Annotated in this window: 50 protein-coding genes (2 of these 50 cut by a window edge); 23 read left to right on the forward strand and 27 right to left on the reverse strand. The window is 71.7% G+C overall.

Annotated features, from left to right (window positions below; all coding sequences use genetic code 11):
- Positions 1-1,193: the 3' portion of a PP2C family protein-serine/threonine phosphatase gene (locus tag RBJ65_RS12870; RefSeq protein WP_306318345.1), read on the forward strand. 133 nt of this gene lie to the left of the window's left edge; the window shows 1,193 of its 1,326 coding nt (coding positions 134-1,326); its start codon lies beyond the left edge, outside the window; its stop codon occupies positions 1,191-1,193.
- On the opposite strand, the gene RBJ65_RS12875 is transcribed toward RBJ65_RS12870, so the two are convergent.
- Positions 1,121-1,756 (reverse strand): NAD(P)-dependent oxidoreductase, encoded by a 636-nt coding sequence (locus RBJ65_RS12875; protein ID WP_306318344.1) that lies wholly within the window; start codon positions 1,754-1,756, stop codon positions 1,121-1,123. The genes RBJ65_RS12870 and RBJ65_RS12875 overlap by 73 nt on opposite strands.
- A gap of 100 nt (positions 1,757-1,856) precedes the next feature.
- Here RBJ65_RS12875 and RBJ65_RS12880 point away from each other — a divergent pair, with 100 nt between their 5' ends.
- Entirely contained in the window at positions 1,857-2,282 is a 426-nt protein-coding gene (locus tag RBJ65_RS12880) for a hypothetical protein (protein WP_306318343.1), read from the forward strand.
- 27 nt (positions 2,283-2,309) lie between these two features.
- Here RBJ65_RS12880 and RBJ65_RS12885 read toward each other — a convergent pair whose 3' ends face one another.
- Positions 2,310-2,753 (reverse strand): SH3 domain-containing protein, encoded by a 444-nt coding sequence (locus RBJ65_RS12885; RefSeq protein WP_306318342.1) that lies wholly within the window; start codon positions 2,751-2,753, stop codon positions 2,310-2,312.
- Positions 2,754-2,883: 130 nt separating this feature from the next.
- Between RBJ65_RS12885 and RBJ65_RS12890 the strand changes: the two genes are divergently transcribed.
- The 3 genes from RBJ65_RS12890 (at position 2,884) to RBJ65_RS12900 (ending at position 5,358) form a co-directional block, all read left to right on the forward strand.
- Complete coding sequence (locus RBJ65_RS12890) at positions 2,884-3,846, forward strand: hypothetical protein (protein ID WP_306332129.1); 963 nt, start codon at positions 2,884-2,886, stop codon at positions 3,844-3,846.
- Entirely contained in the window at positions 3,773-4,270 is a 498-nt protein-coding gene (locus RBJ65_RS12895) for a hypothetical protein (protein WP_306323833.1), read from the forward strand. The genes RBJ65_RS12890 and RBJ65_RS12895 overlap by 74 nt, the downstream gene beginning before the upstream one ends.
- Before the next feature lie 65 nt (positions 4,271-4,335).
- Complete coding sequence (locus RBJ65_RS12900) at positions 4,336-5,358, forward strand: endonuclease/exonuclease/phosphatase family protein (protein ID WP_306323832.1); 1,023 nt, start codon at positions 4,336-4,338, stop codon at positions 5,356-5,358.
- A 142-nt stretch (positions 5,359-5,500) separates the two neighbouring features.
- On the opposite strand, the gene snpA is transcribed toward RBJ65_RS12900, so the two are convergent.
- Positions 5,501-6,166: a snapalysin gene (gene snpA, locus RBJ65_RS12905; protein WP_306323831.1), complete on the reverse strand. Its 666-nt coding sequence runs from the start codon at positions 6,164-6,166 to the stop codon at positions 5,501-5,503.
- A gap of 127 nt (positions 6,167-6,293) precedes the next feature.
- On the opposite strand from snpA, the gene RBJ65_RS12910 reads away from it, so the two are divergent.
- From RBJ65_RS12910 to metG, 3 genes are all read left to right on the forward strand, one after another.
- Entirely contained in the window at positions 6,294-7,232 is a 939-nt protein-coding gene (locus RBJ65_RS12910) for a LysR family transcriptional regulator (protein ID WP_306323830.1), read from the forward strand.
- A 148-nt stretch (positions 7,233-7,380) separates the two neighbouring features.
- A complete protein-coding gene (locus RBJ65_RS12915; protein ID WP_306323829.1) occupies positions 7,381-8,976 on the forward strand; it encodes a VWA domain-containing protein in 1,596 nt (531 codons plus the stop codon).
- A 167-nt stretch (positions 8,977-9,143) separates the two neighbouring features.
- Complete coding sequence (metG, locus tag RBJ65_RS12920; RefSeq protein WP_306323828.1) at positions 9,144-10,868, forward strand: methionine--tRNA ligase; 1,725 nt, start codon at positions 9,144-9,146, stop codon at positions 10,866-10,868.
- A gap of 10 nt (positions 10,869-10,878) precedes the next feature.
- Here the strand turns inward: metG and RBJ65_RS12925 are convergent, their stop codons facing one another.
- From RBJ65_RS12925 to RBJ65_RS12935, 3 genes are read right to left on the reverse strand one after another with little or no spacing between them, the layout of a single operon-like run.
- A complete protein-coding gene (locus tag RBJ65_RS12925) occupies positions 10,879-11,655 on the reverse strand; it encodes a hypothetical protein (protein WP_306323827.1) in 777 nt (258 codons plus the stop codon).
- Positions 11,652-13,094: a hypothetical protein gene (locus tag RBJ65_RS12930; RefSeq protein ID WP_306323826.1), complete on the reverse strand. Its 1,443-nt coding sequence runs from the start codon at positions 13,092-13,094 to the stop codon at positions 11,652-11,654. Before RBJ65_RS12930 ends, RBJ65_RS12925 begins: the two co-directional genes overlap by 4 nt.
- Positions 13,091-14,044: an ABC transporter ATP-binding protein gene (locus RBJ65_RS12935; protein ID WP_306323825.1), complete on the reverse strand. Its 954-nt coding sequence runs from the start codon at positions 14,042-14,044 to the stop codon at positions 13,091-13,093. Before RBJ65_RS12935 ends, RBJ65_RS12930 begins: the two co-directional genes overlap by 4 nt.
- Before the next feature lie 162 nt (positions 14,045-14,206).
- Here RBJ65_RS12935 and RBJ65_RS12940 point away from each other — a divergent pair, with 162 nt between their 5' ends.
- Together RBJ65_RS12940 and RBJ65_RS12945 are read left to right on the forward strand one after the other, a co-directional pair.
- Positions 14,207-15,430, forward strand: a complete 1,224-nt coding sequence (locus RBJ65_RS12940) for a sensor histidine kinase (RefSeq protein ID WP_306323824.1) — start codon at positions 14,207-14,209, stop codon at positions 15,428-15,430.
- Positions 15,427-16,122, forward strand: coding sequence for a response regulator transcription factor (locus RBJ65_RS12945; RefSeq protein ID WP_306323823.1), 696 nt, complete (start codon positions 15,427-15,429; stop codon positions 16,120-16,122). The genes RBJ65_RS12940 and RBJ65_RS12945 overlap by 4 nt, the downstream gene beginning before the upstream one ends.
- Before the next feature lie 41 nt (positions 16,123-16,163).
- On the opposite strand, the gene RBJ65_RS12950 is transcribed toward RBJ65_RS12945, so the two are convergent.
- Positions 16,164-17,135 carry an intradiol ring-cleavage dioxygenase gene (locus RBJ65_RS12950; protein WP_306323822.1) on the reverse strand — a complete coding sequence of 324 codons (972 nt, stop codon included), beginning with the start codon at positions 17,133-17,135 and terminating at the stop codon, positions 16,164-16,166.
- A 122-nt stretch (positions 17,136-17,257) separates the two neighbouring features.
- Positions 17,258-19,024 carry an aspartate--tRNA ligase gene (aspS, locus tag RBJ65_RS12955; protein ID WP_306323821.1) on the reverse strand — a complete coding sequence of 589 codons (1,767 nt, stop codon included), beginning with the start codon at positions 19,022-19,024 and terminating at the stop codon, positions 17,258-17,260.
- A 158-nt stretch (positions 19,025-19,182) separates the two neighbouring features.
- On the opposite strand from aspS, the gene RBJ65_RS12960 reads away from it, so the two are divergent.
- Positions 19,183-21,345, forward strand: coding sequence for a SpoIIE family protein phosphatase (locus tag RBJ65_RS12960; protein ID WP_306323820.1), 2,163 nt, complete (start codon positions 19,183-19,185; stop codon positions 21,343-21,345).
- Here RBJ65_RS12960 and RBJ65_RS12965 read toward each other — a convergent pair.
- The 3 genes from RBJ65_RS12965 to RBJ65_RS12975 all read right to left on the reverse strand — a co-directional run bounded on the left by RBJ65_RS12965 (position 21,264) and on the right by RBJ65_RS12975 (position 24,026).
- Positions 21,264-22,373 (reverse strand): AI-2E family transporter, encoded by a 1,110-nt coding sequence (locus tag RBJ65_RS12965; RefSeq protein WP_306323819.1) that lies wholly within the window; start codon positions 22,371-22,373, stop codon positions 21,264-21,266. The genes RBJ65_RS12960 and RBJ65_RS12965 overlap by 82 nt on opposite strands.
- Before the next feature lie 83 nt (positions 22,374-22,456).
- Positions 22,457-23,422: a pirin family protein gene (locus RBJ65_RS12970; protein WP_306323817.1), complete on the reverse strand. Its 966-nt coding sequence runs from the start codon at positions 23,420-23,422 to the stop codon at positions 22,457-22,459.
- A gap of 148 nt (positions 23,423-23,570) precedes the next feature.
- Positions 23,571-24,026, reverse strand: a complete 456-nt coding sequence (locus tag RBJ65_RS12975; RefSeq protein ID WP_306323816.1) for an SseB family protein — start codon at positions 24,024-24,026, stop codon at positions 23,571-23,573.
- 157 nt (positions 24,027-24,183) lie between these two features.
- Between RBJ65_RS12975 and RBJ65_RS12980 the strand changes: the two genes are divergently transcribed.
- The 5 genes from RBJ65_RS12980 to RBJ65_RS13000 all read left to right on the forward strand — a co-directional run bounded on the left by RBJ65_RS12980 (position 24,184) and on the right by RBJ65_RS13000 (position 31,404).
- Complete coding sequence (locus RBJ65_RS12980) at positions 24,184-26,022, forward strand: acyl-CoA dehydrogenase (protein WP_306323815.1); 1,839 nt, start codon at positions 24,184-24,186, stop codon at positions 26,020-26,022.
- Between the two features lie 75 nt (positions 26,023-26,097).
- The gene (locus RBJ65_RS12985; RefSeq protein ID WP_306323814.1) at positions 26,098-27,396 is read left to right on the forward strand and encodes a M18 family aminopeptidase; all 1,299 of its coding nucleotides are present in this window, start codon (positions 26,098-26,100) and stop codon (positions 27,394-27,396) included.
- Between the two features lie 119 nt (positions 27,397-27,515).
- The gene (locus RBJ65_RS12990) at positions 27,516-27,743 is read left to right on the forward strand and encodes a DUF6458 family protein (RefSeq protein ID WP_306323813.1); all 228 of its coding nucleotides are present in this window, start codon (positions 27,516-27,518) and stop codon (positions 27,741-27,743) included.
- 67 nt (positions 27,744-27,810) lie between these two features.
- On the forward strand, positions 27,811-30,717 hold the full coding sequence (locus RBJ65_RS12995; protein ID WP_306323812.1) for a BTAD domain-containing putative transcriptional regulator: 2,907 nt from the start codon (positions 27,811-27,813) through the stop codon (positions 30,715-30,717).
- An 84-nt stretch (positions 30,718-30,801) separates the two neighbouring features.
- Complete coding sequence (locus RBJ65_RS13000) at positions 30,802-31,404, forward strand: hypothetical protein (protein WP_306323811.1); 603 nt, start codon at positions 30,802-30,804, stop codon at positions 31,402-31,404.
- A 28-nt stretch (positions 31,405-31,432) separates the two neighbouring features.
- On the opposite strand, the gene RBJ65_RS13005 is transcribed toward RBJ65_RS13000, so the two are convergent.
- Positions 31,433-33,271 (reverse strand): NHL domain-containing thioredoxin family protein, encoded by a 1,839-nt coding sequence (locus RBJ65_RS13005; protein WP_306323810.1) that lies wholly within the window; start codon positions 33,269-33,271, stop codon positions 31,433-31,435.
- A gap of 3 nt (positions 33,272-33,274) precedes the next feature.
- Positions 33,275-33,667, reverse strand: a complete 393-nt coding sequence (locus RBJ65_RS13010; protein WP_306323809.1) for a cupin domain-containing protein — start codon at positions 33,665-33,667, stop codon at positions 33,275-33,277.
- A gap of 52 nt (positions 33,668-33,719) precedes the next feature.
- Between RBJ65_RS13010 and RBJ65_RS13015 the strand changes: the two genes are divergently transcribed.
- Positions 33,720-34,721, forward strand: a complete 1,002-nt coding sequence (locus tag RBJ65_RS13015) for a helix-turn-helix domain-containing protein (protein ID WP_306332130.1) — start codon at positions 33,720-33,722, stop codon at positions 34,719-34,721.
- Between the two features lie 133 nt (positions 34,722-34,854).
- Here the strand turns inward: RBJ65_RS13015 and RBJ65_RS13020 are convergent, their stop codons facing one another.
- The gene (locus RBJ65_RS13020) at positions 34,855-36,318 is read right to left on the reverse strand and encodes a VCBS repeat-containing protein (protein WP_306323808.1); all 1,464 of its coding nucleotides are present in this window, start codon (positions 36,316-36,318) and stop codon (positions 34,855-34,857) included.
- A 237-nt stretch (positions 36,319-36,555) separates the two neighbouring features.
- On the opposite strand from RBJ65_RS13020, the gene RBJ65_RS13025 reads away from it, so the two are divergent.
- On the forward strand, positions 36,556-37,056 hold the full coding sequence (locus RBJ65_RS13025) for an LURP-one-related/scramblase family protein (protein WP_306323807.1): 501 nt from the start codon (positions 36,556-36,558) through the stop codon (positions 37,054-37,056).
- Between the two features lie 125 nt (positions 37,057-37,181).
- On the opposite strand, the gene RBJ65_RS13030 is transcribed toward RBJ65_RS13025, so the two are convergent.
- The gene (locus tag RBJ65_RS13030) at positions 37,182-38,003 is read right to left on the reverse strand and encodes a carbon-nitrogen family hydrolase (protein WP_306323806.1); all 822 of its coding nucleotides are present in this window, start codon (positions 38,001-38,003) and stop codon (positions 37,182-37,184) included.
- Between the two features lie 180 nt (positions 38,004-38,183).
- Between RBJ65_RS13030 and RBJ65_RS13035 the strand changes: the two genes are divergently transcribed.
- Positions 38,184-39,008 carry a maleylpyruvate isomerase family mycothiol-dependent enzyme gene (locus RBJ65_RS13035; RefSeq protein WP_306323805.1) on the forward strand — a complete coding sequence of 275 codons (825 nt, stop codon included), beginning with the start codon at positions 38,184-38,186 and terminating at the stop codon, positions 39,006-39,008.
- Between the two features lie 138 nt (positions 39,009-39,146).
- Here the strand turns inward: RBJ65_RS13035 and RBJ65_RS13040 are convergent, their stop codons facing one another.
- Together RBJ65_RS13040 and RBJ65_RS13045 are read right to left on the reverse strand one after the other, a co-directional pair.
- Positions 39,147-40,460, reverse strand: a complete 1,314-nt coding sequence (locus tag RBJ65_RS13040; protein ID WP_306323804.1) for a nitrate/nitrite transporter — start codon at positions 40,458-40,460, stop codon at positions 39,147-39,149.
- A complete protein-coding gene (locus tag RBJ65_RS13045; protein WP_306323803.1) occupies positions 40,457-41,113 on the reverse strand; it encodes a GntR family transcriptional regulator in 657 nt (218 codons plus the stop codon). Before RBJ65_RS13045 ends, RBJ65_RS13040 begins: the two co-directional genes overlap by 4 nt.
- 154 nt (positions 41,114-41,267) lie before the next feature.
- On the opposite strand from RBJ65_RS13045, the gene RBJ65_RS13050 reads away from it, so the two are divergent.
- The gene (locus RBJ65_RS13050; protein ID WP_306323802.1) at positions 41,268-42,146 is read left to right on the forward strand and encodes a D-alanyl-D-alanine carboxypeptidase family protein; all 879 of its coding nucleotides are present in this window, start codon (positions 41,268-41,270) and stop codon (positions 42,144-42,146) included.
- Positions 42,147-42,279: 133 nt separating this feature from the next.
- On the opposite strand, the gene RBJ65_RS13055 is transcribed toward RBJ65_RS13050, so the two are convergent.
- From RBJ65_RS13055 to pdhA, 3 genes are read right to left on the reverse strand one after another with little or no spacing between them, the layout of a single operon-like run.
- Positions 42,280-43,623, reverse strand: a complete 1,344-nt coding sequence (locus tag RBJ65_RS13055) for a dihydrolipoamide acetyltransferase family protein (RefSeq protein ID WP_306323801.1) — start codon at positions 43,621-43,623, stop codon at positions 42,280-42,282.
- Positions 43,624-43,639: 16 nt separating this feature from the next.
- Positions 43,640-44,620, reverse strand: coding sequence for an alpha-ketoacid dehydrogenase subunit beta (locus tag RBJ65_RS13060; RefSeq protein ID WP_306323800.1), 981 nt, complete (start codon positions 44,618-44,620; stop codon positions 43,640-43,642).
- 5 nt (positions 44,621-44,625) lie between these two features.
- Positions 44,626-45,885 (reverse strand): pyruvate dehydrogenase (acetyl-transferring) E1 component subunit alpha, encoded by a 1,260-nt coding sequence (pdhA, locus tag RBJ65_RS13065; RefSeq protein WP_306323799.1) that lies wholly within the window; start codon positions 45,883-45,885, stop codon positions 44,626-44,628.
- A 381-nt stretch (positions 45,886-46,266) separates the two neighbouring features.
- On the opposite strand from pdhA, the gene RBJ65_RS13070 reads away from it, so the two are divergent.
- Positions 46,267-46,923 carry a response regulator transcription factor gene (locus RBJ65_RS13070; protein ID WP_306323798.1) on the forward strand — a complete coding sequence of 219 codons (657 nt, stop codon included), beginning with the start codon at positions 46,267-46,269 and terminating at the stop codon, positions 46,921-46,923.
- Positions 46,924-47,034: 111 nt separating this feature from the next.
- A complete protein-coding gene (locus tag RBJ65_RS13075) occupies positions 47,035-47,493 on the forward strand; it encodes a pyridoxamine 5'-phosphate oxidase family protein (protein WP_306323797.1) in 459 nt (152 codons plus the stop codon).
- Between the two features lie 7 nt (positions 47,494-47,500).
- Here the strand turns inward: RBJ65_RS13075 and RBJ65_RS13080 are convergent, their stop codons facing one another.
- Together RBJ65_RS13080 and RBJ65_RS13085 are read right to left on the reverse strand one after the other, a co-directional pair.
- Positions 47,501-49,111, reverse strand: coding sequence for a protein kinase (locus RBJ65_RS13080; RefSeq protein WP_306323796.1), 1,611 nt, complete (start codon positions 49,109-49,111; stop codon positions 47,501-47,503).
- Positions 49,112-49,467: 356 nt separating this feature from the next.
- Positions 49,468-50,013 (reverse strand): bacterial proteasome activator family protein, encoded by a 546-nt coding sequence (locus RBJ65_RS13085; protein WP_306323795.1) that lies wholly within the window; start codon positions 50,011-50,013, stop codon positions 49,468-49,470.
- 245 nt (positions 50,014-50,258) lie between these two features.
- Here RBJ65_RS13085 and RBJ65_RS13090 point away from each other — a divergent pair, with 245 nt between their 5' ends.
- Positions 50,259-50,639 carry a hypothetical protein gene (locus tag RBJ65_RS13090; RefSeq protein ID WP_306323794.1) on the forward strand — a complete coding sequence of 127 codons (381 nt, stop codon included), beginning with the start codon at positions 50,259-50,261 and terminating at the stop codon, positions 50,637-50,639.
- A gap of 157 nt (positions 50,640-50,796) precedes the next feature.
- Here the strand turns inward: RBJ65_RS13090 and RBJ65_RS13095 are convergent, their stop codons facing one another.
- The 5 genes from RBJ65_RS13095 to RBJ65_RS13115 form a co-directional block, all read right to left on the reverse strand.
- Positions 50,797-51,777 (reverse strand): NAD(P)H-quinone oxidoreductase, encoded by a 981-nt coding sequence (locus RBJ65_RS13095; RefSeq protein ID WP_306323793.1) that lies wholly within the window; start codon positions 51,775-51,777, stop codon positions 50,797-50,799.
- Positions 51,778-51,909: 132 nt separating this feature from the next.
- Positions 51,910-53,016, reverse strand: a complete 1,107-nt coding sequence (locus RBJ65_RS13100) for a TrkA family potassium uptake protein (protein WP_372341458.1) — start codon at positions 53,014-53,016, stop codon at positions 51,910-51,912.
- Complete coding sequence (locus tag RBJ65_RS13105) at positions 53,004-54,527, reverse strand: molybdopterin molybdotransferase MoeA (protein ID WP_306332131.1); 1,524 nt, start codon at positions 54,525-54,527, stop codon at positions 53,004-53,006. Before RBJ65_RS13105 ends, RBJ65_RS13100 begins: the two co-directional genes overlap by 13 nt.
- Positions 54,524-55,414: a DUF6457 domain-containing protein gene (locus RBJ65_RS13110; RefSeq protein WP_306322644.1), complete on the reverse strand. Its 891-nt coding sequence runs from the start codon at positions 55,412-55,414 to the stop codon at positions 54,524-54,526. The genes RBJ65_RS13105 and RBJ65_RS13110 overlap by 4 nt, the downstream gene beginning before the upstream one ends.
- A 93-nt stretch (positions 55,415-55,507) precedes the next feature.
- Positions 55,508-56,099 carry the 3' portion of a dihydrolipoamide acetyltransferase family protein gene (locus RBJ65_RS13115; protein ID WP_306322645.1) on the reverse strand. The gene runs 797 nt beyond the window's last position, so 592 of the gene's 1,389 nt are visible here — the last part of the coding sequence; the start codon falls outside the window, past its right edge; it ends in the stop codon at positions 55,508-55,510.

Here is a 56,099-nt window from a genome sequence, read left to right on the forward strand (position 1 = left end):
TCGTCACGCTCGACATGGCGACCCCCGACGACTTCCGGGCCCGCGCCCTGCTCGGCCTGGTGCCCGTGCTCGTGGCGGTCTTCGCGTCCGTCGGGGTCACGGCCGTCACCACCGGGCTGCTCATCTGCGTCTACATCGGGCTACAGGCCGTGGAGCCGCTGCCCACCAGCGGCGACTGGGCCGTGTTCGGGCCGCTGATGATCGGCACGGGCGGGCTGCTCGGCGTGCTGATCGCGCGCCGCAGGGAGGAGCAGCGGGCCCGTGTGCAGGCCATCACGGACATCGCGGAGGCCACCCAGCGCGCGGTGATGCGCAGCCTGCCCGAGCGCATGGAGGACCTGCGCATCGCCGACTTCTACCAGCCCGCCGCCCGCGCGGCCCGCGTCGGCGGCGACTGGTACGACTTCCAGCCCTCGCCGTACGGCGTGCGCGCGGTCCTCGGCGACGTCAGCGGCAAGGGCCTGCCCGCGGTGTCCGCGTCGGCGTGGCTGCTCGGCGCGTTCCGGGAGGCGGCGTTCCACGAGGAGCGGATCGAGGAGGTCGCGCGGCGCCTCGAAGTCGCCATGGAGCGCTACAGCGCCTGGAACCGGCTCACCCACGACGAGGGCCTCACGGACGCGTTCTCCACGGGGCTGCTGCTGAACTTCCCGCCCACGTCCGCCGAGTACGTGGACGTCGTCAACTTCGGGCACGAGCCGCCGCTGGTCGTCACCGCCGACGGCGAGGTGCGCACCCCGGACCTCCCGGCTGGGCTGCCGCTCGGCATGGGAATGCTGGGTGGCGCGGCGCCCCGCGTGGCCCGGCTGCCGTTCGGCGTCGGGGACACGCTGATCCTCTTCACCGACGGCGTGACCGAGTGCCGCGACGCGGGCGGCACGTTCTATCCCGTACGGGAGCGGCTGCCGCGCCTGGTCACCGAGCGCACCGCGCACGAGCCGCCCGAGGCGCTGCTGCGGCGCCTGGCGGCGGACCTGCACGAGCACCGGTACGGGCCGCCGAGCGACGACGCCGCGATCACCGTGATCCGCAGGACCGCGGAGCGCGCGCCGTACCTGGACGAGGCGGACGCCGAGCTGTACCAGCCCCGGCCGAAGTCCGGGGCCGCGGCCGAGCCCGAGGCTCAGTACGCCACCGACATCCGCTTCCTGGAGTGCGCGTCGCGCTCCAGCTCGTCGACGAAGGCCAGCGCGTAGTCCTCGGCGCTGATCCGGCTCTCGCCGTCCGCGTCCTTCATCAGCCGGTCGCCGCCGACCCGGAACTCCTCGGTGCGCTCCCCCGGGCCGATCTCCGCGGCCGGCGAGATGTACGTCCAGTCCAGGTCGTCGACCGTCCGCAGATACGTGAGCACGTCCCGGTGCGCGAGCGCCTCGCCGCGGTACGCGTCGGGGAAGCCCGGCTGGTCCACGAGCGCCTCGCCGGGCGCCACCTCCAGGCTGCCCGCCCCGCCCACCACCACGAGCCGGGCGACGCCGGAGCCGCGCACCCCGGCGACCACGGACTGGTTGAGCGCGAGGAACGGCTTGACCGGGTCCGTGCCGTCGCGCGGCGGCGCGAGGGCGGAGGCCACGGCGTCGTGCCCGCCCGCGAGTCCGGACAGCTGCTGCGCGTCGGCGACGTCCGCCGCGACGGCCGTGACCCCGTCGACGGGCGAGTTCCCCGAGCGGCTGACGGCGGTCACGCTGTGGCCGCGGCCCAGGGCCTCGGCGGCGATGCGGCTGCCGACCATGCCGGTGGCGCCGAGGAGCAGGATGTTCATGCGCTCAGCGAAGCACGGTGTGCGCCGCCGCGCATGTTGCGAAGGACGCGCCGCGAGCGGTCAATGGAGGGGCGGGGGGCCTGTCAGAAAGGAGCCCGTCATGGCTCAGCACGCGGCACCCGCACCCGGACGCTCCGCCCCCGGTGGCGCGGCGCTCTCCCCGACCGGCGCGGCCTTCGTCGTCCCGGTCCTGACCGGCATCGCGTACGGATTCTGGGCGGCGGCGATCGACCGCTTCGGCGGCGAGGTCACCGGCGGCAACATCGCGCTCGGCTTCGTCACCGGGATCGTCGTCGCGGCGCTCACCTTCGGCATCCACCACTGGTCGAAGGGGCAGTCCGGCCGGCACTTCCTCGCGCGGGCCTCGGCCTGGGGCACGTTCGCGGGCATCGCGATCGGCTTCCTGCACAGCCTGTCGGATCCCGCGATCCTGTGGTCGATCATGCTCGGCCTGATCGTCGGGGCGTCGACGTTCGTGGCGACGTACTACCGGTACTACTCGGCGAGCGAGTACGCGCCGGTGTAGCAACCAGGGCCGTTTAGAACGTACGTTCTAGTACCAGACGCCGAACTCCCGGGTCTCGGTCTCCCGGTACCACCAACCGCTCGGGCCGTGGTCGCGGTCGTGATCGGACCGCGGCCCGTCGGTCGTACAGCTCGGCACGCCGTGGCCGCCGGTGTCGACGTACGCGGCGCTGGCCCAGCCGCGGGCGCCCGTGAACCAGTACCAGGTCGACGTGCCGTTCACGGACGAGCCGTTCGCGGCGCACTCGATACGGTCCTGGCTGCCCGGCGCGAGCCGGTACACGACGGACGCCGAGGTGCTGGGACCCGACCGCAGATTGAGGTCGGACCGGGAGACGACGGTCCCCCAGACGACGTCGCCCCCGCTGCTGTCCGCGCCGGCCGGGGCCGCGGCGGTGACGGCGAGCAGCCCGCCCGCCAAGAGCCCGGCGGCGGCAAGGGCCGGAGTGGTTCGGCGCGTGATTCGGCGCATGATCGGCCTCCTGGGGTGAGCCCCCGGATCTCCACTTCCCCACGTCTCCCCACGTCCAGGAAACACCCGTTCGGCCCACTGCTCCACCGGAGCGCTCGCGCCCCGCGCGCGTGGGCCCTTGCCTGGCAAGGTGACCCACAAAGCGGCCGTCTCCTCCGTCCTGCTCGTCCTCGCCTGCCTCCTCGTCCCCCTCGGCACGCTCTCCACCTGGGCGAAGTACGAGATCGGCGACAGCGACCGGTACGTGTCCACGATGGCGCCGCTGGCCGGCGACCCGGGCGTACAGAACGCGGTCGCCGACGCGGTGACCACCGGGGTCATGAAGAACGTCGACGTGGGCGCCCTCGACACCGTCCTCACGGGCTATCTGCACGACGCGGTCGTCTCGTTCACGGACACCGACGCCTTCCGCGGCGCCTGGAACACCGCGAACCGGGCCGCCCACGACGCCGTACAACAGGCCCTCGACGAGGGCACCACGGGACCCGTCACGCTCGACCTCGCCCCCGTCACCGAGCAGGTCAAGCGGCAACTGGAGGCGGACGGGGTGCCGTTCGCCGGCCGGATCCCCGTCAGCCACACCGAGGTCACCCTGCTGTCGGCCGGCGACCTGGCCGAGCTGCGCGGCGGCTTCCACGTCCTCCAACTCGCGGGCCTGTGGCTGCCGTTGGCCGCCGTGGCGTGCGCCGTCGCGGGGCTCGCGCTCGCCGCGAACCGGCGCCGCGCGCTCGCCGCGACGGCCCTCGGCGCCGCCCTGGCCGCCGCCGCGCTGCTCGTCGCCCTGCCGATCGCCCGCGCCCTCACCCTCGACGACATCACCGGCGCCGCGAACAAGGCGGCGGCCGCCGCGGTGTACGACGCGCTGACCTCGCCGCTGGGCACCGCGTCGTGGGTGTTCGTGGGCGTCGGCGCGGTGGCGGCGTTCGCCGTGTGGGGCGGCAGGGACCCGTTCGGCCGCGTCCGGAATGCCGTGCTCCGGCTGCGGCGCGAGCATTCCGGAGACACGAGGAGGCGACCGCATGACCCACACACCCCCGGAAACCGAGCCGACGACCGCAGCCTGGTCCCAGGACCACCGCGCCCCCGCTCCTGACCCCACCCGCGGCGAAGTCCCCCGCAACGACTGGGCCGCCGGCGGCACCCTGTTCGCCGGCGTCCTGATGCTGGTCAGCGGCTGCCTCGGCGTCCTCAACGGAATCGCCGCCATCGCCAAGGACGACGTCTACAGCCGGATCGGCGACTACGTGTACGCCTTCGACCTCACCACGTGGGGCTGGATCCACCTCGTGATCGGCGCGCTCGTCGCGGTCACCGGCTGGGGCGTGCTCAAGGACAAGGACTGGGCGCGCGGCGCGGGCATCGGCTTCGGCGCGCTCTACGTCGTCGAGTACTTCCTGTTCCTGCCGTACGCGCCCGTGTGGTCGGTCATCTCCATCGGCATCGGCGTCTTCGTCATCTGGGCCCTGGCCACCGACCACTCCCGCGCCCCCGGCCCCTCCACCACGAAACCGGCCTGACCGTGCCGAACCCCGGCTAACCTGGAGAACTCCGCACGGGCCGTACGGAGAACGGGGGCCGGGCCTTGGACCAGGGACAGTCGCACATCACGGACGAGGCGCCCGACGCCGCGCGGTACGCACCGCGGGGCGCCGGGCGCCGCCGTGTCGGCAGGGCCGGGGCGTGGGCCGCGGCGCTGCTGCTCGCGGGCGTCAGCGTGGTGGTCGGCTGCCGGGCCGCGGACCGCGACGCGGTGACACCGGTCCCCCAACTCCTCGCGTTCCTCCCCTGGTTGACCGTCCCGACCGCCGCCGCGCTGCTGCTCGCGCTGTTCTCCCGCTGGCGTACGGGACTGGTCTGGGGCGTGGCCGTGCTCGGCGCGCTCGCCTGGTACCTGCAGCCGTACGGGGAGGACGGCGGCGAGCCGGACGGCGCGCCCGTCTCCGGTATCCGGGTGCTCGCGTCGAACGTCCAGTTCAGCCGCGGCACGAACGCGCTCATCGACACGGTCACCCGGCACCGCCCCGACATCGTCTTCGTCGAGGAGTGCGGCCGCCCCTGCCGGGACGCCCTCGACCGCGAGTCGCTGCGCACCCGCTACCCGTACCGGCGGGCGGTGGCGGCGGACGGCTCGGCGGGCTCGACGATCCTCAGTACGTTCCCGCTGAAGGCGGCCCCGACGGTGGCCGGGACGATGGGCATGCCGGCCGCCACCGCCGACGTACGAGGACACCCGGTGCGCCTCCAACTCGCGCACCCGATGCCGCCGTTGGCCGACCAGGTCGGCGTGTGGCGCACCGAACTCGGCCGCCTCGCGGACGCGGCGCGCGGTACCCGCGGCTCCCAGATCATGGCCGGGGACTTCAACGCGACGCAGGACCACGCGGCGTTCCGCCGGATCCTCGACGCGGGAGCGCTGCGCGACGCGGCCCGCCGCACCGGCCACGCCCGCACCCCGAGCTGGCCGGCCACCGCCCCGGGACCGCTGGGCACGCAGATCGACCACGTACTGGCCACGCCCGACTTCTCGGCGGACAAGTCCCGCTTCCTCGACCTCGCGGACACGGACCACAGGGCGCTCCTGGTGGACCTGACGCTGCACGGCTGAACGGTGGGTGTTCTGTACGGCTTTCACCGGGCCACCGTCCATGGGGAGGCGGACGGTGACCCGGTGTGAGAGACGACGGCCCGCTGCTGTCAGGGCGCAGGTGGGGTCGGACCGCGCGCCTCGCTCAGAGGGCCCCAGGGGCCTACCGGAGTTCGACTCCGGCCTTGTGCAGGGCCTTCGCGAAGCCGTTGGCCCACAGGGACTCCACCTGCGCGCGCTCGTTCGCGTCCGGGTTCGCGTTGGTGCAGGAGGGACCGGGACCGCCGCCCGACATCAGCTCGCTGCACGGCCCCTCGTAGTGGTCGGGCAGCCCGAGGACATGGCCCGTCTCGTGCGTGGTCACGCGCGTGGAGTCGTACTGCTGGTTCTGCGAGTAGTCGAGGAAGACGTAACCGCCGCCGTGCCCGTCCGTGGACGCGTACGAGCCGCGCGAGTCGTTCCCCTCGTAGTACGCGAAGTCGCCGCCGCCGGACGAGGCCTGGAGCTTCACGTTCGACACGGCCGAGTTCCAGATCGACGCGCTGCTCGCTATCTGCTGCTGGAACGTCGGCGCGCCCGAGGCGTCGTACGAGACGGTGACGGACTCGGCGCCCGGGTTCGCGGCCCGCTTCTCGGCGACGGACTTCATGACGGCCTCGAAGAAGGCCTTGTTGTTGGCGGCCTCCTCGGCGGAGCCCGCGTACCGCTCGTACGTGGGCTGTTGGGCCGCCGCGGGGCTCGCGGCCAGCGCGGCGACGGTGAGGCCCGCGCCGAGGGCGCAGGCGAGGAGACGGGAGACACGACGCTTGGGCGTGGGGGGTGATGTCATGTTCATGCGAGAGAGTGTGGCGCCGGCCGGGGCGCCCGGCACAGATGTCACTCACCGATAACTCCGTGCTATCAGGCCCCACTTGAGTCTGGTGCGACACCCGACGACAGTTCTACCCTCACCTTCCATGGAGCTGGAAGTGCGGCACCTGCGCGTCCTGTGCGCGATCGAGGACACCGGCAGCCTGCACAAGGCGGCCCGGCACCTGGGCATGACCCAGCCCGCGCTCAGCACCCAACTGCGCCGCATCGAGGACCATCTCGGCGGCCGCCTCTTCACCCGTGAGCGCACCGGCTGCCGCGCCACCCCGCTCGGCCGCACCCTCCTCACGCGCGCCCGCCCCCTGGTGGACGGGTTGCGCACCCTGGTCGACGAGACGCGCGCGACGGCGGCGTCCGCCGGCACCGGGAGGGACCTGCTGCGCATCGGCTCCACGGCGAGCCGCGCGCTCCCGGGCTGGCTGCGCCGCCTGCGCGCGAGTTCACCACGCGAACCGTCACTGCGCATGGACGTCTCGGCGCACGCACTGCTCCGCCTCGTCGCCGAGGACCGGCTCGACGTGGCGTTCGTCCACGAGGTGGAGGGCTGCCCCCTGCGCATCCCGCCCGGACTGACCTGCAAGGTGCTCCTGGCCCGCGAACCCCAGTACGTCTCGCTCCCCGCGGACCACCCGGCGGCCCACCACCCGACCGTCCGCCTCGCCGACCTCGCCGCGGACCGCTGGATGATCGACCCCACGGTCGACGGCGAATGGGACGGCCTGCTCCGGGCGTTCCGCTCCGCGGGCCTCAACCCGCGCGTCCTGCACGGCGATTACCTCACCGCGGCGAACCTCGTCGCGACCGGCGAGGTGGTGACCCTCTGCCAACCCACCTCCCTGGCCCGCCCCGACATGGCGATCCGCCCCCTGGAGGGCGACCCCGTCGCCGTACGCCTCCTCCTCGCGGCCCGCGCCCCCACCGTCCTCGACACGGTCCTCCCGGACCTGCGCGCGGCCTATTGGGAAGCGGCACGCCAGGCACCGGCGTATCGGACACGCTTGGAGGAGACGGAAGTGATCGACTGAACCCGAACGGAAAGGGCGGCAGTTGTCCGTCCGGTGGAACGGGCCCGACCCTGCCCAAGATCACGGTCCGTGGCGGCTAACCTTACGTGTCCGCCCTGGCCAGGGGTTCCAGGGACGTCGGGGACAACTCATGCGGAAGGTTGCGCACATGGGCATTCTGGATCTGCTGCGGAACGCGTTCGGGCGGTCCCGCAAAAAGGACGACACCGCTGCCGGTCCCGACCCAGCGCCGACCTCCACCACCTCGGAGCCGGCCACGGTCCCGGCACCGGCCTCCGGCGAACCGCCGACGGTCCCCGCCCCCTCCAAGGGCGAAGCCGACGACCTCGTCTCCGCCGCCTTCGACAACATCTCGGTCCCGAATCCGTCGCGGCCGGTGGGGGGCGAGCGGGTGTCGGATGCGGGTGCGGCTGCGGACGCGGAGGACACGGAGGCGCCCTCCGAGACGCCGACCGGGGGCGCGGCTTCCGCGGAGGCGGATGCGGAGGCCGAGCCGGAGGCCGAGGCGTCGGAGGCTGACGCCGAGGGCGAGGCGGCGGTCGAGCCGGAGGGCGAGGGCAAGGTTCCGGCCCAGCAGGAGGCCGAGCCCGAGCGGGAGCCCGAGCCGGAGGCCCAGGCCGAGGCCGAGGGCGAGGGCGAGGCCGAGGCCGAGGCCAAGGTTCCGGCCCAGCAGGAGGCCAAGTCCTCGGCTGAGGCTCCCGTCGAGGAAAACGCCGAGCCCGCGGTCGAGGCTCCGGCAGAGCGTGAGGTCGAGGCTGCGGACGAGGTGAAGACCGAGGCCGCAGTCACGACCGACGCCGAGGTCGACGCCGACGCCGAGACGAAGACCGAGGCCAAGGACGACGCCGAGGACGCGGCTCCCGCCACCGCTGTGGGCAATCGTCCCGCAGGGCGGGACGGGGGGGCACAGCCCCCGGCGCAGGCCGAGGAGGACAAGGGCGCCGACCCCGTCGCGGCAAAGACACCCACCCCGGCGCAGGCCGAGAAGACGGAAGACGTCGACCCGGTCACGGCGGAGCCCACGGCGCAGGCCGCGAAGACCGAAGACGTCGACCCCGCCCCGGTACAGGCCAACGGCAAACCCGCCCACACCCCCGCCAAGGTCAAGACCCGCGCCCCCGGCCTCACGGCAGCGCACAAGGCCGCCGGTGCCGCGCTGAAGAAGCGCGGCCTCACCGGCACCCGCGCCACGGTCTACCTCGTACTGGACCGCTCCGGCTCCATGCGCCCGTACTACAAGAACGGCTCGACCGCCGCCCTGGCCGAACAGACCGTCGCACTCGCGGCGCACCTGGACGCCCGCGACACCCCCACCGTCCACACCGTGATCTTCTCGACGGACATCGACGCGTCCGGCGACCTCACCCTGGACGCGTACGAGGGCAAGGTCGACACCTGGCACGCGGAGGCGGGCCGCATGGGCCGCACCAGCTACCACCGCGCGATCGAAGAGGTGATCGCGCACCACGAGAAGTCGGACGACCCGACCGCCCCGGCCCTGGTCGTCTTCCAGACGGACGGCCCCCCGGACACCCAGCGCCCCGCGAACGAGGCCCTGGCGAAGGCGGCCGCCCACCCCCTCTTCTTCCAGTTCGTGACGTTCGGCGACCCGGACTCCAAGGGCTTCGACTACCTCCGCAAGCTGAAGGCGGAGAACACCGCGGTCTTCCACGCGGGCGAGACCCCGCTGGAACTCACGGACGCCGAGCTCTACAACGGCCTCCTGAAGTCCTGGCGCCCGTAACCCGCACACGTACCCGTACCCGTACACGTACAGCCCCGACAGCCCCCGACACCCCACGGCCGTCCGCGCAGTAAAACACCGCGCGGGCGGCCGCCCCATGTCGGCTACGATTTCTAGATTCCGCCCGCGGTAGAACCGCCCACATCACAACCCGGGAGCAGCCCCCGATGGCTCGACACCTCATCACCAGCGCCCTTCCGTACATCAACGGGATCAAGCACCTGGGCAACATGGTGGGGTCCATGCTCCCGGCCGACGTGTACGCCCGTTACCTGCGCCAGCGCGACCACGAGGTCCTCTACATCTGCGCGACGGACGAGCACGGCACCCCGGCCGAGCTGGCCGCGAAGGAGCAGGGCGTCCCGGTCGCCGAGTTCTGCGCGCAGGCGCACGACGCGCAGAAGGCGGTCTACGACGGCTTCCACCTCGCCTTCGACCACTTCGGCCGCAGCTCGTCGCAGCAGAACGCGGAGATCACCCAGCACTTCGCCCGGAAGCTGAACGAGAACGGCTTCATCGAGCAGCGCTCCGTACGGCAGGTGTACTCGCCCGCCGACGGCCGCTTCCTCCCGGACCGCTACGTGGAGGGCACCTGCCCGCACTGCGGCTACGACAAGGCGCGCGGCGACCAGTGCGAGAACTGCACCCGCGTCCTGGACCCGACCGACCTGATCGACCCGCGCTCCGCCATCTCCGGCTCCACGGAACTCGAGATCCGCGAGACGAAGCACCTCTTCCTCCTCCAGTCGAAGCTGCAGGGCGAGGTCGAGGCGTGGATCGACGAGGTCGCCGACGAGTGGCCGCACCTGGCGTCCTCCATCGCCCGCAAGTGGCTGACCGAGGGCCTCAACGACCGCTCGATCACCCGTGACCTGGACTGGGGCGTCCCGGTCCCCGAGGACACCTGGCCGGAGCTCGCGGCCGAAGGCAAGGTCTTCTACGTATGGTTCGACGCCCCGATCGAGTACATCGGGTCGACGAAGGAGTGGGCCGACCAGGACCCGGAGAACCGTGACTGGAAGTCCTGGTGGTACGAGCCGGCCGGCGCCACCGACGTCCGGTACACGGAGTTCATGGCGAAGGACAACGTCCCGTTCCACTCCGTCATGTTCCCGGCCACGGAGATGGGCATCCGTGAGCCGTGGAAGAAGGTCGACTACCTGAAGGCCTTCAACTGGCTTACGTACTACGGCGGCAAGTTCTCCACGTCGCAGAAGCGCGGCGTCTTCACCGACCAGGCCCTGGAGATCCTCCCGGCCGACTACTGGCGCTACTTCCTCATCGCGAACGCCCCGGAGTCGGACGACTCGTCCTTCACCTGGGAGCACTTCACCGCGACGGTGAACAAGGACCTGGCCGACACCCTCGGCAACTTCGTCAACCGCGTCCTGTCCTTCTCGAAGAAGCGCTTCGGCGAGGAGGTCCCGGCGGGCGGCGAGCCCGGCGAGGCGGAGACGAAGCTGGGCCAGGAGATCTCCACCCTCCTCGCCGAGTACGAGTCCCAGATGGAGGCCCTCCAGTTCCGCAAGGCCGCGGCGGCGCTGCGCGCCCTGTGGTCGGCGGGCAACTCCTACCTGGAGGAGAAGGCCCCCTGGCTGGAGATCAAGACCGACAAGGACGCCGCGGCCCTCACGCTGCGCACGGCGATGAACCTCATCCGCCTCTACGCGGTGGTCTCCGAGCCCTTCATCCCGGCCTCCGCCACCGCCATGCGCGCCGCCTTCGACCTCCCCGCCGACGACGCCAAGTGGGTCACCGCCGAGGAAGCCACGACCCTGACCACGGTCCCGTCCGGCACCCCCTTCACGGTCCCCCCGGTCCTCTTCGCCAAGATCACCGACGAGGACCTGGAGTCCTACAAGGAGCGCTTCGGCGGCGAGCCGGAGGCGTAACCGCACCGCCTCACGCGTCCCGCACCCGCAGCGCGCCCCACCCCACCAGCAGCGCCCCGGCCGCGTACGCCGCGAGGACCGCGATGCCCGTCCAGGGCGCGAGGGGCGCGGTGCCGGGTCCCGTCGTCGTCTGCACGGCGAGGCCCGCCGTCATCGGGGAGAGCTGTTGTATCCGGTGCAGGACGTGCTCCGGCATCGTGATGATCAGCGTCGCGAGGTACGGGCCGTACAGCAGCGCCATGACCGCCCCGACGGCCGACGCCGCGTGCCGCACGGTCAGCGCCACCCCCACCGCGAGCAGCGCGACCAGCAGCAGATAGACGACCGTGCCGAGCGCGGCCCGCCACAACTCAGGGGATTCGTACGGGAGTTGGGGGGCGCCCTCCGGGTCGCCCGACAGGACCGCCCGTCCCGCGGCCAGGGACCCGGCGACCGCGGGGAGCGCGGCGGCCAGCACCGCCGCCGCGACCACCGCCGCCTTCGCGAGGAACACCGTGGAGCGCCGCGGATTCGCGGCCAGCGTCGTACGGATCATGCGCGGGTACTCGGAACAGACCACGGCGACCGCGACGAGGGCCGCCACAGTCTGCGCCAGATAGACGCCGGACAAGGACAGGGCCGTCGGGGCGAGGACGCCCTCCTCGCCCCTGCCCGCGCTCGCCGCGATCAGCGCGGTTCCGCCGACCATCGCGCCCGCCAGGCCCGCCGCCGTCCACAACTGGCCGGGAACGGTGCGCAGCTTGGTCCACTCGCCGTGCAGCGCGCGCCGGGTGTCCGCGCCCGTCATACGTCCCGCCCGGTGAGCCGCCACCGTGCCGCGCCGTACACCACCGCCACGTACAGGCAGAGCACGCCGAAGCCGGCCCACGGTGTCATGACGGTGTCGAGGAGCTGCCGGGTCTGCTGGATCGCGAGTCCCGCGGCCGGGGTGGCCCGGCCGACGAAATCGCTGAAGCCGATGGACGTGCTCTGCGCGACGATCGGCAGCACGACGAACGTCACGATCATCAGGACGACGGCCGGCACCGCGCGCCGCAGCAGCGCCCCGACGCCCAGGCTCAGGACGGCGGCCAGCGCGAGGAAGGCCGCGCCGCCGACGACCGCGCGCACCGTGGCAGGGTCGGTGAGGGAGGGGTCCGGGAAGAGCGGTGGGGCGAAGCCGTTGTCCCGCAGGATCGGCAGGGCCAGGTAGAAGTCGGCGACGCTCGCGACCAGGCCGACGGCGAACACCGTCGCGCCGAGCACGAGCGCCTTCGCGGCGAGGACACGGCCGCGGCGCGGGCTCGCGGTGAACGTGGTGCGCGCGGTCCCGGTCTTGTACTCGGAGGTGATGAACAGGACGCCGAGCGCGATCACGGCGATCGTCCCGATCTGGACGCCGTCGTCGACGGCCATCTTGACCAGGTCGGGCTGCCCGCCGAGCTGCCCCACCCCGCCCATGCCGAGGCCGCCCAGGTCGCCGCTGCCGGTGACCGTGAAGACGCCGTCGCGCTCGTGGAAGGGCGCGGGGGCGGCGGTGCGGTCGGGCATCTCGCCCTTGTGCGCGGGCTGGACGATGTCCGCCTGCCGCCAGTCGGCGCCGGTGGCGGCGCCCGCGGCGGGGAAGGCGACGTGGTCGAAGACGGCCCGGCCGACAGTGGCCACCGGGTGCATGCTCAGCTGCCCCGGGCCGGTCCGCCTCTCGTTCCCACGCGTCGGCGAGGTGACGAAGAGGCCCGCCTCGGCCGTCGTGGGCAGCCCGGTGACAGTGAGCGCGGCGACCTTGTGCCAGCCGCGGCCGTCGGCGGATTCGTAGCCGGTGACCCGGTCGCCGGAGCGTACGAGCCGCAGCCAGCGCGGCGCGCCGTCGCTCGCGGACCCGGTCCGTTCGTGTTCGCCGTCGGCCATCATCCGCACGCCGTGCTCCGGCGTCACCATCAGGGCGGCGTACGAGGATCCGCTCGCCGTGCCGTCCTTCAGGAGCAGGCCCGCCTTTGCCCAAGGGGCGCTGTTCTTCTGCGCCGCGACGCGGGTGGTGAAGGTGCCGTCGCCCGCGGCGGGGCGGTGCACGAAGCTGGAGCTGTCGTACTCGCGCGGGCCGCCGTAGTCGAAGCGGCTGCCGTTGGCCGAGGCAAGGGTCAGCAGCAGGCTCAGGGCGAGCAGCGCGAACAGGGCGAGGGGGGTGCTGCGGACGCTGCGCAGTTTGGTCCACTCGGCGCGCAGGGCGCGCACCATCGGCGCCTTCATGAGGAGACCTCCTGGGTCCCCTGGAGGCCTTGGTCTTCCTTGGCTGTGAACTCGGCTGCCTCACCCGTGAGTTCCATGTACGCCTCCTCCAACGTGGCACGGTGCCGGGCGAGTTCGGAGAACGTGATGCCGTGCGCGGTGAGCCGGGCGACGACGTCCTCGGCGGCCAGGCCGGTGACGGTGAGCGCGTCGGGCCCGGTCACGGCGACGGTGGCATCGGCGCCCGCGAGCACCGCGAGGGCCTCGGCGCGGCGGCTGGTGCGCAGCGCCATCCGCTCGCCGGACGCCTCGTCGAGCAGCGCGGCCACGCCGGTGTCGGCGAGCAGCCGTCCCCGACCGATCACGACGAGATGGTCCGCGGTGTCCTGGAGTTCGCTCATCAGGTGCGAGGAGACGAGGACCGTACGGCCCTCCGCGGCAAGGGACTTGAGGAAGCGGCGGATCCACTGGACGCCCTCGGGGTCGAGTCCGTTGACCGGCTCGTCGAGGATCAGCACGGGCGGGTCGCCGAGCAGCGCCGCCGCGATCCCGAGCCGCTGCCGCATGCCGAGGGAGAAGCCGCCCGCGCGTTTCCGCGCGGCGGGTGCGAGGCCGACCTGGTCGAGGACGAGGTCGACGCGGCGGCTCGGCAGCCCGTTGTAGTGGGCGAGCCACAGCAGATGGTCCCGGGCCCGGCGCCCGGGGTGCAGGGCCTCGCAGTCGAGCAGCGCGCCGACGGTCGACAGCGGGTCGTCGAGCCGCACGTACGGCCGCCCGCCGATGAGCGCGGTGCCGCTGTCGGGGGTGTCGAGCCCGAGCAGCATCCGCAGCGTCGTCGACTTCCCTGCCCCGTTGGGTCCGACGAACCCGGTGACCCGCCCGGCCGCCACGGTGAAGCTGAGCCCGTCCACCGCCACGGTGGACCCGTACCGCTTGCACAGCCCGCGGGCTTCGATCGTCATGTCGGTCATGGGAGTTGACGGTAGGGAAGGGCAGTGCGGGCGGGCGTCCCGCCGGGGCGTGGTTCGCGGGGGCGGCGGGTCCCCCGCCAGGGGGACGGGCACGGCCCTGCGACGGTCCGCTCCCCCCGCAGGGTGACGCCCCGAACCCCCGCCCCGCCGATAATGACCGCCATGACCTGGACCCGGGGCGACGGCCGGACCTCAGCGCGGGCGCTGGAACGGGCGCGGGCGCGGGAACGGGCGCACCGCATCGCCGCCGCCCGCGACCTCCCCTTGCTCACCGCCGCGGCACTGGCCTTCGTCGCCCTCGGCGAGGTCTCGGGCCGGGGCCACGGTCCGGCCTCCGAACTCGCCGGTCTGCCCGGTCTCCTCGCCGTGGCGCTCGGCGCGACTGTGCCCCTCGCCTTCGTCCGCACCCAACTCCTGCTCACCGCCACGGCCCTGACGACGGCCGCCCTGCTCGCCCCGATCGCGTACGGCCGGCCGCTGTACGCGGGCATCCCGGCGCTCGCCGCAGCCCTGTACGCGGTGGGGCGGCGGCGGCCGGGCCGCACCGCCGTCCTGTTCACCGTGCCGTTCACGGCGTACGCACTGACGGACGGGGCGGGTCCGTACGGCGTCGCCCTCCTCACGTGCGCGGCGGGCGCGGTCGGCGCGGGCAACGCCCGGCGCGCCAAGGCGGAGTCGGCCCGCCGGACCGCTGCCGACTGGGCGTACGCGGACACGGCGCTCGCCCATGCCGCGCTCGGTGAACGGGCCCGTATCGCACGGGAGTTGCACGACATCGTGGCCCACCACATCTCGACGATCTCGGTGCAGGCGGAGACCGCCCGCTACACGACGCCCGGACTGCCGCCGGAGGGCGCCGAGCGTTTCCTCGCGATCGGCGACACCGCCCGCCTCGCGCTCACCGAGATGCGCCGACTGCTCGGCGTGCTGCGCGAGGACGCCCCCGCCGAACCCGCCGCGCCCGCGCCGCGTTCCCCGCAGCCCGGCCTCGACCAGCTCGTCGCCCTCGTCGACGAGGCGCGCGCGGCGGGCGGCGGCGCCGTGCGCCTCATCGTCCGGGGGCGCGTCACCGCCCTCGGCCCCGGCCTGGAGCTCACCGCGTACCGGATCGTCCAGGAGTCCCTCACCAACGCGCGACGGCACGCGCCGGGCGTCGCCGTGGACGTGGAACTGCACTACAGGGAGGGCGAGTTGGCGATACGCGTACGGGACTGCGGCCCCGGTCCCGGTACCGGCTCCGCGCACGCCTCCGACACGCAGGGCCACGGCCTGCTCGGCATGCGCGAACGCATCGCGATGGCCGGCGGCACCCTGCACGCGGGCCCGGCCCCCGCGGGCGGCTTCTTGGTGGACGCCACCCTGCCCGTACGGAACCCCACCTCATGAACCTCACGGACGCCACGAACTCCATGGCCACCACCCGCATCGTGGTCGCCGACGACCAGGACGTCGTACGGGCCGGCTTCGGCGCCCTCCTCGACAGCCAGCCGGACTTCACGGTCGTCGGCAGCGCGAGCGGCGGCGCCGAAGCGGTCCACGTCTGCCGCGAGACCCGCCCCGACCTGGTCCTGATGGACGTACGGATGCCCGGTACGGACGGCATCGAGGCCACCCGTCGCATCAGCCGCGAGCTACCGGACACCCGCGTCGTGATGCTGACGACCTTCGACCTCGACGAGTACGTGTACGACGCCCTCGCGGCCGGGGCCAGCGGCTTCCTGCTCAAGGACATGCTCGCCGAGCGGCTCTTCGAGGCGGTCCGGATCGTCGCGGCGGGCGAGGCGCTGCTCGCGCCGACGGTCACCCGCCGCCTGATCGCCGAGTTCACCCGGCTGCGACCGCGCGCAGTGCCCGAACAGGCCCGCGCCGTCGGGGCGTTGACCCCGCGCGAGGCTGAGGTGCTGCGTCTGATCGCCGAGGGCCTGTCCAACCAGGAGATCGCGGCCCGCCTCGTCGTCGGCGCCGAAACCGTGAAGACCCACGTCAGCCGCGTCCTCGCCAAACTGGGCGTGCGCGACCGGGCGCAGGCGGTGGTGGCGGCGTACGAGTCGGGCCTGGTGGTGCCGGGGGCGGGCTGACGGACCCCTCGCTCCGCTCAGCCCGCCGATGGACCCGAATGTCACCCGGCCGAGGCACTCGCAGGCGGCGACGGCATCGTGTCCGTCGAGTCGTGCGTCTCGTCCGGCGCCACCCCCATCGTCAGGGACGCCACCACCCCCTTCGCGATGTGCTTCTTGGCGTACGTGAGGTGGAGCAGGCCGCCCTCCGTGCCGTTGCCGGGGTAGATGGTGTCGTCGTCGAGGGTCGTGCGGGTCGTCGTGTTCGTGGAGTACGGGGTGACCTCGGCCGAGGCGAGGACCGATTCCTCGGAGAAGAACAGTTGGCCGGTGTGGCAGGTGTGGCCGCCCTCGTAGCCTGCGTCCGTCCACTCGCCGTCGACGTGCACCTTGACGTGGATGTGCACGCAGCGGCCCGCGTACCAGCCGGGGAAGACCGTGCGGAAGGCGACGTGGCCGTGCTTGTCGGTCTTCCAGGTGCCGCGCAGGTAGCGCTCGTCGTCGGTGGGGTCCTGGTGGCCGCCGCCGGGTGGTGGGCCGGAGGGGTCGCCGGACGGCGGCTCGCCGGTGGGCTCTCCCGTCGGTGCGCCCGTGGGCGGGGTGCCGCCGCCGGGGCCGCCGGGGCCGCCGCCGCTGCCCACCGACTCGTAGCCCGAGTACACGCCCACCGCGTTGCAGTGCCAGATGTCGACGGCGGCGTTCCGCAGCGGGGCGCAGGTCTCGGCGTCGATCACCTTGAGGCCGAGGAGGAGCGGGATGCCTTCCTGGTCCTCGGTGATGTCGCGGCGGAGCTTGTCCGCGTCGATGTAGTACGGGCCTTCGGTGGTTTCCGTGGTGAGCTTGTAGCAGGCGTCCGACGTGGCGTCCGTGGCACCGGTCGTGGCTTCCTCGGCGGAGGCGCCCGTCGTGGCCAGTGTGCCGCCCACGCCCGCCGCCGCGACGGCCGCGCCGCCCGCGACGATCAGCTTACGGCGCGTCAAGTCTCGTCTGTGTGCCGGTACTTGGGGCACTTGGGGTTCTTGGGGTTCGGTCATGGGCGAGGACGTTAAGGGCCGAAGCTGTCAGGGGCATGAGTGCGGGCTGTGAATCGCACAGAGACGCCGAGGCCCCCGCTCCGGCGTGCGGAGCGGGGGCCTCGGCGGGGAAGCGGCGTCGGTTACTTCTTCTCGACCGGCTTGCGCAGCTGGATGTTGAGCTCGCGCAGGCGCGACTCGTCCAGCTCGGTGGGCGCACCCATCATCAGGTCCTGCGCGTTGCCGTTCAGCGGGAACGCGATGGTCTCCCGGATGTTCGGCTCGTCGGCGAGGAGCATGACGATGCGGTCGACGCCCGGGGCGATCCCGCCGTGCGGCGGGGCGCCGAAGCGGAACGCGCGGAGCATGCCCGCGAACTCGTGCTCGACGGTGTCGCGGTCGTAGCCGGCGATCTCGAAGGCCTTGAGCATGATGTCCGGCTCGTGGTTCCGGATCGCGCCGGAGGACAGCTCCGTGCCGTTGCAGACGATGTCGTACTGCCACGCCAGGATGTCGAGCGGGTCCTTCTCCTCCAGGTCCTTCATGCCGCCCTGGGGCATGGAGAACGGGTTGTGGGAGAAGTCGATCTTGCCGGTCTCCTCGTCCTTCTCGTACATCGGGAAGTCGACGATCCAGCAGAAGCGGAAGACGCCCTCCTCGAAGTGGCCCGCGCGCTTCGCGGCCTCGACGCGGACCGCGCCCATGATCTTCGAGACCTCGTCGAACTCGCCCGCGCCGAAGAACACGGCGTGCCCGGCGACCAGGCCGAGGCGCTCCGTGAGGACCTTCGCGTTCTCCTCCGTGAGGAACTTCGCGATCGGGCCCTGGAACGTGCCGTCCTCGCCGACGCGGATCCAGGCGAGGCCCTTCGCGCCCTGCTCGACCGCGTAGTCACCGAGGCCGTCGAAGAACTTGCGGGACTGCGAGGCGGTGTCCGGGACGGGCAGCGCGCGGACGTGCTTGCCGGCGAATGCCTTGAAGTCGCTGTCCGCGAACACGTCCGTGATGTCGACGAGTTCGAGCTTGGCGCGCAGGTCCGGCTTGTCGTTGCCGTACTTCAGCATCGACTCGCGGAACGGGATGCGGGGGAAGGGGCTCGTGACCTCGCGGCCGCCGCCGTACTCCGTGAAGATCTCCGTCATGAGCTTCTCGATCGGGCGGAAGACGTCTTCCTGCTCGACGAAGCTCATCTCGATGTCGAGCTGGTAGAACTCGCCCGGCGAGCGGTCCGCGCGCGCGTCCTCGTCGCGGAAGCACGGCGCGATCTGGAAGTAGCGGTCGAAGCCCGAGATCATCAGCAGCTGCTTGAACTGCTGCGGCGCCTGCGGCAGGGCGTAGAACTTGCCCGGGTTCAGGCGGGACGGGACGACGAAGTCGCGCGCGCCCTCGGGGGAGGTGGCGGTGAGGATCGGCGTCGCCATCTCGTTGAAGCCGAGGTCGACCATCTTCGAGCGGATCGAGGCGATCACGGACGAGCGCAGCATGATGTTGCGGTGCATGCGCTCGCGGCGCAGGTCCAGGAAGCGGTACTCGAGGCGGCGCTCCTCGCCGACCCCGTCGTCCTGGTTGATCTGGAACGGCAGCTGCTGCGCCCCGCCGAGCACCTCGACCGTCGAGACCTCGATCTCGATCTCGCCGGTGGGCAGCTCGGGGTTGACGTTGTCGGCGCCGCGGGAGACGACCTTGCCGTCGACGCGGACGACGGTCTCCTTGGTGAGCTTGTCGAGGACCTCGGCCGCTTCCGTGCCAGGGCGGGCGACGAGCTGCGTGATGCCGTAGTGGTCGCGCAGATCGATGAAGAGGATGCCGCCCAGGTCTCGGCGATTGTGCAGCCAGCCGCTCAGCCGGACGTCGGTCTCGACGTCAGTGGCGCGGAGCTCGCCGCAGGTGTGGGACCTGTACCGATGCATCGTCGTTCAGCTGCCTTTGCTTTTCGGGGTTCCCCGGGAGACAACCGGGATCTCCCCAAGGGTACCGGCCGCATCACCCCCTTTCCGGCGGAGCCTCCGGTGCCTTCCGGCGGAGCCTCTGGTGGCCGGGGACGATCACCTCTTCATACAGTGGGCGCATGCGCACTGGTGAGCCCCTCCCTCCGGTGGAGGCCGTCCTCGCCGCTCTCGCGACCGGCCTGTGGCGCTGGGACAACCGGGCGGGACTCGTCACCTTCGACCCCGAGGCCGCCCGGCTGATCGGGCTGCCCACCATCCCCGGCGGCGAGCCCGTCGCCCTGACGGAGGCCGCCGCCCGAGCCCGTTTCCACCCGGTCGACTGGAACGAGATGGACGGCATCGTGCAGCTCGCCGTCGCCGAGGGCACCCTCGCCGAGGCCCGGCTGCGCGTCATGGACGGACACGGCCGCGTGCTGCGCACCGTACGCAGCCGCTCCAAGCCGATCGCGCACGGCGACTCCCCCGACTCGTACGAGCTGATCGGCACGCTCCAGGAGGTGACCGAGCCGCCGCCGGAGGCCGCGTCCCGCACCCCGGTGACCGGGGACTGGCGGCGCTCGCGGGAGGCGTTCCTGCTGGACGCGGGGCGGGCGCTCGCGGAGGCCGGGTCCACGGAGGAGGTGCTGCGGGTCGCGGCGGGTCTTTCCATGCCGGGGTTCTCGCCGGAGGGCCTCGCGGTGTTCGGCGTCGCGGGCGACCGGCTCACCGTCATCGGGCACCACGGCCAGGAGGAGGGCGACGAGGCGCCGTTCACCGACATGGACCTGGCCACGGACTATCCGGGCGCCGAGGTCGTACGCACCGGGCGCGCGGTCTATCTGTCGTCGCCGGACGAGTACCGGGCCCGCTACCCGGCGGCCTGGCCGCTGGCCGCCCGCTTCGGACGGAAGTCGTGGGCGTTTTTGCCGCTGGTCGTCGCCGGGCACACGATCGGCGCGTGGATGGCGGGCTTCACGTACCCGGTGTCGTTCACGCCCGACGAGCGTTCGGTCCTCACCACGGTCGCGCGGATGCTGGCGCAGGCCCTCTCAAGGGCCGGGGCCGCCGAGTCGGAGCGGGAGCTCACGGACGGGCTGCAGAAGACGATGCTGCCCTCGCTCGGCCCGGAGATCCCCGGCATGACCATCGCCGCCCGCTATGTGCCGACCGGCGGCGGCCTCCAGGTCGGCGGCGACTGGTACGACATGATCCCGCTGCCGGGCGGTGGCATCGCCCTGGTCATCGGCGACGTACAGGGCCATGACGTGCGCGCGGCGGGCCTGATGGGGCAGCTCCGTGTCGCCCTGCGCGCGTACGCCTCCGAGGGGCACCGGCCGGACGCCGTGCTCTCCCGCGCCTCCCGCTTCCTCAACGGCATCAGCGAGGACGACACCGACCCCCGCTTCGCGACCTGTCTGTACGTGCAGGCCGACCCGGCCACCGGCGTCCTGGAGATCGCCCGCGCCGGGCACCCGGACCCCGCGATCCGGATGGCCGACGGCACGGTCCTCGCCCGCCCCACCGCGGGCGGCCTGCCCCTCGGCATCGACCCGGACGCGGACTACCCGACGACCCGCCTCGTCCTCGAACCCGGCGAGACGCTGCTGATCTGCACGGACGGCCTCCTTGAGACGGGCGGGCACGATCTGGACAGCGGCTGGTCGCGGGTCCGCGCGGCCCTGGAGTCCGGCCCCGCCGAGCGCCTGGAGGAGCTGGCCGACGCCCTGGTGCAGGCGGTGCACGGGCCGTCCTCGCACCACACCACGGGACCGCTCGCGGACCGCCGCGAGGACGACATCGCGCTGTTGCTGCTGCGCCGCACCGCCTCGGCGCTGCCGACGCTGGACCGGCGCACCGCGATGACCATCGCGCAGGCCGAGCCGGAGCGGATCGCGGCCGCCCGCCAGCAGGTGCGGGAGCTGCTGCACGACTGGGCCGATGACGACCAGCGCGACTCGGCGGTGCTGCTGGTCTCCGAGATGGTCACCAACGTCCTGGTGCACACCGACGGCGACGCGCTCCTGGTCGCCGAGATGACCCGGCCTGGCAGTGAACCGCGCCGCCTGCGCGTGGAGGTCGCGGACGCCTCCGACGATCTTCCGCACAAGCGCCGCCCCGGGGAACTGGCGTCCTCGGGGCGGGGGTTGGTGCTCATGGAGCTGCTCGCCGACCGGTGGGGCGTGGACCCTCGGGGCGAGGGCAAGAGCACCTGGTTCGAGCTCTACGAACCGTCGGCGTCGGTTTCACGTGAAACGGGTGACGCGGGTGCGGGGGGCTCGTCGACCGGGACCTCGGGCGCGTAACGCCTTCTCAACTCCCCGAGGATCCCGAACACCGCCGCCACCAGCGGCACCGCGAGCAGCATCCCGAGGATGCCCGCGACCGCCGCGCCCGCCGTGATCGCCAGCATCACCATCGCGGGGTGCATCTGCACGGTCCGCGACTGGATCATCGGCTGGAGGATGTGCCCCTCCAGCTGCTGCACCGCGAGGATGATGCCGAGCGTCCACAGGGCGATGATCAGCCCCCGGTCGGCGAGCGCGACCAGCACGGCGACGGCCCCGGACAGCGTCGCGCCGAGGTAGGGGATGTACGCGCCGACGAAGACCAGCGCGCCGAGGCCCACCGCGCCCGGCACTTGCAGGATCAGCAGCCCGATGGTGATGCAGATGGCGTCGATGAACGCGATGAACGTCGTGCCGCGCATGAACCCGGAGATCGCCTCGAAGGCCCGCCGCCCCATGGCCTCGACGACCTCGCCGTGCTGCGGGGCGACGGTGCGCGCGAGCCCCTTGGCGCGGTTGGAGTCCTTCAGGAAGAAGAAGGTGAGCAGCAGCGCGAGCACGCTGGTGGCCAGCAGCGAGCCGAGCGCGGAGAGCCCGGCGATCACGCCGTTGGCGAGGTTGGAGCCCCACTTGCCGACCTGGTCCTTGGCCTTGTCGGCGACGTCGCCGATGTCGTCGGCGCCGACGATGCCGACGTGGTCCCTGAGCCAGTCCCCGGCCTGCTGGAGCGAGTCGACGATCTGCTCGCCGGTGTCGATCAGCGCGGTGACCACGATGTAGCCGGCGCCGCCGACGACGGCGATGAGCGCGACGCAGGTGAGGATCGCGGCCAGCGCGCGCGGCAGCTTCATCCTGACGAGCCACTCGAAGACCGGGCCGAGCAGCGCGGCACCGAGCAGCGCGAGCAGCACGGGTGTGACGGCCGACTGGAAGATGATGACCAGCGCGATCCCGACGGCGGCGACCGCGGTGACCAGCAGGACGACGGCGCACCAGGCGGCGAGGCGGCGGGCGGGGTCGGGGAGGAGTGGCTTACCGGTCTGCACCCGGACAGTTGATCACGTACGGGAAGCGCCCCGCCTCCCGGCCGGGTCCGGCCGGGTGACGGGGCGTCACCTGTGATGTCTCATCAGGTGTGCGGCAGGCGCTCCTTGCTGGGGATGACGCCCAGGCGTCCGGCCTGGAAGTCGTCGAAGGCCTGCTGCAGTTCGGCCTTGCTGTTCATCACGAACGGGCCGTAGTGCGCCATGGGTTCGCGGATCGGCTGCCCGCCCAGGATGACCACTTCGAGGTCGGGGGTGTTGCCGTCCTGCGACTCGTCGGCGCGCACGGTCAGGGACGAGCCCGCGCCGAACACGGCGGTCTGTCCTGTGTGCACGGGGCGCCGGTCGGTGCCGACGGTGCCCTTGCCCGCGAGCACGTACACGAGCCCGTTGTAGTCCTCGCGCCAGGGCAGCGTCGCCTCGGCGCCGGGGCGGACGGTGGCGTGCACCATCGTGATCGGCGTGTGCGTGATGCCGGGGCCCTCGTTGCCGTCCAGCTCACCGGCGATGACGCGCAGCAGCGCGCCGCCGTCGGCGGTGGTGAGCAGCTTGACCTGGCCGCCGCGGATGTCCTGGTACCGCGGGTTCTTCATCTTGTCCTTGGCGGGCAGGTTGACCCACAGCTGGAGGCCGTGGAACAGGCCGCCGGACATGACGAGCGACTCGGGCGGCGTCTCGATGTGCAGCAGTCCTGAGCCCGCCGTCATCCACTGGGTGTCGCCGTTGGTGATGGTGCCGCCACCGCCGTGCGAGTCCTGGTGGATGAAGGTGCCGTCGATGATGTACGTGACGGTCTCGAAGCCGCGGTGCGGGTGCCAGGGCGTGCCCTTGGGCTCCCCGGCCTCGTACTCCACCTCGCCCATCTGGTCCATCATGATGAACGGGTCGAGGTACTTGTAGTTGATCCCGGCGAACGCGCGGCGAACCGGGAATCCCTCGCCTTCGAAACCGCTCGGCGCGGTGGTCACAGCGAGCACGGGGCGCGCCACGGCGTCCGCCGGCGCGGCCACGTGGGGCAGGGTCAGCGGGTTCTCGACGGTCACAGCGGGCATGGCGGCCTCCTCGGGGTCTGCCTCCAATTTAGTTGAACGGTGAACATTCAGCAAGTCGCCGACTATTCCCGGGCATGCGAAAGGCCCGGACGCCGTGGGGCGTCCGGGCCTTTTGAAGAGCGCGTCCAGGCCTTTTGAAGAGCGGGGGTCAGCCGTACATGCGGCGCATCGCGAAGTCGACCATCTCCTCGACCGCCTTCGCGTCGAAGACCATCCGGTGCTCACCCTCCATGTCGAGGACGAAGCCGTAGCCGGTGGGCAGCAGGTCGATCACCTCGGCGCCGGTGATGACGAAGTACTTGGACTCCTTGCCCGCGTATCTGCGCAGCTCCTTGAGCGTGCTGAACATCGGGATCACCGGCTGCTGGGTGTTGTGCAGCGCGAGGAACCCGGGGTTGTCGCCGCGCGGGCAGTAGACCTTCGACGAGGCGAAGATCTGCTGGAAGTCCTCGGCGGACATCGAGCCCGTGGTGAAGGCCCGGACCGCGTCCGTGAGCGAGGGCGGCGACGGCTCCGGGTAGAGCGGGCCGGCCTGCTGCCCGTACCCGCCCTGCGGCGGCGCGTACTGCTGCCCGGCACCCGGGCTCTGGTCGTAGCCGTACATGAGGGAAAGACTACCGAGGCCCGTGGGGCTGCGGGGCGGGAGCACCAAGGCGCCGCGTTCGTCACAGATGGGCCACTGGGGGTTGATTCTTATTACCGACGGGTAGCATCCTGGTGGTTACTAGTTGGTATGCGTACGAGGACACGGAGCCGTCGCCATGGGGCACTACAAGTCGAATCTCCGCGACATCGAGTTCAACCTCTTCGAGGTGCTCGACCGCGACAAGCTGTACGGCACCGGCCCGTTCGGGGACATGGATGTCGACACCGCCAAGAGCATCCTCGAAGAGGTCGCCCGCCTCTCCGAGAACGACCTGGCGGAGTCCTTCGCGGACGCCGACCGCAACCCGCCGGTCTTCGACCCGGAGACCAACACGGCGCCGGTCCCCGACTCCTTCAAGAAGTCGTACAAGGCCTTCATGGACGCCGAGTACTGGCGCCTCGGCCTGCCCGAGGAGATCGGCGGCACCACCGCCCCGCGCTCCCTCATCTGGGCCCACGCCGAGCTGATCCTGGGCGCCAACCCGGCGATCTGGATGTACTCCTCGGGCCCGGCGTTCGCCGGCATCCTCTTCGAGGAGGGCAACGAGCGGCAGAAGAAGGCCGCCGAGATCGCCGTCGACAAGCAGTGGGGCTCGACGATGGTGCTGACCGAGCCGGACGCCGGTTCGGACGTCGGCGCCGGCCGCACCAAGGCCGTCGAGCAGGCGGACGGCTCCTGGCACATCGAGGGCGTGAAGCGCTTCATCACGTCCGGTGAGCACGACATGTCGGAGAACATCCTCCACTACGTCCTCGCCCGCCCCGAGGGCCACGGCCCGGGGACGAAGGGGCTTTCGCTGTTCCTGGTGCCCAAGTACGAGTTCGACTGGGAGACCGGCGAGCTGGGCGAGCGCAACGGCGTCTACGCCACCAACGTCGAGCACAAGATGGGCCTCAAGGCCTCCAACACGTGCGAGATGACCTTCGGCGACCAGCACCCCGCCAAGGGCTGGCTGATCGGCGACAAGCACGACGGCATCCGCCAGATGTTCCGCATCATCGAGTTCGCCCGCATGATGGTCGGCACGAAGGCGATCTCGACGCTGTCGACGGGCTACCTCAACGCCCTCGAGTACGCCAAGGAGCGCGTCCAGGGCGCCGACCTCGCCAAGAGCACGGACAAGACCGCGCCGAAGGTCACCATCACGCACCACCCCGACGTACGCCGCTCCCTGATGACGCAGAAGGCGTACGCGGAGGGCATGCGGACCCTGGTGCTCTACACGGCCTCCGTGCAGGACGCGATCCAGGTCAAGGAGGAGGCGGGCGAGGACGCGGCCGCCGAGCACGCGCTCAACGACCTGCTCCTGCCGATCGTCAAGGGCTACGGCTCCGAGAAGGGCTACGAGCAGCTCGCGCAGTCGCTGCAGACGTTCGGCGGCTCCGGGTTCCTCCAGGAGTACCCGATCGAGCAGTACATCCGTGACTCGAAGATCGACACGCTCTACGAGGGCACGACGGCCATCCAGGGCCAGGACTTCTTCTTCCGGAAGATCGTCCGCAACCAGGGCGCCGCGCTGAACACGCTCTCCGAGGAGATCAAGAAGTTCCTCGCCGTGGAGACCGGTGGCGAGGAGCTGACGGCGGCCCGCGAGGCGCTCGGCAAGTCGGCGTCCGAGCTGGAGGCCATCGTCGGCCTCATGATCAACGACCTGGTCGCCACCGAGCAGGACGTGAAGTCCATCTACAAGGTGGGCCTCAACACGACCCGCCTGCTGATGGCCTCCGGCGACGTCGTCGTCGGCTACCTGCTCCTCAAGGGCGCGGCCGTCGCCGCCGAGAAGCTGGCGGCCGGCGCCGCGGGCAAGGATGTCGCGTTCTACCAGGGCAAGATCGCCGCGGCGAAGTTCTTCGCGGCGAACGTCCTGCCGGGCGTCACCGGTGCGCGCAAGCTCGCGCAGACGACGAGCGAGTCGGGCGTCGACCTGATGGACCTCGACGAGGCGTCCTTCTAGACCCTGTCGTGGTGAAGGCCCGCCGTCCCCCGCACGGGACGGCGGGCCTTTCCGCGCCTGGCCTACCCTTTGCTCATGAACACCGCCTCCCGCCCCTTCGATCGTGGGCACACCGACGACCTGATGTCCTTCCTCGCGGCGAGCCCCACGCCGTACCACGCCGTGGCCAACGTGGCCGCGCGCCTGGAGAAGGCGGGCTTCCAGCAGGTCGCGGAGACCGACGCGTGGGACGGGAGCAGCGGGGGCAGGTTCGTCGTCCGCGGCGGCGCGATCATCGCCTGGTACGTGCCGGAGGGCGCCGCCGCCCACACCCCGTTCCGGATCGTCGGCGCGCACACCGACTCCCCGAACCTGCGCGTGAAGCCGCAGCCCGACATGGCGAGCAACGGCTGGCGGCAGATCGCCGTCGAGATCTACGGCGGTCCGCTGCTCAACTCGTGGCTGGACCGGGATCTGGGGCTCGCGGGTCGCGTCTCCCTCCGCGACGGCACCGAGCGGCTCGTCAACGTCGACCGCGCCCTGCTGCGCGTACCGCAGCTCGCCGTGCACCTGGACCGCTCCGTCACGACGGACGGCCTCAAGCTGGACAAGCAGCGCCACATGCAGCCCATCTGGGGGCTCGGCGGCGACGTGCACGAGGGCGACCTGATGGCGTTCCTGGAGGACGAGTACGGGCTCGGCCGCGGTGACATCACCGGCTGGGACCTCATGACGTACGCGATCGAGGCGCCCTCCTACCTGGGCCGCGACAAGGAACTCGTCGCCGGGCCCCGCATGGACAACCTGCTGTCCGTGCACGCGGGCGCCGCCGCCCTCGCCGAGGCCGCCAAGCGGGAGGACCTCCCGTACATCCCCGTGCTCGCCGCCTTCGACCACGAGGAGAACGGCTCGCAGTCCGACACCGGCGCCGACGGCCCGCTGCTCGGCGGCGTGCTGGAACGTTCCGTGTTCGCGCGCGGCGGCTCGTACGAGGACCGGGCGCGCGCCTTCGCCGCCACGATCTGCCTCTCCTCGGACACCGGGCACGCCGTGCACCCCAACTACGGCGAGCGCCACGACCCGACGCACCACCCGCGCGCGAACGGCGGCCCCATCCTCAAGGTGAACGTCAACAACCGCTACGCCACGGACGGCAGCGGCCGGGCCGTGTTCGCGGCGGCGTGCGAGAAGGCGGGCGTGCCGTTCCAGTCGTTCGTGTCGAACAACGCGATGCCGTGCGGCACCACGATCGGCCCGATCACCGCGGCCCGGCACGGCATCAAGACCGTCGACATCGGCGCCGCGATCCTGTCCATGCACAGCGTGCGCGAACTGTGCGGCGCCGACGACCCGTTCCTGCTGGCGAACGCGCTGACGGCCTTCCTGGAGGGCTGAGTACCGCCTCCAACTGCGGTGTGATGCGGAGGGGTTCGGGGGTACCCGGGCCCCTCACGCATTTCCGTACGCACCTTTCCGTACGCACCTTTCCGTACACACCGCAGGAGGCGGGCCTCATGAGTCTGGGAGGTTGCATCATCCTGGTCGCCGTCGGCGCGATCCTCGCGTTCGCGACCGACTGGCACATGGAGAGCGTCAACCTCGACCTGGTCGGCTGGATCCTGATGATCGTCGGCCTGATCGGGGTGTTCGTGTTCCGCAGCGTCGGGCGGCGCCGGGGCCTTGTGCCACCGGCCAACCGCACCACCGTGATCGAGGACGAGCGGGACCACCGGCACATCTGAGCGCACGCCCGGCGATATTCTCGAACGTCAGCGATGTCGGTCGGGTCCGCCAGGAGAGTGCACGTACATGGAGTTCCAGCTCCTCGGTCCCGTGTCGATCAACGGCGGTGCGGGGCCCGTGCCGCTCGGGCCCGCCAAGCGGCGCAGCCTGCTGGCGACGCTGCTGCTCAGATCGCCCGCCGCGGTCTCCGTCGACACGCTCACCGAGGCGCTGTGGGAGGACGAGCCGCCGCAGCACGCGCGCACCGTCATCCAGGGGCATGTGTCCCGACTGCGCGCGCTGATGTCCGAGGCGGGACTCGACGCGTACGAGGTGGAACTGACCACGCACGGGCGGGCGTACGCGGTTCAGCTGCCGGAGACGCTGCTCGACACGCGCCGCTTCGAGGACCTGGTGACGCTGGCCGGGCGCCAGCGCGACCCGGCGGACGCGGCGCTGATGCTGCGGGAGGCGCTCGCGCTGTGGCAGGGGCCGGCGTTGGGCGGCACCGTCGGTACCGCGCCGCTGCTCGCCGCCGCGGGTGCCCTTGAGGAGCGCAGGCTCGCCGCGGTCGAGCAACTCGCCGCCGTGTACGCCGTGTTGGGTGAGCACGAGCGGGCCGTGGCGCTGCTGAGCCGGGAGGCCGTCGCGCAGCCGTTGCGGGAGCCGCTGATATCCGCGTTGATCCGGGCGTTGTACGGGGCGGGGCGGCAGGCCGATGCCCTGGACCAGTATCACCGCACCCGTAGGGAGCTGGCCGAGGCGATGGGGGTTGATCCGGGGCCGGTGTTGCGGGAGGCGTACGAAGGGGTGTTGGCGGGTGGTGGTGGGGCGGGGCCCGCCGGGGGTTCGGCTCGGCCCCCGTTGCCTACGCCGCGGGGCTCTGCCCCGGACCCCGCTGCTCAATCGCCGCAGGGGCTTGATTTGGCCGCGCCCGGCGCTCATGCACCGCAAGGGCTTGAAATGCCGGCACCCGCGCCGCAGGGGGTTGAGGTGTCCGCGCCCGGCGCTCATGCACCGCAGGGGCCCGATTTGTTGCCGCGGGTGCCGCGTGGGTTTTATGGGCGGTGGGGGGAGTTGGGGGCGTTGGGGCGGGCTGTTGGGGGTGTGGGGGCGCCCGTTGTGGTGGTTACCGGGCCTGCCGGGGTTGGGAAGACCTCGCTTGTTGTGCACTGGGCGCATGGGTGCGTCGAGGAGTATCCGGGTGGGCGGCTCTTCGCCGATCTGCGGGGGCACAGTGGCGGTGCGGGCGAGCAGGGCGTCCGGCCCGTCGACGTACTGCGGGAGTTCCTGCTCGCGCTCGGTGTGGAGGCCGCGGCGGTGCCCGGGTCGGAGGATGCCGCGGCCGCCATGTTCCGGTCCCTCGTGAAGGGGCGGCGGATGCTCGTCGTGCTCGACAACGCGAAGGACTCGGCGCAGGTGCGGCCGTTGCTGCCGGGCGGAGCCGACTGCGTCACCGTCGTCACCAGCCGCACCCGGCTCGACGGCGTCATGGCCTCGGACTGGGCGACCCCGGTACCCGTCGACGTGCTCGGCGAGGACGACGCCGCGGGGCTGCTCGCCGCGACGCTCGGCACGGACGCCGGTGACGACGAGGCCGTAAGGGAAGTGGCGCGGCTCTGCGACGGGTTGCCGCTCGCGCTGCGCATCGCCGCCGCCCGGCTCCGGGGCCGTCGGCACTGGACCGTCGCCGACCTGGCCGGGGAACTCGCCGATGAAGACGGCCGGTTGACATTGTTGGCCGCCGAGGACACCGGGGTCGAGGCCGCCCTGCGTGCCTCCGTCGCCCGGCTCGCGCCCGCCGACGTCGGGCTGCTCGGCGCGCTCGGGCACGCGTTCACGCGGGAGAGCGACGCGTACGTCGCCGCGGCCGCCGCCGGAATCCCGCTCGCCGAGGCCCGCGCGGGACTCGACCGGCTCGCCGCCGCCCACCTCGTCCAGGAGGCCGCGCCCGGCCGCTACGGACTGCACGATCTCGTACGGCTCTACGCGCGCGGCCTGCCCCGCGAGGAAGCGCCCGAGGCGGTCACCCGGCGCCTGGTCGACCACTGGCTGCGGGCCCAGCACGCCGCCGTCGACGTGTTCGACCCCACCGGTGCGCGGACCGTGGCGCTGCCCGAAGGGTGCGGAGGGGAGGCGACCGTCCCCGCGTTCGCCGAGCGCGACGCCGTGTTCGGCTGGTTCCTCGCGGAGCAGGAGTCGCTGATGGGGGCCGTCGCCGCCGCCGGCCGGCTCGGCGACGAGGACCGCACCTGGCGGATCGCCGCCCTGCTGTGGCCGCTCGTCCACTGGCACCCGCACCCCGGCTGGCAGCAGCCGCTGCGCACGGCGCTCGCCGCGGCCGAACGGATCGGCTCCACCCAGGGCATCGGCTGGCTGCGGGCCGTCACCGGCATGCTGTTCGTGGAGACCGGGCAGTTCGCGCGGGCCGAGACGCTGCTGGCCGGGGCGGTGGCGCCGCTGCGCACCTTCGCGCCCGAAGTCTCCTGCCAGGTCCTCGTCATGCTCGCCGTCGCCCGCCACCGGCACGGCGACCCGGCCGGCATGCTCGACGCGCTGGCCGACGCGGCGCACGACGCCCGCACCGCCCACCATCCGATCGCCGAAACCCTGGACCACTACCACGCCACCCATGTCGCCCTCGCCGAAGGCGACTTCGCGAAGGCGGCCGAGCACACGACCCGCTGCCTCGCCGCCGTCCCGGAGAACGAGATCGCCGGCTGGCGGCCGCTGATCTGGGAGTCGTACGGCATCGCCCTGCACTACAGCGGACTGCACCAGGAGGCCCGCGAGGCGCTGCTCGCCGCCGTGGCCGCCAACGAGGAGGAGGACCTCCCGGCGCGCACGGTGCGGACGCTGTCCCGGCTCGGGGACGTCGCCGCGGTGCTCGACGAACCGGACTCGGAGGCCGCGTACCGGGCCAGGGCGGAACAGCTTCGCCAGTCCCTCACACCCTCAGCACATACCCTCTCACCTGCGACAACGGCGCGTTAGTCAGGTGTTAGCGGAACGGCAGCGGCGGGCGGCAGGGTCGTAGGCGTACACCGACCGCACCACCGCCACGGGGGATTCATCACCATGCGTACCGCCCTGCGTAAGAAGTCCGTGTTCGCCGCTGCCGCCGTCGCGGCGCTCGCGTTCTCGCTGACCGCCTGCAACGACGGCTCCGGCACCGAGGACAGCGGCGCCGCCGCGTCCGCGTCGAGCAGCGCGAGCGCCGAGAGCAGCCCCGGCGCCGACTCCACCGAGGGCAAGCCCGCCGCCGAGGGCGACCAGAACCAGAGCGGCTCCGCCGGCGGCTCGGACACCTCCGGCGGCTCGGACTCCGCCGCCCCGGCCGAGGGCTCCGGCACCGGTGAGGACACCGGCGCCCACGGCGAGTGCGTCAACACCGGTGGCGCCGACGGCTGTTACGAGGGAAAGCTGTCCTATCTGGCCGACCACAAGATGATGGTCGACAACCAGGCCTTCGACGTCGCCGACAGCACCAGGATCCTCGGCGCCGCGGCGATCTGCGGGCCGTCGGACGGCTCGGTGTCGACCGACGACAACAACACGGGCACGACCCCGTGCACGTACGACCAGCTGGTGCAGGCCGCCAAGATGGGCACCGTCAAGGTGCGGGTCAACAAGGACTCGGAGGGCGTCGCCGCCACGGTCGCCGAGATCTATCACCCGTAACCGGAGCGCCCGGCCCCGGGCTTGGGGCCTACGCGTCCATCCCCGCCAGCACCAGCGGCAGCCGCTCGGCCCCGCCCTCGTCCACCACCACGACCGGCACGCCCCAGTCCTGCTGGTGGACGTGGCAGGCGGGGTACTCGTTCGCAGGGTCGTCGTCGCAGGAGGCCGCCATCGCCGAGACGTGCAGCACGCCCTCGGTGACGGCCGGGTTCAGGGTCAGTTCGCGGGCGAGGTCCGTGCCCGCGCCGTCGCCGGACGCGAGGAGTTCGGGCGGGGTCGAGGAGACGAGCAGGCGGGTCGAGGGGCCGTACCGGGTGTCGAGCTTCTGGCCCGCCGGGGCCTGGAAGACGACGTCCAACTGGAGCGTGCCGCCCGCCACTTCGGTCGCCGCGCGCTGCGTGCGGTGGGCGACGGACTCGACGCGTACGGCCTCCTCGGGCAGGCGCAGGCGGGTCAGCCGGTGCCGCGCCGACTCGACCACGACCACGTCGTCCCCGACCAGCACCGCGTCGCTCGGCTCCCGCAAGTCCGTTGCCAGAGTGGACACTTGGCCGCTCGCCGGGTCGTAGCGGCGCAGGGCGTGGTTGTACGTGTCCGAGACCGCGACCGAGCCGTCGGGCAGCGCGGTGACGCCCAACGGGTGCTGGAGCAGGGCCTGTTCGGCGTCCCCGTCGCGGTGCCCGAAGTCGAAGAGGCCGGTGCCGACCGCCGTGTGCACGGCGCCGTCCGTGTCGACGTAACGCAGGGCCGACGTCTCCGAGTCGGCGACCCACAGCCGGTCCTCGGTCGCCGCGAGCCCGGAAGGCTGCGCGAACCAGGCCTCGTCACCCGGGCCGTCGACCAGCCCCTCGTTCGTCGTGCCCGCCGCGACGGCCACCGTTCCCGCCTCGGGGTCGTACGTCCACAGCTGGTGGACGCCCGCCATGGCGATCCACACCTTGCCGCCGAAGACCGCCACGTCCCACGGGGAGGAGAGGTCGACGTCGAGGGCGGGGCCGCTGGTCGGGGACCCCTGCCACCACTGCTTTCCGGTGCCCGCGAGGGTGGTGACGGCGCCGGTGGTGAGGTCGAGGGCGCGCAGCGCGTGGTTGACCGTGTCGGCGACGACGACCGTGTTGTCGTCGAGGAGGGCGAGGCCCTGCGGCTCGTTGAAGGACGCGTTGGAGGAGTCGGGGCCGAAGCCGCGCCCGCCGCTGCCGATCCGCCGCACCACCGTCTCGCCGTCGGCCGCCAGCTCCACGAGCTGATGCCGCGTCGTGTCGCTGACCAGGAAGTTCCCGGTCGGCAGCACGAGCGCCTTGCCGGGGAAGCGGAGGTCGGTGGCGACCGGTTCGGGCGCGACGTACGGGCCGTCACCGCGGCGCAGCGTGCCCTTCGCCGCGTGCTCCGCCTCCAGCTCCTCGACCAGCTTCTCGATCGCGTGCGCGTGCCCCTCACCGGCGTGCTGCGCGACGACGTACCCCTCGGGGTCGATCACGACGAGCGTGGGCCAGGCGCGGACCGCGTACTGCTTCCACGTGGCGAGCTCCGGGTCGTCGAGGACCGGGTGCTCGACCCCGTACCGCTCGACGGCGTCGACGACCGCCGCGTGCTCGGCCTCGTGCACGAACTTCGGCGAGTGCACGCCGATGATCACGACGGTGTCCCGGTGCTTCTCCTCCAGCTCGCGCAGCTCGTCGAGTACGTGCAGGCAGTTGATGCAGCAGAAGGTCCAGAAATCCAGGACGACGATGCGTCCGCGCAGGTCGGCGAGGGTGTACCCGGTCCCGCCCGTGTTCAGCCAGCCGCCCTTGCCGACCAGCTCGGGGGCGCGGACACGGGCTCGGCGGGTGGTGCGGGCGGGGCGGTCGGGCGCGGGGTCGTTCATGGTTCAAGCGTGCCACGCGTGGCCGGTCGTCGAGTCGACGTGGTCCGGGACGGGGTCGTGGGCGTCGCCCGTCGTGGGGGTGCCGGTCGGCTCCAGGAGGAGGATCGCGGTGCCGGGGGCCGCGGAGGGCTTGTGCCAGGTGCCGCGGGGGACGGTGAAGACGGAGCCGCGGGGGAGCGTCACCTCGCGTTCGGTGTCCTTCTCGCGCAGCGCGATCGTGAGTTCGCCCTCGACGACGAGGAAGAACTCGTCGGTGTCCTCGTGCACGTGCCAGACGTGCTCCCCCTCGGCCTTCGCGAGGCGGACGTCGTAGTCGTTGACGGATGTGACGATGCGGGGGCTCCACAGGGCGTCGAAGGTGGTCAGGGCCTTGGCGAGGTTCACGGGCTGCTTCATGGCCCTCATGGTCCGGGCGGTGCCGGGCCCCCGCGAGTGCTAGGAATCGCACATGCCGAAAGGATCCTCGCACCGTGCCGAGCACCGCCCGCATCGCGTCGTCGTCCTCGTCGACGCGGGCATCAACCCCTTCGAAGTCGGCGTCGCCACCGAGGTGTTCGGGCTGCCGCGCCCCGAACTCGGCGCACTCGATCCGCTGTACGCGCTGACGCTGTGCACCCCGGAGCCCGACATCCGCATGAACCACGGGTTCTTCACGATGGCGGGGGCGGCGGGGCTCGAAGCCGTCGACTCCGCCGACACCCTCGTCGTACCGGGGCGGCCCGACAACGTGGTGCCGCGCACCGAGGCCGTGCTCGAAGCGATCCGGCGGGCGCACGCGCGCGGCGCGCGGATCGTCAGCTTCTGCACCGGGGCCTTCGCGCTCGCCGAGGCCGGGCTGCTCGACGGGCGGCGCGCCACCACGCACTGGCGGTGGGCCGGGGAGTTCCGGGAGCTGCATCCGAAGGTGCGGCTCGAACCCGATGTGCTGTACGTCGACGAGGGGGACGTGCTGACCGCCGCCGGGAGCGCGGCCGCACTCGACCTGGGGCTGTATCTGGTGCGGCGCGATCACGGTGCCGAGGTCGCCGCCGCCGTGTCCCGGCGGCTCGTCTTCGCGGCCCATCGGGACGGTGGGCAGCGGCAGTTCATCGAGCGTCCGCTGCCCGCCGTCCCGGACAGTTCGCTCGCGCCCGTACTCGAATGGGCGCAGGAGCGGCTCGACGAACCGCTCACCGTCGCCGACCTGGCCGCCCGCGCCGCCGTCAGCCCCGCCACCCTGCACCGCCGGTTCCGGGCCGAGTTGGGGACGACGCCGCTGGCCTGGCTGCTGGCCGAGCGGGTGGCGCTGGCCTGCCGGATCATCGAGCGCGGCGAGCAGCGCATCGACGTGGTGGCGGCCAGGAGCGGGCTCGGCAGCGCCGCGAATCTGCGGGCGCGCCTGAAGCGGGCGACGGGGCTGAGCCCGTCGGCGTACCGGAAACGGTTCGGGGACCGGGCGCCCGCGGGGTAGCGGTGCCCCGATAGCTCGGACCGGGGTCCGGGAACGAACGCCGGAGCCCGGCCGCGGGGGCCGGGCTCCGGGTTGTCGCTGTGGTGCGGAGGTGCCGGCGCGCCGGGTTGGCGCGCCGGGTGGCACGGAGGTGCTAGCGCACCGGGTTGCCGAACAGCGCCTTGGTGTACGGGGCCGCCAGGTCCTTCGGGCCGAAGGCGACCGAGCCGGACGCGGTGATGCCGGTGGCCGTGCCGGGGAAGGACCAGATCGCGCCGGCGGAGTCGTTCTCCGCGGTCGAGGTGACCGCGAGGTCGCGCTTGCCGTCGCCGTTGGTGTCGGCGAGCTGGCAGCCCGCGCCGAACGCGTCGCCCGACTCGGCGACACCCGGCACGTCCGCCGAGTTCTGGTTGAGGACCTGGGAGCCCTCGCCGGTCACGCCGTCCGCGGTGCCGTGCAGCAGCGCGAAGGAGCCGGCGTTGGTGAGGCCGCTGAAGTCCTCGCCGGAGATGCCGAGCGCGACCTCGGCCTTGCCGTCGCCGTCGACGTCGGCCACGGAGACGCAGGAGCCGAGGTGGTCGCCGCTCTCCTGGGCGCCGTAGAAGCCGGGCAGACTCTGGTCGAAGGTCTGCGTGGCGTCGCCGCTCAGGCCGTCCTTCGAGCCGAACGCGAGGGTGACCTTCGCGTTGCCGTCGCCGGAGCCGACGACCAGGTCGTCGATGCCGTCGCCGTTCACGTCACCGGAGGCCAGCTTCCCCTGGGTGTCCGGCGCCCAGCCCCGCTTGAAGCCCGAACCGCTGCCGTACAGCACGCTGTTGGACCACATGCCGTCACCGGCGTACGAGTTCAGGACCAGGTCGTCGCTGCCGTCGCCGTTGAGGTCGCCGACGGCCTCGAAGGACACGGGCCCGGTCGTCGAGTCGGGGCCGTCCACGCAGCCGTACTCGTCGTCGACGCAGGTCGCGTCGTCCTTGCCGTAGCCCCACCACTCGGACTTGTCCATGAAGTTCAGCTTCTGGGCCGGGGCGCCGGCGCGGGAGACCGGGCCCTTCCACAGGGCGGCGTCCTGGTGCTCGGGGTCGTCGCCGTAGCTGCCCATGTCGGCGAGGAGGGCGAGGTCGGCCTTGCCGTCGCCGTCGAAGTCGCCGATCTGGGGAGATCTGCCGTACGTGGCGATCTTCGTGCCGCCGGTCAGGCCGGAGGCCGAGCCCCAGAGGATGACGCTGCCCGCGTCCTTGCTCTTCGAGCCGATCACGAGGTCGCCGTAGCCGTCGCCGTCCAGGTCGCCCTTGGTGACGTACTGGCCGAACGCCTCCTTGGCCGCCGCCGAGCCCGGGACGCCGCTGGTGGAGCGGGAGATGAGCTTCTTGTTCGCGGGGTCGAGGCCGTTCGCCGAGCCGTAGGTGACCGCGACATAGCCTGCGGCCGCCTGGCTGGAGACGGTGGCTCCGGTCGCCGCCGTGACGAGGTCCGCGTAGCCGTCGCCGTTGAAGTCCTCGGCAGGGGCGGCCTTTCCGGTGGCGGACTTCGCCGTGGCGTTCCCGGTGGCGGTGGCCGCCTGCGCCGGGGACAGCGACACGGCGGTCAGGCCGCCCGCGACGAGGGCCGCGGTCGCCATGCCGATCCGGACCCTGCGGACACTGTGGGGTCGTGCGCGCAACATGTGGTTCCTTCGGTCGTAAGGTCACGTCCATCTCGTACGACCCATTAATCCCTCCGGTGGTTGCACACACCAGTGAACTCTTGTGCGTTGTTGGTGTTTTGAGACATCTTTTGGTGCCGGATTCCTCCATCCGGCCCCGGAGGGTGGGCGTGGCGGGGGTCCGGTGCGCCGGTTGCGGGCACTCATCGACGTATGCGCTACGAAGTGAGAGAGCGGATCTTCGGGATCGGCGAGGACTACTGGATCGAGGACGAGCAGGGCCGCAAGGCGTTCCTCGTCGACGGCAAGGCCATGCGGCTGCGCGACACCTTCGAGCTCAAGGGGCCCGACGGGCGGGTCCTCATCGACATCCACAAGAAGGTGTTCGCGCTGCGCGACACGATGGTCATCGAGCGCGGCGACGAGGAGCTGGCCCGCATCAAGCGCAAGCGGCTCTCACTGCTGCGCAACCACTATCGCGTCGCGCTCGCGGACGGCAGCACGGAACTCGACGTCAGCGGGAAGATCCTCGACCGGGAGTTCGCCGTCGAGTACGAGGGGGAGTTGCTGGCGGAGATCTCGCGGAGGTGGTTGCGGGTGCGGGACACGTATGGCGTGAACGTCGTCCGGGAGGACGCCGATCCCGCGCTTCTCATCGCGGTGGCGGTGTGCGTGATTCATTTGGCGGAGAAGGAGCGGGGGGTGGTGGATTGAGGTTGCGGGGGCGCGGGGTGGGGGGGCTTGGGGCGGCTACCCGTTCCTACGTCGCGGGGCTCTGCCCCGGACCCCGCGCCTCAATCGCCGGCGGGGCTTGATATGCCCGAATCGGCGCAGGGGCTCTATTGGGGCGGGGCGAGGCCGAGGAGGCGGTCCTTCAGGGCGGGGAACTGGGCGCGGGTGGTGTCGACCTTGGACGGGTCGAACTCCACCCGCAGTACCTCTTCACCGGCCCCCGCCTGCGCGAGCACCTCGCCCCACGGGTCGACCACGATGCTGTGCCCCGCCTGCGGAACTCCCGCGTGCGTACCGGCACTTCCGCAGGCCAGGACGTACGACTGGTTCTCCACGGCGCGGGCCTGCGCAAGGAGCGTCCAGTGCGAGCGGCGGCGCTCGGGCCACCCCGCCGACACGATCAGCGTCTGCGCGCCCCGGTCGACCAGGCCCCGGTACAGCTCGGGGAACCGCAGGTCGTAGCAGGTGGAAAGGCCGGCCACGGTCTCCGGAAGGCGCACCGTCACCAGTTCCTCGCCCGCGCCCATCAGCACGGCCTCGCCCTTGTCGAAGCCGAAGCGGTGGATCTTCCGGTACGCGGCGGCGAGTTCACCGTCGGGGGAGAAGACGAGGGACGTGTTGTAGAGGGGACCGTCCGGGTCGCGCTCCGGGATCGAGCCGGCGTGCAGCCACACCCCCGCGTCCCGCGCCGCCTTGGCCATCGTCTCGAAGGTCGGGCCCTCCAGCGGCTCGGCCTCCTCGGAGAACAGCTCGTAGGCGAAGGCGCCGGTGGTCCACAGCTCCGGGAGTACGACGAGGTCCGCGGACCCGGCCGCGGCCTCTTCACGTACCAGTGAACTCACGCGTTCACGGCGCTCGTTGACGGATTCAGGGGCGGATTCCGCCGTCTTGTCGTCATTTACCGCGACCTGGATGAGCGAGGCGCGCACACTACCACCGTCCTGGCATTCGAGCCGTCGGCTCTACGTCAACAACAGCCCTGCGTTCGTCACACCAAAGCACTGCCGGGGTGCCTACGGGCAGCGTAACTTAGCCTCTCAAGACGCCCACCGCCCGCGCTCGTCACCTGTCTAACGCCCACGCACCAACCGCTCGAGGGGTCCCTTTCCGTGAGTCTCCACCCCAGCCTTCAGTCCTACGCCGATGCCTGGACCCACTCCGTGGAAGCGATATCCGAGCTGGTCACGCCGCTCGCCGAGGGTGAGTGGAACCGGGCCACACCGTGCCCTGGCTGGTCGGTGCGGGACATCGTCTCGCACGTGATCGGGGTCGACTGCGAGATGCTCGGCGACCCGCGTCCCATCCACACGCTGCCGCGCGACCTCTACCACGTGCAGACCGAGTCGCAGCGCTACCAGGAGATCCAGGTCGACATCCGCCGGCACCACACGGCACCCGAAATGGTCTCCGAGCTGGAGTACACGATCATCCGGCGGTCACGGCACCTGCGGAACGAGTCGCGGGATCCGTCGACCATCGTGCGCGGGCCGCGCGGCATCGAGGAGACCCTCGAATTCGCCATGCGCAGGCGGGCGTTCGACATCTGGGCGCACGAGCAGGATCTGCGCTGGGCCCTCGGCAAGCCCGGCAACCTCGACTCTCCGGGGGCGTACGTCACCCGTGACCTGCTGCTGTCCATCCTGCCGAAGATCGTGACGAAGGACGCGGGGGCGCCGGCGAACTCGGCGGTCGTGATCGACGTGCACGGGCCCGTGGAGTTCCTGCGTACGGTGCGGGTGGACGGGGACGGCAAGGGGACGATAGACGGTTCGCCTTCTCTTGGGCCGGCGGCGACGATCGCGTTGGACTGGGAGGCGTACGTGCGGTTGTCGTGCGGGCGGGTTGCGCTGGAGGCGGTTGCGGATCGGGTCAAGACGGAGGGGGACGCCGCGCTTGCCTCCGCGATTCTGGCGTCCCTCACCGTGACTCCCTGACGCGCCCACCCGGGGTGGGGGCCGCGGGGCTCTGCCCCGGACCCCGCGCCTCAAACGCCGGCGGGGCTGGAATTGCCGAACCGCCGTAGGGGCTGGAATTGCCGAACCGGCGCAGGGGCTTGAACTGGGCCCCGCGGATCACACGGGGACGTGGACCGATGCCACCCGGGAGGCCACCACGCGGTCGCGTTCCGCGCGCGCCGCGCGACGGCGCAGGCGGAGGATCTGGCTGACGCCGAGCGCCTCCAGCACGAAGACCGCCGAGAACGCCACCCGGTAGTTGTCACCCGTCGCGTCGAGCAGCACCCCCACCGCCAGCAACGTCGTCATCGAGGCGATGAACCCGCCCATGTTGACGATCCCGGACGCCGTCCCCTGCCGCTCCGGCGGATTCGCCGGCCGCGCGAAGTCGAAACCGATCATCGACGCCGGCCCGCATGCCCCCAGCACCACACACATCACCACGAGCAACCACATGGGCGCCTGCCCCGGCCACACCACCGGCATCGCCCACATCACCGCGGTCGCCCCCACGGTCCCGAGCGCGAGCGGCAACCGCGCCGAGTGGTGCCGCGCCACGATCTGCCCGTAGACAAGGCCGACCATCATGTTGGAGAGGACGACGAGGGTCAGCAGCTCCCCGGCCGTGCCCCGCGACAACCCCTGCGCCTCCACAAGGAACGGCAGCCCCCACAGCAACAGGAACACCATCGCCGGGAACTGCGTCGAGAAGTGCACCCAGAGCCCGAGCCTCGTCCCCGGCTCCCGCCAGGTCGCCGCGATCTGCCCGCGTATGTACGCGGCGCCCTTGTGCGTCGTCGGCGCGGGCGCGGGCTCGTACCCCTCGGGGTGGTCCTTGAGGAACAGCAGCATCAGGACCAGGACCAGCACACCCGCGAGCGCGCTCCCCGCGAACGCGGCCGTCCACCCGATCCCGTGCAGCAGCCGCGCGATCACCAACGTAGAGACCAGATTGCCCGCCATGCCGACCAGACCGGCCAGCTGCGCGACCAGCGGACCGCGCCGCGCCGGGAACCAGCGCGTGCCGAGCCGCAGCACGCTGATGAACGTCATGGCGTCGCCGCAGCCGAGCAGCGCGCGCGACACGAGCGCCATCGGGTACGAGGCCGAGAACGCGAAGCCCAGCTGTCCGACCGTGAACAGGACGACGCCGAGCGTCAGGACCTTCTTCGTGCCGAGGCGGTCGACCATCAGGCCGACGGGTATCTGCATGCCCGCGTAGACGAGCAGTTGGAGGATCGAGAAGGTGGAGAGGGCCGAGGCGTTGATGTGGAAGCGTTCCACGGCGTCGAGGCCGGCCACGCCCAGCGACGTACGGAAGATGACCGCCACGAAGTAGACGGCGACGCCGATCGACCAGACGGCGACGGCCCGCCGCCCACCGGGCGGATCCCCCGGCATCGTGACCGAGGACGAAGTGGCCGAGCTCATCGTTCGTCACCTCGCGCCAGGCCCTGGACCCAGCTGACGTGCCGGCGCACGACGTCGACGGCCGCGCCCTCGTCCCCGGCGCGCAGTGCTTCGAGGATCTCGCTGTGCTCGGTGAGCGTCTTCGCGATGCGGTCCGGGTGCGAGCGCATCACGGCGACTCCCATTCTCAACTGCCGGTCGCGCAGCTGGTCGTAAAGGCGGGACAGGATCTCGTTGCCGCCGCTGCGGACGATCTCCGCGTGGAAGCAGCGGTCGGTGGCCGCGGCCTCGGAGAACTCCCCGGCGGCGGCCTGCGTCCGCTGCTCCTCCAGGAGTTCCGTCAGGCGCTCGACGAGGCCCGGCGGCGCCGGTACGGCCTTGCGCACCGCGTGCTCCTCGACGAGCAGCCGGGTCTCCACGACGTCCGCGATCTCCTGCGCGGAGACCGGCAGGACCAGCGCGCCCTTCTTCGGGTAGAGCTTGAGCAGCCCCTCGACCTCCAGCTTGAGCAGCGCCTCGCGCACGGGCGTGCGCGAGACCCCGACGGCCTCGGCGAGCTCGCCCTCGGTGAGCAGCGTCCCGCCCTCGTAGCGGCGCTCGAGTACGCCGCGCTTCACGTGGTCGTAGACGCGCTCGGCGGCGGGTGGGCGCTTTTCGGTGGCGGTGGCAGACATGCGCACATCATAGATACAACACGTACGCAAGCCGATGGGCGTCCATGATGCGGGACACCGCCCATGACGCAACCGTCGAGCCGCTCCTCGTGTCTCACACAGAGCGACCCCATCCCCAAGGGCCGCGATTTCAGGGACATTTGGAGCGCTCGACTTGAAAACTGGCATAGCGGGCATAGCCGTTCTCGTCGCGGGAACCGTGATCACCAGCGGCGCGCTGACCACCACCGCGCAGGCCGCCACGGCTCCGGCCAAGCCCACCGTCGCCGCCGCGGGCGGCTACGTAATGAACGACGGGACCGGTTCGAGCCTGTACACGAAGGCCGCGGACACCCGTAGATCAACCGGCTCCACCACCAAGATCATGACCGCCAAGGTGGTGCTCGCCCAGAAGAATCTGAACCTGGACTCCAAGGTCACGGTCCAGAAGGCGTACAGCGACTACATCGTCGACAACACCGCGTCGTCGGCCCATCTGATCGTCGGCGACAAGGTCACCGTGCGGCAGCTCCTGTACGGGCTGATGCTCCCCTCGGGCTGCGACGCGGCGTACGCGCTCGCGGACAAGTTCGGCTCGGGCTCGACCCGTTCGGCGCGCGTGAAGTCCTTCATCGGCAAGATGAACAAGACCGCGACCGACATGGGCCTGAAGAACACCCACTTCGACTCGTTCGACGGCATCGGCAAGGGCTCGAACTACTCGACGCCGCGCGACATCACGAAGATCGCGTCCTCGGCGATGAAGAACTCGACGTTCCGGTCGGTCGTGAAGACGAAGTCGACGAAGCAGAAGGTCACGACCAAGTCCGGCGGCTACCGGTACATGTCGTGGTCCAACACGAACAACCTTCTCGGTACGTACTCGGGCACCATCGGCGTCAAGACCGGTTCGGGCCCGGAGGCCGGCTACTGCCTGGTCTTCGCGGCGACCCGGAGCGGGAAGACCGTGATCGGCACGGTGCTGAAGTCGACGTCCGTTGACGCGCGGACGTCGGACGCGAAGAAACTGATGGACTACGGCTTCAAGCGCTAGCCATGTGAAGCCCCTCCGGCGGACACCATCAAGCCCTTCCGGCGGACACCATCAAGCCCCTCCGGCGATTGAGGAGCGGGGTCCGGGGCAGCGCCCCGGGCCGCAACCCCGTCGCCGGAGGGGCCTGAGTGGGTCAGGCCCAGGTGATCAGCCGCTTCGGGCGTTCCAAGATCGCGGCGACGTCCGCCAGCACCTTGGACCCCAGCTCCCCGTCCACCAACCGGTGATCGAAGGACAGCGCCAGCGTCGTGACCTGGCGGGGCTTGACCTTGCCCTTGTGGACCCACGGCTGCGGCTTGATCGCCCCGACCGCGAGGATCGCCGACTCACCGGGATTGAGAATCGGCGTACCGGTGTCGACACCGAACACGCCCACATTGGTGATCGTGACCGTCCCACCCTGCATCGCGGCCGGCGACGTCTTGCCCTCCCGCGCCGTGGACACCAACTCACCCAGCGCGGACGCCAGTTCGGGCAGGGTCTTGGCCTGCGCGTCCTTGATGTTCGGCACGATGAGCCCGCGCGGGGTGGCCGCGGCGATGCCCAGGTTCACGTAGTGCTTCTGGACGATCTCCTGATTGGCCTCGTCCCAGGCCGCGTTGACCTCGGGATTGCGCTTGATCGCGACGAGCAGCGCCTTGGAGATGAGCAGCAGCGGGTTGACCCGAAGCCCCGCCATGTCCTTGTCGCCCTTGAGCTCCTCGACGAGCTTCATCGTGCGCGTGATGTCGATCGTCACGAACTCCGTGACGTGCGGCGCCGTGAACTTCGAGTGCACCATCGCCTGCGCGGTCGCCTTCCGGACGCCCTTGATCGGGATCCGGGTCTCGCGAACGGAGTCGTACGAGGCGGGGGCGGTGGCCGGGGCCGCCGGGGCGGCGACGGGCTCAGGCACCTCGGGAGCGGCAGGCGCCACAGCCGCGTGCACGTCCTCCCGCGTGATGATCCCGTCGGAACCGGAGGGGATCACGGTGGCGAGGTCGACGCCGAGGTCCTTGGCGAGCTTGCGCACGGGGGGCTTGGCGAGCGGCCGGGTGAGGGTGGCCGTGCCGTTGCTGGAGGCCGCCACCTCGTCCCCTGCGCCCTTGCGAGCCCTGCGCTTCGTAGAGGATTCGGCGACGCCGTACCCGACGAGCACCGGCTGGCGGCCCTGCGGCGCCTCGGCCTCGCCCTCGGCCTCGCCCTCACCCTCGGCCTCGGCAACCTCCGGCTCGGCCGCCGGAGGCGCGGGCGCGTCCCCCGCCACGTCGACCGAAATGATCACCTGGCCGACGTCGACCGTCGTCCCCTCCGGGAACAGCAGCTCCCGCACCACCCCGTCGTACGGGATGGGCAGTTCGACGGCCGCCTTCGCGGTCTCGACCTCGCACACGACCTGCCCGTCGGTGACGGAGTCGCCCGGCCGCACGTACCACTTGAGGATCTCGGCCTCGGTCAGGCCTTCACCCACGTCGGGCATCTTGAACTCACGAGCCATGATCTACAGCCCCCTCTCAGTACGCCAGCGAACGGTCGACGGCATCGAGCACCCGGTCAAGACCCGGCAGGTACTCCTCCTCCAGGCGCGCCGGCGGATACGGCGCGTGGTACCCGCCGACCCGCAGCACGGGCGCCTCCAGGTGGTAGAAGCAGCGCTCGGTGATCCGGGCCGCCAGCTCGGCGCCGGAGCCGAGGAAGACGGGCGCCTCGTGCACGACGACGAGGCGGCGCGTCTTCTCCACCGACTTCTGTACGGCGTCGAAGTCCATCGGCGAGATCGAGCGCAGGTCCAGGACCTCGATCGACTTGCCCTCCTCCTCGGCGGCCGCGGCCGCCTCCAGGCAGACCTTCACCATCGGCCCGTACGCGGCGAGCGTGAGGTCACCGCCCTCGCGCGCGACCGTCGCCTTGTGCAGGTCCGCGGGCACGGCCTCGGTGTCGACCTCGCCCTTGTCCCAGTAGCGGCGCTTGGGCTCGAAGAAGATCACCGGGTCGTCGCTCTGGATGGCCTGCTGGAGCATCCAGTAGGCGTCGCTCGCGTTGGAGGGCGAGACGACCTTGAGGCCCGACACGTGCGCGAACAGCGTCTCGGGCGACTCGCTGTGGTGCTCGACCGCGCCGATGCCGCCGCCGTACGGGATCCGGATGACGACGGGCGTCTTGACCTTGCCGAGCGCGCGGGCGTGCATCTTCGCGAGCTGCGTGACGATCTGGTCGTACGCGGGGAAGACGAAACCGTCGAACTGGATCTCCACGACCGGGCGGTAGCCGCGCAGGGCCAGGCCGATGGCGGTGCCGACGATGCCGGACTCGGCGAGCGGGGTGTCGATCACCCGGTCCTCGCCGAAGTCCTTCTGCAGTCCGTCGGTGACGCGGAAGACGCCGCCGAGCTTGCCGACGTCCTCGCCCATGACGAGGACCTTCGGGTCGTTGTCGAGCGCCGTGCGCAGCGACTCGTTGATCGCCTTGGCGATCGGAAGCTTCTGTACGGCCATGGTCCTCAGGCCCCTTCCCCGTCGGCGAACGATGCCTGGTAGGCGGCGAATTGAGCGCGCTCCTCGTCGACGAGCGCGTGCCCGTCCGCGTACACGTTCTCGAAGATCGCCATGAGGTCCGGGTCCGGCATGGCCCGTACGACATCGCGTACCCGCTTGCCGAGCGACTCGCTCTCGGCGTCGAGTTCCGCGAAGAATCCCTCGTCGGTGTCGGTCTGGGACTCCAGGTACGCGCGCAGGCGCAGGATCGGGTCCTTCGCCTCCCAGGAGACGCGCTCGTCGTCCGAGCGGTACTTGGACGGGTCGTCGGACGTGGTGTGCGCGCCCATGCGGTACGTGAACGCCTCGATCAGGGCCGGGCCCTCGCCCTGCCGTGCCCGGTCCAGGGCCCAGCGGGTCACGGCGAGGCAGGCCAGCACGTCGTTGCCGTCCACGCGCACGCCCGGGAAGCCGAAGCCCTGCGCGCGCTGGTACAGCGGCACCCGCATCTGGCGCTCGGTGGGCTCGGAGATCGCCCACTGGTTGTTCTGGCAGAAGAACACGACCGGGGCGTTGTAGACGGCCCCGAAGTTGAAGGCCTCCAGGACATCGCCCTGGCTGGACGCGCCGTCGCCGAAGTACGCGATGACCGCGCTGTCCGCGCCGTCCTTGGCGACGCCCATCGCGTAGCCGGTGGCGTGCAGGGCCTGCGAGCCGATGACGATCGTGTACAGGTGGAAGTTGTTGCTGTTCGGGTCCCAGCCGCCGTGGTTCACGCCGCGGAACATGCCGAGCAGGTTCGTCGGGTCGACCCCGCGGCACCAGGCGACGCCGTGCTCGCGGTAGGTCGGGAAGACGTAGTCGTCCTCGCGAGTGGCCCGCCCGGAGCCGATCTGGGCCGCCTCCTGGCCGAGCAGCGACGCCCACAGGCCCAGCTCGCCCTGGCGCTGCAGGGCGGTGGCCTCGGCGTCGAAGCGGCGCGTGAGGACCATGTCGCGGTACAGGCCGCGCAGTTCGTCGTCGGTGATGTCGGCGACGTACCGGTCGTACTCGGGGTTCTTGACCCGCTTGCCGTCCGGGGTCACCAGCTGCACCAGATCGCTCTGCGCGGCGGCGGCCTTGGCGGGCGTCTTGGCGGCAGCCTTGGCGGGCGCCTTCTTGGCGGGTGCCTTGGCGGCGGCGGTCTTGCCGGGGGACTTCTTCGCAGACTTCTTCGCAGCGGCCCGCCCCCGCGCCGGGTTCGCCTTCTGCGCTGCGGCAGTGCTGTCGGCACTGTCTACGGTCACGTGTGCTCCTCCGTCGGTCCGGCCCCGGGATTGCCGGATGGCCAGTCGGCTCGGCTCGCCTGATCCGTCCACGCACGGGGTGGGTGCGAGGCGCCGGAAACAGGCGTGACAAGTGCTCCGGCAAACACCCTTCACCCAGCACGTTACCCAGTGGGTCACACATCTGCGAAACCCCATCTGACCTGCGATTTTGCTTGGATTTCCAAGTAGTTCGTTGGTTGGATTTCCTAGTAGTCGCGAGGGAGACGAAGCGCCGCAGGTCACAGCTGTGCGACGGGTCCTGGATCTCAGCCTGGCAGGGGGCCGGAACACCGGCACGTTATCCCGGTCACCCCGCGGTCCACTAGGGCATGGGAAGGGTTCGTGTGTGAGACTGAGTCCGTGCGCGAAGACGGAAAAATCCACGTATTCCTGCTGGACGACCACGAGGTGGTCCGCCGCGGCGTTCACGAGCTGCTGTCGGTCGAGGACGACATCGAGGTGGTCGGCGAGGCCGGCACGGCCGCCGACGCCCTGGTGCGCATCCCCGCGACCCGGCCCGACGTGGCGGTGCTCGACGTACGCCTTCCGGACGGCAGCGGCGTCGAGGTGTGCCGGGAGATCCGCTCCCAGGACGAGTCGATCAAGTGCCTGATGCTGACGTCGTTCGCGGACGACGAGGCGCTCTTCGACGCGATCATGGCCGGGGCCTCCGGCTACGTGCTGAAGGCGATCCGCGGCAATGAACTGCTCACCGCCGTACGGGACGTGGCCTCCGGGAAGTCGCTGCTCGACCCGGTCGCCACGGCCCGCGTCCTGGAGCGGCTGCGGGACGGCGGCCGCAAGGACGACGACCGGCTCTCCGGCCTCACCGAGCAGGAGCGCAAGATCCTCGACCTGATCGGCGAGGGCCTGACCAACCGGGCCATCGGCGAGCGGCTCCACCTCGCCGAGAAGACGATCAAGAACTATGTGTCCAGCCTGCTGTCGAAGCTGGGCATGGAGCGCCGCTCCCAGGCGGCCGCGTACGTGGCCCGTATGCAGGCCGAGAAGCACTGACGCCCCCTCCGGGCCCCCGACCGGATGCCCGCCCGCACAGGACCTACGTCACGCGTCCTTGGGGGCGGGCTCCTCTGTCCCGGCGCCGCGGTCGCGGCGCAGAGTGGTGACATGCCCACCGACGCGCAGAAAGACCTGCGGAAAGACCTGCGGAAAGATCCGCAGCGGGACCAGGCCCGCGCCTTCGAGCTGCTCACCCGCGTGCGCTACGGCCGCGTCGCGACCAGCATGCGCGCCCTGCCCTTCCTCGCCTCCGCCCGCCACATCGTGGCCGACGGCCGGCTGCTGCTGCGCATGCACCGCGGCTTCGGCTACCACGAGGCGTGCATCGGCAGCGTCGTCGCCTACGGAGCGGACAACCTCGGCCATGAGGCGCCCGAGGACGACGCCCAGTGGTCGGTGCAGTGCGTCGGCACCTGCGAGCAGATCGAGCCGACCACGGCCGAGCTGGAACTCTTCGGGCCCACCCCGCACTACGCGGACGACGAGCCCTTCGACCCGGTCTACCTACGCGTCGCCCCGCAGTTCATGACGGTGCACGAACTGCGGGGCGGGGCCGCGCGGGGGTAGGGCGGGACTACTGGCCGGCGGTGTCCCCACCGGTCGTGTCGCCAGCGGTGTCGCCGCCGGTGGTGTCGCCGCCCGCCGTGTCACCGCCGGTGGTGTCGCCGTTGCCACCGTCATCACCGCCGCCGCCGATGACGCCGTCGTCGGGCGGCGAGGGCGTGTCGTCGGACGGCTCCGTCGACTTCGTCGGCGTCGGGGTCGGCGTCGGAGTCGGCTCCTGCGACTTCGTCGGCGACGGGTTGGTGGTGGTGGGCTGCTGCGTCGGCGTGTAGCCGGTGTCGCCGCCCGTGCTGGTGCCCGGCTCCTCCGTGGCCTCCGACGTGTCCTCGTCGGTGGCCGTCTCGCTGGGCGAGGAGGACTTCTCGGACTTGGTGGCCGTCGGCGACTTCTTGTCGGTGGGGGTCTTGTCCTTGCCGTCGCCGCCGCTGAGCGCCCAGGCGACGCCCACCGCGATCGCGATCACGGCGATCGCCGCGATGATCCACAGCTTGCCGCGGCCGCCGCCGTTGCCGTTCCCGCCGCCCTCGAAGCCGCCGTCGTCGCCGCCCGGCGGGCGCAGCATCGGCTGCTGGGCCGTGCCGGAGTCGCTCGGGTGCTGCATCGCCGTGGTCGCGGCGACGCCCATCGCGGGCGTGGAGCCGCCCTCGTGCGCGTCGAGCGGGCCGGTGTTCCAGGTGCCGGTGTGGCCACCCTGCTCGTACAGCATCTGCAGGCCGTACTGGACGAGGCCGCGCATCTCCTCGGCCGTCTGGAACCGGTCGTCCGGGTCCTTGGCCAGCGAGCGCATCACGAGCCCGTTCAGCTCCGGCGGCACCTCGTCCAGGACCTCGGAAGGCAGCACGGGGGTGTCCTGGACATGCTGGTAGACCACGGACAGCGGGGTCTCGCCGGTGAACGGCGGGCGCAGCGCGAGGAGTTCGTAGAGCAGGCAGCCGACCGCGTACAGGTCGGAGCGGTGGTCGACGGCCTTGCCGAGGGCCTGCTCGGGCGAGAGGTACTGGGGGGTGCCCATGACCATGCCGGTCTGCGTCATGGTCGACTGGACGCCGTGCAGGGCGCGCGCGATGCCGAAGTCCATCACCTTCACCGCGCCGGTGTTGGTGATGATCACGTTGGCGGGCTTGATGTCGCGGTGCACGATGCCGTGCTGGTGCGAGTAGGCGAGCGCCTCCAGGACACCCGAGACGATGATCAGCGCCTGCTCGGCGCCCGGCGCCTCGGCGCTGAGCAGCAGGTCGCGGATGGTGCGGCCCTCGACCAGCTCCATGACGATGTACGGGACGGTGCTCCCGGCGACGACGTCCTCGCCGGAGTCGTAGACCGCGACGACCGCGTGGTGGTTGAGCCCCGCGACCGACTGGGCCTCACGGGTGAAGCGGGCCTTGGAGACCGGGTCCTCGGCGAGGTCCGAGCGGAGCAGCTTGACGGCGACCTGACGCCCGAGGCGTACATCCTCGGCGGCGAACACCTCCGCCATGCCACCCCGGCCGAGTCTGCGGGTGAGCCGATAACGCCCATCCCCGACGAGCCCGCCGTTACCCCAGTTCTCCGGCGCATCTGACATACCGCCGCCAGTCGCCTCGGGGTCGGACGGGCCCTGAGCGCGCTGCTGCTGTGCCATCAGTCCTCGCCGTCGTTTCTGTCCGTGCTGCCGGATCCATACATCGGAGTACGCCTTGAGTACGCGCGGTTGCGAAATACCGACTCCGTCGGGCCACGCTACAGGCATCGGCCACCTCGCCGTTCCGAGATGGACCGGACATCCAACCCGTTGCCGTGCACCCCTTGCAAATCGTGAGCGGGATTTTCCCGGCGCCTTCATGGTGATTTCGTGATCATTTTGGTCAACGTGTGAGGACGGGTGACGGACGGTGGCGTCGGACGAGAGGGCCGTTCGGTGACCGAGTTCACACATGCGTCGGGGCCCGCCCCTGTCCGGACGGGCCCCGACGTCTGTTGGGCCGTATGCCTGTTGACCTAGAGGTACGGGCCGCCGGCGCGGCCGCCCAAGTGCGGGTCCTCGCCCTCTTCCTCGCCGCCGCCGACGCCGGGCGGCAGGGCGCGGCGCATCTGCTCCAGCTGGGCGCGGGCGGCCATCTGCTGGGCGAAGAGCGTCGTCTGGATTCCGTGGAAGAGGCCCTCGAGCCAGCCCACCAACTGAGCCTGCGCGATGCGCAGTTCGGCGTCGCTCGGGGTCGTCTCCTCCGTGAAGGGGAGGGAGAGCCGCTCCAGTTCCTCGACGAGCTCGGGCGCGAGGCCGTCCTCGAGCTCCTTGACCGAGCTGGCGTGGATCTCCTTGAGGCGCTGCCGGCTCGCTTCGTCGAGGGGAGCCGCGCGCACTTCTTCCAGCAGCTGCTTGATCATGCTGCCGATGCGCATCACCTTGGCGGGCTGTTCCACCATGTCGGTCACCGGGATCTCGCGGTTCTCGTCGCCACCGCCGCCGCCAAGCGCCATACCGTCCTGGCCCACGACCAGGACCTGCGGGTTCTCCGGCGACTGTTCGTTCCTCGGCATCTCCATGCCGCCATTCTCTCGTACGCCACTGTCACGTCTCGGTGGTGCCCCCGGCGCGGCCTGATCCACCGCACGGCGGCGCACGGAAATCCGGCGTGCCCGTTTTATTACGTTATGTGAGGCTGAGTGCAGGCATCGGGAAGAACCGGCGGCGGAAGGGGGCAGGGATGCGGCGGCTTCGGCCACTTCGGCCACTTCGGCGACTTCGGCCACTTCGGCGACTTCGGTGGGCGACCGGGCTTCTGGCCGCCGTGCTGCTGTCCCTCGCGGTGTTCCTGACGGTGCCGACGGCCCTCTCGTACGCCGCCTCGTCCGCCGCCGCATCCTCCGACTCGTACGCCGCCGAGCCCGCGCCGCACGGTTCCCTCGCGGGCAGCGGGGCCGGGGTGGGCAGGACCCCGCCGGGGCGTGCGCTGCCCACGCCGACCCCCACCGAGGCGGAGCTGCCGCCGCGCCCCACCGGGCCCGCGCCGACCCTGACGCCGGAGCCGCGACCGAAGCCGTCCGACTCCGCGCGGCAGGCCGTCGGCGAGCCCGGGACGGGGCCCGTGGTGAACGTGCTGCCGTTCGGAGCGGGGCTGCTGCTCACGGGCCTCGGCCTCGGGTTCCTGGCGCTGCGGCTACGTAGGTGACCTGTCGGGGCGACCTGCCGGGGAGACCTGCCGAGGTGACCTGCCGAGGTGACCTGCCGGGGAGACCTGTCGAGGTGGCCTACTGAGGTGACCTGCCGGGGAGACCTGCCGAGGTGACCTGCCGGGGAGACCTGCCGAGGTGGCCTGCCGAGGTGGCCTACTGGTTGGTGAGCAGGACCTTGCCGATGTGGCCCGACTCCTCCAGGACCCGGTGGCCCTGCGCGGCGTCGCTCATCGGCAGCTTGCGGTCCACGATCGGCCGCACATGGCCGCCCTCGACCAGCGGCCACACATGCTCGCGCACGGCCGCGACGACCGCCGCCTTCTCGGCCAGCGGGCGGGCCCGCAGCGTGGTCGCGGTGATGGCGCCGCGCTTGCCGAGCAGCGTCGCGATGTTCAGCTCGCCCTTCACGCCGCCCTGCATGCCGATGATGGCGAGGCGGCCGCTGGTGGCGAGGGCGTCGACGTTGCGGTTCAGGTACTTGGCGCCCATGTTGTCGAGGATGACGTCGGCGCCTGCCCCGGCCGTGTTCTCGCGGATCTCCTCGACGAAGTCCTGCTCGCGGTAGTTGATCAGGATGTCCGCGCCGAGCTCCGCGCAGAAGTCGAGCTTCTCCTTGGTGCCGGCGGTGACCGCGACCTTCGCGCCGACGGCCTTCGCCAGCTGGATCGCCATGGTGCCGATGCCGCTGGAGCCGCCGTGCACGAGGAAGGTCTCGCCCGGGCGCAGGTGGGCGATCATGAAGACGTTGGACCAGACGGTGCAGGTCACCTCGGGCAGCGCGGCGGCCGTGGCCAGGTCGAGGCCCTTCGGCACGGGCAGCAGCTGCCCGGCCGGGACGGCGACCTTCTCGGCGTAGCCGCCGCCGACGAGCAGCGCGCACACCTCGTCGCCGACCGACCAGCCGGAGACGCCCGCGCCGAGCGCGACGATCCGGCCGGCGCACTCGAGACCTGGATAGGGGGACGTGCCGGCGGGCGGGTTGTAGAAGCCCTGCCGCTGGAGCAGATCGGCGCGGTTGACGGCGCTGGAGACCACCTCGACCAGGACCTCGCCCTCGCCGGGTTCGGGGTCGGGGACCTCCGTCCAGACGAGCGCCTCGGGTCCGCCGGGTTCCGGGATCGTGATCGCATGCATGGCCGCGAGGCTACTCCCGTGGATCACCCGCGGGGAGGTGCTCTCACGCGTGTGCCCGTACGGTCCCGTGCCGCGCGTACGCGTCTCGTACGGTCCCGTGCCGCATGTGCTCGTACGGTTCCCGGGCCGGGGTCAGTCGCGGGGAGTCGGCTTCATGTCCGGGGCCAGCGGGGTCCTGGGCGTGACGCGGGTGATCGTGATGAGACGGTCCGTCGGCTTGAGCGAGCCGACCGCCGAATCGTCGTAGCCGAGCACCCGGTGCCCGCGGACGACACTGACGACCAGGTCCTCCGTCTCCTTCGGTTTCAGGCCCACCTCGGCCTTGGTGACCGGCCGTTCGACCAGATCGAGGCCGGAGCCCTTCTGGATGAGGTCCTCCATGACCATGCCCGCGTGCGGGCTGAGCACGGACAGGCCGAGCAGCCGCCCCGCCGCGCTGGCGCTCGTGATGACGGCGTCGGCGCCGGACTGGCGCAGCAGCGGCGCGTTCTCCTCCTCGCGGACCGCGGCGACGATCTTCGCACCGCGGTTCAACTGCCGTGCGGTGAGCGTCACCAGGACCGCCGTGTCATCGCGCTGCGTAGCGATAATGATCTTCCGGGCCTTCTGCACCTCGGCCCGCAGCAACACCGAGCTACGGGTGGCATCGCCGGTCACGCCCGCGTAGCCATGGGCGTTCGCGGTCTCGATGACCTTGGGGCTGGGGTCGACGACCACCACCTGCTCGGGCTTCAGGCCGGTCGCGCAGACGGTCTCGACCGCGCTGCGCCCCTTCGTTCCGAAGCCGACGACGACAGTGTGGTCACGCAAGGTGGACCTCCAGCGTTTCAGGCGCCATTCCTCCCGCGTCCGTTCCGTGAGGACTTCGAGCGTGGTGCCGACCAGGATGATCAGAAAGAGCACACGCAGCGGCGTGATGACGAAGATATTGGTGAGCCGCGCCCCGTCACTGACCGGCGTGATGTCGCCGTATCCCGTGGTGGAGAGGGTGACGGTCGCGTAGTAGAACGCGTCGAGAAGGTCGACGCCGCCGTCTGAGTTGTCGGTGTAACCGTCCCGGTCCACCCACACGATCAGTGCCGTGACGACGAGCACGGAGAGCGCTATCAGCACGCGCCGGGCGACTTGGAGCAGCGGACGCTCGACGATCCGGCGGGGCAGGGTCACCCGGTAGGTCGCGGTCCGCTCGTCCTCTTGGCGTGCGATGGCGTCATCGCCGGCCAGTTTCACGTGAAACACCCTTCGTTTCCCGCCGGGTTGAGACCGGGCAGGCCGGGGTTCCACGACCACGGCAGGTCGAGGATCTCCACCTCCTGCCCCTCCTTGGCGCCGCCGGGCGGGATGACGGCGAGCCCATCGGCGGCCGCGATGCCGCGCAGCATGGCCGGGCCGTTGTAGTGCAGCGGCACCGCCCACTCGTGCCCGCTGCCGTCGTCCTGCCGCAGCACGATGGGGATCAGGCGGGTGTCGTGGGGATGGCCGGGGGCGGGGGTGTGCAGAGGGGCGGTGTACGCGTCCGGGCCGCTGCCCAAGTCGCCCTGCTCACCGTGTGCTTGGCGCTGCGCCGGGCTGTGCGTCGGGTCCTGGGCGCGACCCGAGAGCACCCGCAGCAGCGGTTCGGCGAGGGTCAGGAGGCCGGAGACGGCGGCCAGCGGGTTGCCGGGGAGGCCGACGAGGTGCTGCCCCTCCTTGAGGCGGGCGAGCAGCATCGGGTGGCCGGGGCGGACGGCGACCCCGTCGACGAGGAGTTCGGCGTCGAGGGCGCGCAGGGTGGGGTGCACATGGTCGACGGGCCCGGACGCGGTGCCGCCGGTGGTCACGACGAGGTCGGTCCTGGCCTCTCGTACGGCCTTGAGCAGCGCCTTCGCATCGTCGCCGAGCCTGCGTACGGCGGTCACCTCGACGCCGAGGGCGCGCAGCCAGTGCGGCAGCATCGGGCCGAGGGCGTCCCTGATGAGGCCCTCGCGGGGCAGGCCCGAGGTGAGCAACTCGTCGCCGAGGATCAGGACTTCGACGGTCGGGCGCGGGACGACGGTCAGGGTGTCGTAGCCGGCCGCGGCGGCGAGGCCGAGGACGGCCGGGGTGACGAGCGCGCCCTCGGGCAGCAGCAGGTCGCCGCCCCGGCACTCCTGGCCGCGCGGCCGGATGTCCTGGCCGTGGGCCACCTCGTGCAGCGGGTGCAGCTGGCCGGCCGCGTCGAGGTGCCCGTGCTCGCTGCGGATGACGGCCGTGGCCTCCGGGGGCACGCGGGCGCCGGTCGCGATCGCGGCGGCCTCGCCGTCGGCCAGCGGGGCGGGCGCCTCGTGCCCGGCGAGCAGGCCCTCGCCCACCACGGTCCAGGGCCCCGGGCCCGCCACGACCCAGCCGTCCATCGCCGAGGTGTCGAAGGAGGGCAGGTCGGTCAGGGCGGTCAGCGGCGCCGCGAGGACGAGGCCGAGGGCCCGGTCGAGGGGGAGACCGGTCGAGCCGCGCGGGCCGCGTTCGGCGCGGGCGGCGGTGCGGCGGGCCGCGGTCCAGGAGCTCGCGGAGTGGCGGGGGGCGTGCCGCGGCTGCGGGGCGCTGGGGGCGTCCGGGGCGTGGCTCTGGTCGCCGGTGCGGCCGGTGTTGCCGGAGTTGCCGGAGCCACGGCCCTGGCCCCGGCCCCGGCCCCGGTTGTCGTTGGCCAGGGCGAGCGCCTCGTCCACGTCGACGTCCATCGGGTCGACGTCCATCGGGTCGGCCTGCGCGGACCGCCCGTTGGGGGCGCTCATCCCGCGTCCGGCTTGGTTTCGGCCTCCTGCGCCCAGCGGTTCGCGAGCTCGGCCGCCTTCGCCGCGGCGGACGCCACGGCTTCGGGGCCGCCTCCTGCCTGCGCCGCCGCGTATCCGACGAGGAACGTCGTCAGCGGCGCCGCGGGGCGTGCGACACCGTGCGCGGCGTCGCGGGCGAGGTCGAGGAGGACGCCCGTGTCGACGTCCAGGTCGATGCCCAGTTCGTTCTTGGCTGCGGTGATCCATTCGTCAAGCACTCGTCCATGCTCCCTGATACGTGACCGGGCGGCGGCGATGTCGTCCCAGGTGTCGCAGTCGAACGACGCGACCGGGTCGGTGATTCGGGTGAGGCGGAGGTTCCGGGTGAGCAGTCGCAGCGGCAGGCCGGTGAGTCCCCCGTGCTCCGCCGCGAGTTCGCCGAGCACCCGGCGCAGTGCCGCGTACCGGTAGGCGGCTACGAGGGGCTGGTCGCGGCCGTCGCCGTCGGTGAGCAGCGCGGCGTCGACGTCCCCGTCCCCGTCCTCGTCCTCAAGGGCGGTCAGGAGGCGTCGTACGGTCGGCTCCCCCAGGAACGGCAGATCGGCGGAGAGCACGAGCACGCTCTCCGCCGCCGGACCGTCTTGGGTTCCGTCTTGGGTTTCGAGTCCGCGAACTCCCGCTTCCAGCGCGGCGAGCGGGCCGCCGCCCGGGGGCTCCTCGCGGGCCCAGACGACGGGGCGCGCGGTGTCGCGCGGATCGGCGACCACGACGGTGGCGCGGGCTCCGGCGCACGCGTGCAGGACCCGGTCGAGCAGCGCGCGACCGCCGACCCGTACTCCGGGCTTGTCCGCGCCTCCGAGGCGGCGCGCGCCGCCTCCGGCGAGGACGATGGCGTCGTACGGGTTCATCCCCCGAGTATGGGCTCAGGGGCGATCATTGCCACCCATCGGGCCCCGTCGCGCCCCGTCGCACCCGGTCGGGCACGGCGGGCTCGGGCCCGGTCACAGCGTGCGCAGCAGCACCGCCGGGTTCTCGACGCAGTCCGCGACGTACCGCAGGAAGCCGCCCGCCGTGCCGCCGTCGCACACCCGGTGGTCGAAGGTGAGCGAGAGCTGGACGACCTGGCGGACCGCCAACTCCCCTTCGTGCACCCACGGCTTGGCGGCTATTCGGCCGACGCCGAGCATGGCCGCCTCGGGGTGGTTGATGATCGGCGTGGATCCGTCGACGCCGAACACCCCGTAGTTGTTCAACGTGAAGGTGCCGCCGGTGAGTTGCGAGGGCGACAGGGTTCCGGAGCGGGCCGCCTCGGTGAGCCGGGCGAACTCGGCGCTCAGCGACTCGGCGCCGCGCGCGTGGGCGTCCCGTACGACGGGCACGACCAGGCCCCGCTCGGTCTGCGCGGCGAACCCGAGGTGCACCTCGTCGAGCCGGACGATCTCGCGCCGCTCCGTGTCGACCGTGGCGTTCAGCTCCGGGTAACGGGCCAGGGCCGCGGTGCAGATGCGGGCCAGGAGGGCCAGGACGGAGATCTTGGGGCCCGCGGCGGCGCTGGCCGCGGCGTTCATCGCCACGCGCGCGTGCATGAGTTCC

This window comes from Streptomyces sp. KL109B, assembly GCF_030766935.1.
In the GTDB taxonomy this organism is placed as follows: Bacteria; Actinomycetota; Actinomycetes; order Streptomycetales; family Streptomycetaceae; genus Streptomyces.

Excerpts from the sequence above, each read along its gene's own strand:
- RBJ65_RS12945 (WP_306323823.1), top strand. The coding sequence starts at position 15,427 with ATGAACCTCACGGACGCCACGAACTCCATGGCCACCACCCGCATCGTG.
- RBJ65_RS13040 (WP_306323804.1), bottom strand. The coding sequence starts at position 40,460 with ATGAGCTCGGCCACTTCGTCCTCGGTCACGATGCCGGGGGATCCGCCC.
- metG (WP_306323828.1), top strand. The coding sequence starts at position 9,144 with ATGGCTCGACACCTCATCACCAGCGCCCTTCCGTACATCAACGGGATC.
- RBJ65_RS13015 (WP_306332130.1), top strand. The coding sequence starts at position 33,720 with ATGCCGAAAGGATCCTCGCACCGTGCCGAGCACCGCCCGCATCGCGTC.
- snpA (WP_306323831.1), bottom strand. The coding sequence starts at position 6,166 with ATGACATCACCCCCCACGCCCAAGCGTCGTGTCTCCCGTCTCCTCGCC.
- aspS (WP_306323821.1), bottom strand. The coding sequence starts at position 19,024 with ATGCATCGGTACAGGTCCCACACCTGCGGCGAGCTCCGCGCCACTGAC.
- RBJ65_RS12990 (WP_306323813.1), top strand. The coding sequence starts at position 27,516 with ATGAGTCTGGGAGGTTGCATCATCCTGGTCGCCGTCGGCGCGATCCTC.
- RBJ65_RS13010 (WP_306323809.1), bottom strand. The coding sequence starts at position 33,667 with ATGAAGCAGCCCGTGAACCTCGCCAAGGCCCTGACCACCTTCGACGCC.
- RBJ65_RS12940 (WP_306323824.1), top strand. The coding sequence starts at position 14,207 with ATGACCTGGACCCGGGGCGACGGCCGGACCTCAGCGCGGGCGCTGGAA.
- RBJ65_RS12875 (WP_306318344.1), bottom strand. The coding sequence starts at position 1,756 with ATGAACATCCTGCTCCTCGGCGCCACCGGCATGGTCGGCAGCCGCATC.
- RBJ65_RS12910 (WP_306323830.1), top strand. The coding sequence starts at position 6,294 with ATGGAGCTGGAAGTGCGGCACCTGCGCGTCCTGTGCGCGATCGAGGAC.
- RBJ65_RS13110 (WP_306322644.1), bottom strand. The coding sequence starts at position 55,414 with ATGAACCCGTACGACGCCATCGTCCTCGCCGGAGGCGGCGCGCGCCGC.
- RBJ65_RS12895 (WP_306323833.1), top strand. The coding sequence starts at position 3,773 with ATGACCCACACACCCCCGGAAACCGAGCCGACGACCGCAGCCTGGTCC.
- RBJ65_RS12980 (WP_306323815.1), top strand. The coding sequence starts at position 24,184 with ATGGGGCACTACAAGTCGAATCTCCGCGACATCGAGTTCAACCTCTTC.
- RBJ65_RS13005 (WP_306323810.1), bottom strand. The coding sequence starts at position 33,271 with ATGAACGACCCCGCGCCCGACCGCCCCGCCCGCACCACCCGCCGAGCC.
- RBJ65_RS12930 (WP_306323826.1), bottom strand. The coding sequence starts at position 13,094 with ATGAAGGCGCCGATGGTGCGCGCCCTGCGCGCCGAGTGGACCAAACTG.
- RBJ65_RS12975 (WP_306323816.1), bottom strand. The coding sequence starts at position 24,026 with ATGTACGGCTACGACCAGAGCCCGGGTGCCGGGCAGCAGTACGCGCCG.
- RBJ65_RS12950 (WP_306323822.1), bottom strand. The coding sequence starts at position 17,135 with ATGACCGAACCCCAAGAACCCCAAGTGCCCCAAGTACCGGCACACAGA.
- RBJ65_RS12915 (WP_306323829.1), top strand. The coding sequence starts at position 7,381 with ATGGGCATTCTGGATCTGCTGCGGAACGCGTTCGGGCGGTCCCGCAAA.
- RBJ65_RS13000 (WP_306323811.1), top strand. The coding sequence starts at position 30,802 with ATGCGTACCGCCCTGCGTAAGAAGTCCGTGTTCGCCGCTGCCGCCGTC.
- RBJ65_RS13075 (WP_306323797.1), top strand. The coding sequence starts at position 47,035 with ATGCCCACCGACGCGCAGAAAGACCTGCGGAAAGACCTGCGGAAAGAT.
- RBJ65_RS12970 (WP_306323817.1), bottom strand. The coding sequence starts at position 23,422 with ATGCCCGCTGTGACCGTCGAGAACCCGCTGACCCTGCCCCACGTGGCC.
- RBJ65_RS13060 (WP_306323800.1), bottom strand. The coding sequence starts at position 44,620 with ATGGCCGTACAGAAGCTTCCGATCGCCAAGGCGATCAACGAGTCGCTG.
- RBJ65_RS13045 (WP_306323803.1), bottom strand. The coding sequence starts at position 41,113 with ATGTCTGCCACCGCCACCGAAAAGCGCCCACCCGCCGCCGAGCGCGTC.
- RBJ65_RS12960 (WP_306323820.1), top strand. The coding sequence starts at position 19,183 with ATGCGCACTGGTGAGCCCCTCCCTCCGGTGGAGGCCGTCCTCGCCGCT.
- RBJ65_RS13085 (WP_306323795.1), bottom strand. The coding sequence starts at position 50,013 with ATGGAGATGCCGAGGAACGAACAGTCGCCGGAGAACCCGCAGGTCCTG.
- RBJ65_RS13095 (WP_306323793.1), bottom strand. The coding sequence starts at position 51,777 with ATGCATGCGATCACGATCCCGGAACCCGGCGGACCCGAGGCGCTCGTC.
- RBJ65_RS12925 (WP_306323827.1), bottom strand. The coding sequence starts at position 11,655 with ATGACGGGCGCGGACACCCGGCGCGCGCTGCACGGCGAGTGGACCAAG.
- RBJ65_RS13025 (WP_306323807.1), top strand. The coding sequence starts at position 36,556 with ATGCGCTACGAAGTGAGAGAGCGGATCTTCGGGATCGGCGAGGACTAC.
- RBJ65_RS13105 (WP_306332131.1), bottom strand. The coding sequence starts at position 54,527 with ATGAGCGCCCCCAACGGGCGGTCCGCGCAGGCCGACCCGATGGACGTC.
- RBJ65_RS12885 (WP_306318342.1), bottom strand. The coding sequence starts at position 2,753 with ATGCGCCGAATCACGCGCCGAACCACTCCGGCCCTTGCCGCCGCCGGG.
- RBJ65_RS12995 (WP_306323812.1), top strand. The coding sequence starts at position 27,811 with ATGGAGTTCCAGCTCCTCGGTCCCGTGTCGATCAACGGCGGTGCGGGG.
- RBJ65_RS12880 (WP_306318343.1), top strand. The coding sequence starts at position 1,857 with ATGGCTCAGCACGCGGCACCCGCACCCGGACGCTCCGCCCCCGGTGGC.
- RBJ65_RS13020 (WP_306323808.1), bottom strand. The coding sequence starts at position 36,318 with ATGGCGACCGCGGCCCTCGTCGCGGGCGGCCTGACCGCCGTGTCGCTG.
- RBJ65_RS12935 (WP_306323825.1), bottom strand. The coding sequence starts at position 14,044 with ATGACCGACATGACGATCGAAGCCCGCGGGCTGTGCAAGCGGTACGGG.
- RBJ65_RS12985 (WP_306323814.1), top strand. The coding sequence starts at position 26,098 with ATGAACACCGCCTCCCGCCCCTTCGATCGTGGGCACACCGACGACCTG.
- RBJ65_RS13080 (WP_306323796.1), bottom strand. The coding sequence starts at position 49,111 with ATGGCACAGCAGCAGCGCGCTCAGGGCCCGTCCGACCCCGAGGCGACT.
- RBJ65_RS13055 (WP_306323801.1), bottom strand. The coding sequence starts at position 43,623 with ATGGCTCGTGAGTTCAAGATGCCCGACGTGGGTGAAGGCCTGACCGAG.